Origin of the sequence: Hymenobacter sp. CRA2 (genome assembly GCF_002007105.1) — a bacterium.
GTDB lineage: Bacteria > Bacteroidota > Bacteroidia > Cytophagales > Hymenobacteraceae > Solirubrum.
On sequence record NZ_MVBC01000013.1, the window covers coordinates 1 to 57,671 of the forward strand.

Annotated in this window: 45 protein-coding genes and 2 tRNA genes (1 of these 47 running past the window's edge); 34 read left to right on the forward strand and 13 right to left on the reverse strand. The window is 62.7% G+C overall.

The annotated features are described in order from the left end of the window. Window positions 1-514: 514 nt before the first annotated feature. On the forward strand, window positions 515-1,549 hold the full coding sequence (locus B0919_RS18615) for a quinone-dependent dihydroorotate dehydrogenase (protein ID WP_078013801.1): 1,035 nt from the start codon (window positions 515-517) through the stop codon (window positions 1,547-1,549). A gap of 292 nt (window positions 1,550-1,841) precedes the next feature. Here the strand turns inward: B0919_RS18615 and B0919_RS24875 are convergent, their stop codons facing one another. Further along, window positions 1,842-2,033, reverse strand: a complete 192-nt coding sequence (locus B0919_RS24875; protein WP_139362245.1) for a hypothetical protein — start codon at window positions 2,031-2,033, stop codon at window positions 1,842-1,844. 179 nt (window positions 2,034-2,212) lie between these two features. On the opposite strand from B0919_RS24875, the gene B0919_RS18620 reads away from it, so the two are divergent. The 6 genes from B0919_RS18620 (at window position 2,213) to B0919_RS18650 (ending at window position 13,421) form a co-directional block, all read left to right on the forward strand. Beyond that, a complete protein-coding gene (locus B0919_RS18620; protein WP_078013802.1) occupies window positions 2,213-3,193 on the forward strand; it encodes an aspartate carbamoyltransferase catalytic subunit in 981 nt (326 codons plus the stop codon). A 149-nt stretch (window positions 3,194-3,342) separates the two neighbouring features. After that, complete coding sequence (locus tag B0919_RS18625) at window positions 3,343-4,641, forward strand: dihydroorotase (protein ID WP_078013803.1); 1,299 nt, start codon at window positions 3,343-3,345, stop codon at window positions 4,639-4,641. Window positions 4,642-4,651: 10 nt separating this feature from the next. Beyond that, window positions 4,652-5,047 (forward strand): hypothetical protein, encoded by a 396-nt coding sequence (locus B0919_RS18630; protein WP_078013804.1) that lies wholly within the window; start codon window positions 4,652-4,654, stop codon window positions 5,045-5,047. 48 nt (window positions 5,048-5,095) lie between these two features. After that, the gene (gene purE / locus B0919_RS18635) at window positions 5,096-5,605 is read left to right on the forward strand and encodes a 5-(carboxyamino)imidazole ribonucleotide mutase (protein WP_078013805.1); all 510 of its coding nucleotides are present in this window, start codon (window positions 5,096-5,098) and stop codon (window positions 5,603-5,605) included. Window positions 5,606-5,628: 23 nt separating this feature from the next. Then, window positions 5,629-6,852, forward strand: a complete 1,224-nt coding sequence (locus B0919_RS18640) for a 5-(carboxyamino)imidazole ribonucleotide synthase (protein WP_217701045.1) — start codon at window positions 5,629-5,631, stop codon at window positions 6,850-6,852. A gap of 1,808 nt (window positions 6,853-8,660) precedes the next feature. Next, complete coding sequence (locus B0919_RS18650) at window positions 8,661-13,421, forward strand: glycosyl hydrolase (RefSeq protein ID WP_078013808.1); 4,761 nt, start codon at window positions 8,661-8,663, stop codon at window positions 13,419-13,421. A 310-nt stretch (window positions 13,422-13,731) separates the two neighbouring features. Here B0919_RS18650 and B0919_RS25885 read toward each other — a convergent pair whose 3' ends face one another. Genes B0919_RS25885 through B0919_RS18660 form a run of 3 tightly spaced genes read right to left on the reverse strand, consistent with a single transcriptional unit; the run spans window position 13,732 to window position 14,683 of the window. Next, a complete protein-coding gene (locus tag B0919_RS25885) occupies window positions 13,732-13,866 on the reverse strand; it encodes a hypothetical protein (RefSeq protein ID WP_262490555.1) in 135 nt (44 codons plus the stop codon). Between the two features lie 19 nt (window positions 13,867-13,885). Further along, window positions 13,886-14,335, reverse strand: a complete 450-nt coding sequence (locus B0919_RS18655; protein ID WP_139362246.1) for a hypothetical protein — start codon at window positions 14,333-14,335, stop codon at window positions 13,886-13,888. Window positions 14,336-14,347: 12 nt separating this feature from the next. Then, entirely contained in the window at window positions 14,348-14,683 is a 336-nt protein-coding gene (locus B0919_RS18660; protein WP_078013810.1) for a hypothetical protein, read from the reverse strand. A gap of 444 nt (window positions 14,684-15,127) precedes the next feature. Between B0919_RS18660 and B0919_RS18665 the strand changes: the two genes are divergently transcribed. Beyond that, the gene (locus tag B0919_RS18665; RefSeq protein WP_078013811.1) at window positions 15,128-16,318 is read left to right on the forward strand and encodes a glycosyltransferase; all 1,191 of its coding nucleotides are present in this window, start codon (window positions 15,128-15,130) and stop codon (window positions 16,316-16,318) included. A 32-nt stretch (window positions 16,319-16,350) separates the two neighbouring features. Beyond that, a complete protein-coding gene (locus tag B0919_RS18670; protein WP_176133124.1) occupies window positions 16,351-17,310 on the forward strand; it encodes a glycosyltransferase family 2 protein in 960 nt (319 codons plus the stop codon). A gap of 20 nt (window positions 17,311-17,330) precedes the next feature. On the opposite strand, the gene B0919_RS18675 is transcribed toward B0919_RS18670, so the two are convergent. Continuing rightward, window positions 17,331-18,326: a UbiA family prenyltransferase gene (locus B0919_RS18675; protein ID WP_176133125.1), complete on the reverse strand. Its 996-nt coding sequence runs from the start codon at window positions 18,324-18,326 to the stop codon at window positions 17,331-17,333. Window positions 18,327-18,475: 149 nt separating this feature from the next. Between B0919_RS18675 and B0919_RS18680 the strand changes: the two genes are divergently transcribed. The 7 genes from B0919_RS18680 to B0919_RS18705 all read left to right on the forward strand — a co-directional run bounded on the left by B0919_RS18680 (window position 18,476) and on the right by B0919_RS18705 (window position 26,608). Further along, complete coding sequence (locus B0919_RS18680; RefSeq protein ID WP_139362248.1) at window positions 18,476-19,306, forward strand: ABC transporter permease; 831 nt, start codon at window positions 18,476-18,478, stop codon at window positions 19,304-19,306. Beyond that, window positions 19,306-21,552: a cytochrome P450 gene (locus tag B0919_RS18685; RefSeq protein ID WP_078013814.1), complete on the forward strand. Its 2,247-nt coding sequence runs from the start codon at window positions 19,306-19,308 to the stop codon at window positions 21,550-21,552. The genes B0919_RS18680 and B0919_RS18685 overlap by 1 nt, the downstream gene beginning before the upstream one ends. Window positions 21,553-21,578: 26 nt before the next feature. After that, on the forward strand, window positions 21,579-22,793 hold the full coding sequence (locus tag B0919_RS18690) for an ABC transporter ATP-binding protein (protein WP_176133126.1): 1,215 nt from the start codon (window positions 21,579-21,581) through the stop codon (window positions 22,791-22,793). Next, a complete protein-coding gene (locus B0919_RS25395; RefSeq protein WP_176133127.1) occupies window positions 22,781-23,860 on the forward strand; it encodes a hypothetical protein in 1,080 nt (359 codons plus the stop codon). Before B0919_RS18690 ends, B0919_RS25395 begins: the two co-directional genes overlap by 13 nt. A 44-nt stretch (window positions 23,861-23,904) precedes the next feature. Continuing rightward, window positions 23,905-24,963 (forward strand): acyltransferase family protein, encoded by a 1,059-nt coding sequence (locus tag B0919_RS18695; RefSeq protein WP_262490556.1) that lies wholly within the window; start codon window positions 23,905-23,907, stop codon window positions 24,961-24,963. A gap of 47 nt (window positions 24,964-25,010) precedes the next feature. Then, on the forward strand, window positions 25,011-26,147 hold the full coding sequence (locus B0919_RS18700) for an acyltransferase family protein (protein ID WP_078013817.1): 1,137 nt from the start codon (window positions 25,011-25,013) through the stop codon (window positions 26,145-26,147). Window positions 26,148-26,350: 203 nt separating this feature from the next. Continuing rightward, window positions 26,351-26,608, forward strand: coding sequence for a hypothetical protein (locus tag B0919_RS18705; RefSeq protein WP_078013818.1), 258 nt, complete (start codon window positions 26,351-26,353; stop codon window positions 26,606-26,608). 42 nt (window positions 26,609-26,650) lie between these two features. Here B0919_RS18705 and B0919_RS18710 read toward each other — a convergent pair whose 3' ends face one another. Together B0919_RS18710 and B0919_RS18715 are read right to left on the reverse strand one after the other, a co-directional pair. Continuing rightward, window positions 26,651-27,448, reverse strand: coding sequence for a hypothetical protein (locus tag B0919_RS18710; protein ID WP_078013819.1), 798 nt, complete (start codon window positions 27,446-27,448; stop codon window positions 26,651-26,653). Window positions 27,449-28,051: 603 nt separating this feature from the next. Then, window positions 28,052-28,125 (reverse strand) — tRNA-Ile (locus B0919_RS18715). Window positions 28,126-28,211: 86 nt separating this feature from the next. Here B0919_RS18715 and B0919_RS18720 point away from each other — a divergent pair. The 3 genes from B0919_RS18720 to B0919_RS18730 are packed head-to-tail and all read left to right on the forward strand — an operon-like array spanning window position 28,212 to window position 31,159. Then, the gene (locus tag B0919_RS18720) at window positions 28,212-28,877 is read left to right on the forward strand and encodes an HAD family hydrolase (RefSeq protein ID WP_078013820.1); all 666 of its coding nucleotides are present in this window, start codon (window positions 28,212-28,214) and stop codon (window positions 28,875-28,877) included. After that, window positions 28,852-30,498, forward strand: a complete 1,647-nt coding sequence (locus B0919_RS18725; RefSeq protein WP_176133129.1) for a site-2 protease family protein — start codon at window positions 28,852-28,854, stop codon at window positions 30,496-30,498. Before B0919_RS18720 ends, B0919_RS18725 begins: the two co-directional genes overlap by 26 nt. Before the next feature lie 31 nt (window positions 30,499-30,529). Then, window positions 30,530-31,159 carry a hypothetical protein gene (locus B0919_RS18730; RefSeq protein ID WP_078013821.1) on the forward strand — a complete coding sequence of 210 codons (630 nt, stop codon included), beginning with the start codon at window positions 30,530-30,532 and terminating at the stop codon, window positions 31,157-31,159. A 77-nt stretch (window positions 31,160-31,236) separates the two neighbouring features. On the opposite strand, the gene B0919_RS18735 is transcribed toward B0919_RS18730, so the two are convergent. Next, the gene (locus tag B0919_RS18735; protein WP_078013822.1) at window positions 31,237-32,424 is read right to left on the reverse strand and encodes a phosphoglycerate kinase; all 1,188 of its coding nucleotides are present in this window, start codon (window positions 32,422-32,424) and stop codon (window positions 31,237-31,239) included. A gap of 531 nt (window positions 32,425-32,955) precedes the next feature. Between B0919_RS18735 and B0919_RS18745 the strand changes: the two genes are divergently transcribed. The 4 genes from B0919_RS18745 to B0919_RS18760 all read left to right on the forward strand — a co-directional run bounded on the left by B0919_RS18745 (window position 32,956) and on the right by B0919_RS18760 (window position 38,984). Next, window positions 32,956-35,670, forward strand: coding sequence for a D-alanine--D-alanine ligase (locus tag B0919_RS18745; RefSeq protein WP_078013824.1), 2,715 nt, complete (start codon window positions 32,956-32,958; stop codon window positions 35,668-35,670). Window positions 35,671-35,770: 100 nt separating this feature from the next. Next, window positions 35,771-36,556, forward strand: a complete 786-nt coding sequence (locus tag B0919_RS18750; protein ID WP_078013825.1) for a PASTA domain-containing protein — start codon at window positions 35,771-35,773, stop codon at window positions 36,554-36,556. A gap of 230 nt (window positions 36,557-36,786) precedes the next feature. Further along, the gene (locus B0919_RS18755) at window positions 36,787-38,589 is read left to right on the forward strand and encodes a T9SS type A sorting domain-containing protein (RefSeq protein WP_176133130.1); all 1,803 of its coding nucleotides are present in this window, start codon (window positions 36,787-36,789) and stop codon (window positions 38,587-38,589) included. Window positions 38,590-38,684: 95 nt separating this feature from the next. Continuing rightward, complete coding sequence (locus tag B0919_RS18760) at window positions 38,685-38,984, forward strand: rhodanese-like domain-containing protein (RefSeq protein ID WP_078013827.1); 300 nt, start codon at window positions 38,685-38,687, stop codon at window positions 38,982-38,984. A 111-nt stretch (window positions 38,985-39,095) separates the two neighbouring features. Here B0919_RS18760 and B0919_RS18765 read toward each other — a convergent pair whose 3' ends face one another. The 3 genes from B0919_RS18765 to B0919_RS18775 form a co-directional block, all read right to left on the reverse strand. Then, window positions 39,096-41,021 carry an ATP-dependent DNA helicase RecQ gene (locus B0919_RS18765; protein WP_078013828.1) on the reverse strand — a complete coding sequence of 642 codons (1,926 nt, stop codon included), beginning with the start codon at window positions 41,019-41,021 and terminating at the stop codon, window positions 39,096-39,098. 160 nt (window positions 41,022-41,181) lie between these two features. Continuing rightward, window positions 41,182-41,874 (reverse strand): hypothetical protein, encoded by a 693-nt coding sequence (locus tag B0919_RS18770; protein WP_254846615.1) that lies wholly within the window; start codon window positions 41,872-41,874, stop codon window positions 41,182-41,184. 401 nt (window positions 41,875-42,275) lie between these two features. Then, window positions 42,276-42,929, reverse strand: a complete 654-nt coding sequence (locus tag B0919_RS18775; protein ID WP_078013830.1) for an ABC transporter ATP-binding protein — start codon at window positions 42,927-42,929, stop codon at window positions 42,276-42,278. Between the two features lie 151 nt (window positions 42,930-43,080). Here B0919_RS18775 and B0919_RS18780 point away from each other — a divergent pair, with 151 nt between their 5' ends. From B0919_RS18780 to B0919_RS18790, 3 genes are all read left to right on the forward strand, one after another. Further along, window positions 43,081-44,115, forward strand: coding sequence for a glycoside hydrolase family 113 (locus tag B0919_RS18780; RefSeq protein ID WP_078013831.1), 1,035 nt, complete (start codon window positions 43,081-43,083; stop codon window positions 44,113-44,115). Between the two features lie 183 nt (window positions 44,116-44,298). Further along, window positions 44,299-45,507, forward strand: coding sequence for an ADP-forming succinate--CoA ligase subunit beta (sucC, locus tag B0919_RS18785; RefSeq protein ID WP_078013832.1), 1,209 nt, complete (start codon window positions 44,299-44,301; stop codon window positions 45,505-45,507). 287 nt (window positions 45,508-45,794) lie between these two features. Further along, window positions 45,795-46,676, forward strand: coding sequence for a transglutaminase-like domain-containing protein (locus B0919_RS18790; RefSeq protein WP_139362250.1), 882 nt, complete (start codon window positions 45,795-45,797; stop codon window positions 46,674-46,676). Between the two features lie 84 nt (window positions 46,677-46,760). Here the strand turns inward: B0919_RS18790 and B0919_RS18795 are convergent, their stop codons facing one another. Then, window positions 46,761-47,243: an Ohr family peroxiredoxin gene (locus B0919_RS18795; RefSeq protein ID WP_078013834.1), complete on the reverse strand. Its 483-nt coding sequence runs from the start codon at window positions 47,241-47,243 to the stop codon at window positions 46,761-46,763. 140 nt (window positions 47,244-47,383) lie between these two features. Here B0919_RS18795 and B0919_RS18800 point away from each other — a divergent pair. From B0919_RS18800 to B0919_RS18825, 6 genes are all read left to right on the forward strand, one after another. After that, a tRNA-Arg gene (locus B0919_RS18800) sits at window positions 47,384-47,455 on the forward strand. 348 nt (window positions 47,456-47,803) lie between these two features. After that, window positions 47,804-48,700: a carbohydrate kinase family protein gene (locus B0919_RS18805; protein WP_176133131.1), complete on the forward strand. Its 897-nt coding sequence runs from the start codon at window positions 47,804-47,806 to the stop codon at window positions 48,698-48,700. A 377-nt stretch (window positions 48,701-49,077) separates the two neighbouring features. Next, window positions 49,078-49,575, forward strand: a complete 498-nt coding sequence (locus B0919_RS18810) for a fasciclin domain-containing protein (protein ID WP_254846623.1) — start codon at window positions 49,078-49,080, stop codon at window positions 49,573-49,575. A 168-nt stretch (window positions 49,576-49,743) separates the two neighbouring features. Further along, entirely contained in the window at window positions 49,744-50,415 is a 672-nt protein-coding gene (locus B0919_RS18815; protein ID WP_078013835.1) for a hypothetical protein, read from the forward strand. 158 nt (window positions 50,416-50,573) lie between these two features. Continuing rightward, window positions 50,574-52,886, forward strand: coding sequence for an endonuclease (locus B0919_RS18820; protein ID WP_078013836.1), 2,313 nt, complete (start codon window positions 50,574-50,576; stop codon window positions 52,884-52,886). A 213-nt stretch (window positions 52,887-53,099) separates the two neighbouring features. Continuing rightward, window positions 53,100-56,732, forward strand: coding sequence for an alpha-amylase family glycosyl hydrolase (locus B0919_RS18825; protein ID WP_078013837.1), 3,633 nt, complete (start codon window positions 53,100-53,102; stop codon window positions 56,730-56,732). A 188-nt stretch (window positions 56,733-56,920) separates the two neighbouring features. Here the strand turns inward: B0919_RS18825 and B0919_RS18830 are convergent, their stop codons facing one another. Further along, on the reverse strand, window positions 56,921-57,199 hold the full coding sequence (locus tag B0919_RS18830) for a GNAT family N-acetyltransferase (protein WP_078013838.1): 279 nt from the start codon (window positions 57,197-57,199) through the stop codon (window positions 56,921-56,923). 149 nt (window positions 57,200-57,348) lie between these two features. On the opposite strand from B0919_RS18830, the gene B0919_RS18835 reads away from it, so the two are divergent. Then, window positions 57,349-57,537, forward strand: a complete 189-nt coding sequence (locus tag B0919_RS18835) for a hypothetical protein (protein ID WP_078013839.1) — start codon at window positions 57,349-57,351, stop codon at window positions 57,535-57,537. 11 nt (window positions 57,538-57,548) lie between these two features. After that, window positions 57,549-57,671 carry the 5' portion of a hypothetical protein gene (locus B0919_RS18840; protein WP_078013840.1) on the forward strand. 129 nt of this gene lie beyond the right edge of the window, so only the first 123 of its 252 coding nucleotides appear in the window; its start codon is at window positions 57,549-57,551; its stop codon lies beyond the right edge, outside the window.

Sequence of the window (57,671 nt, forward strand, 5' to 3'; positions counted from 1 at the left end):
CGCAAAAGCGCGCGGCCACTTGGGCCTGCCGGGCGCCCGGCTCGGCCAGCGCCTGCGCCACGCGCTGACGCAAATCCATCGAGTATGCTTGCATACAGCCGCTTACGTACGCGGAGCGCCAGCAGCTACATTGTCTGTGAATCTGCTATAGCTATACAAGCTTCTCCTCAACTACTGGCAATAAACAAAACACCGAACCTGGTACGGCTAAATGCGCAGAGCCCGGCTTGGTAGGCCCAAGCAGCGAATTAGGAAGCTATTGACGCTAGGATTGAGAAGCTAATGTGGGCTTTTGCCACCTCGTCTATCTCAACGATTAGCCTACCCCTCAAGAGGAGGGTGCTGCCAACTGAAGCAGCCGTCTAGCTTCTCTCCTGCCGCCAGGTCCCGCCCCTTACGCCCCTCAAGCCGCCCAACACCAGAAAACCCAACTATCTTCACTCGCAGTTCACCCTGGGACTATCTTCCAATACCGCCGTCCCAACTGTGAGGGTTGAGCTGGCCACCATCGCCCATGTACAAGGCACTCGTCAAACCTGCACTGTTTACCCTCGACGCCGAGCGCGCCCACCACTTTGTGTTCGACAACCTGCGGCGGGCTGCCAGCGTGCCGGGAGCCAGGGCCATGCTCCGGAGCCTCTACGACTTTCAGCACCCGAGCTTGGCCCGCGAGGTATTTGGGCTCAAATTCCCCAATCCGGTAGGTCTGGCGGCAGGGCTTGATAAGAACGCGGTCCTTACGGATGAGCTGGCGACGCTGGGCTTTGGGTTTGTAGAGATTGGTACAGTAACGCCCCGGCCGCAGCCCGGCAACCCGCAGCCGCGCCTGTTCCGCTTGCCGCAGGACGAGGCCCTGGTGAACCGCATGGGCTTCAACAACGACGGCGCGGCGGCTGTGGCCGCGCGGCTGGCGCGGCGCCAAAACCGGCAGCTGATTATCGGCGGCAACATCGGCAAGAACAAGGACACGCCCAACGAGCGGGCTGCCGAGGACTATGTGGCTTGTTTTGAGGCGCTGGCCGAGCAAGTCGACTACTTCGTGGTGAATGTCAGCTCGCCCAACACGCCCAACCTACGCCAGTTGCAGGAAAAAAAGCCCCTGATCGAGTTGCTGCAACGCGTGCAGGAACGGAACCTGAGCCGCGCCCGCCCGCGCCCCCTGCTGCTGAAAATAGCCCCGGACCTGACGGATTCGCAACTGGACGACATTCTCGACATTGCCCGCGAAACCAAGCTCAGCGGGCTGGTTTCGACCAATACCACCATCAGCCGGGAAGGCTTGCGCACGGATGCCGGGCAGGTGGCCGCTTTGGGGGCGGGCGGCCTGAGCGGGCGGCCACTGCGGGCGCGGGCTACCGAGGTCATTCGCTACCTGCACCAGCGCAGCCAGGGTGAGCTCCCCATCATCGGCGCCGGCGGTATTCACTCGGCGGCCGATGCGCAGGAAAAACTAGCAGCGGGCGCTTCGCTGGTGCAGCTGTACACGGGCTTTGTTTACGAAGGCCCGGCGCTTGTGAGCCGGATTAATAGAGCGTTGGCTCGGGGCTAGTCTCGCATTGGCGGCCCTTGATTTCCTTGTCCAACCCTTTCATTAATGCTTTGATCTAGTGGCATCTGCCGTGCGGGGTCGGCACATATTGCAGAAATCCTGGCCGCACCACCGTCGGATCTGCGGAGACGAATGGCTGCCCCTATGGGAAGATCATGGCGGAAAAAAGGACAAGAGCTGCGTCAGTTAGCCCGTTGGGTTTAGAATGAACGTTGAGAACAGCAGTGCGAAAAAAAATCAACATCAACAATGTGTTACCGGGCGCAACATTGCCGTAGTTTTGCACCGTGCTTCAACCAAAAAACTCGTTGATGAAGCGCGGCCCCTTGCCCGGCAAGGAACCGCGAGCAGACCGCAAGGTCTTCGCCACCATCGGTTTTCGCGATTTTGCCTCCGGCATTTCCGTTGTTTTTTCTGGGTGTTGCCCCGCTACCGTTTCGGATTCCGAAACGGTTTTTTTATGCCCATTGAGTTCGTTGGCCACCGCCCCGCCGCCATGGCATCGACCTCTCCTGGACGCCAGCACCCCCGCCTGCAACCGTGGTTGCGGCCCCCAGCGCCTTGGCTCGCACCGGCAGCCCGTTGCGCCGGCATAGGTGGCAGCAGATCAGCCTTCACACCGTTCGTTTTAGCTAGACGACCTCACTTTTCCTCCTCTTCGGTATGGCACGTAAAGACCTGCTCGACATTGCATCTCTTCACCGCGAGGAAATCGAGTTCCTGCTCGACCAATCCACGTCCTTCAAACAGCTGTTCACCCAGTCGGTGAAAAAAGTGCCTGCCCTCAAGGGCAAGTCGGTGCTCATGCTGTTCTACGAGCCCAGCACCCGCACGCACACCTCCTTTGAAGTCGCGGCCAAACGCCTCTCCGCCGAGGTGACGAATTTCGACATCGCGCAGTCCTCCATCACCAAGGGCGAGTCGGTGCGCGAAACGGTGGAGACGCTGCAAGCCATGCGCACCGACTACATCGTCGTGCGCCACGGGCGGTCGGGCCTGCCCGGCATGATTGCCCGCCTCACCAAGGCCTCGGTTATCAACGCCGGCGACGGGGCGCACGCGCACCCGACCCAGGCGCTGCTGGACGCCTTTACCATCAAGGAGAAATTCCCCGACCCCGTGGGCAAGAAAGTGCTCATCATCGGGGACATTCTCCACTCCCGCGTCGCACGCTCCACCAGCAACCTGCTGACGAAGCTAGGCATCGAAGTAGCCTACCTCGGCCCGGGGTCGTTGGTGCCCAAGCACGGCCCGGCCAATATTCGCCGCTTCACCAACTACGACGAGGCCATGGCCTGGGCGCCTGATTTCGTGTACCTGCTCCGCGTGCAGATGGAGCGCCAGGACGTGCAGTTCTTTCCCAGCCTGCGCGAATACCACCGCATCTACGGCATCACCAACACGCGCCTGGAGGAAATCCGCCAGCGCGGGCTCTACATCATGCACCCCGGCCCCGTGAACCGGGGCGTGGAGCTGTGCGACGCCGTGATGGACTATGAGCGCAGCCTGATCAACTACCAGGTCGAAAACGGCATTGCCGTGCGCATGGCCGTGCTCGACTGGCTCACGCCGGGCGGCGAAGCTCCGAAGTCGGAACCGACCTTCGAGCGCTCCTTTGCTCACATGCCTCACCTGACCGCCTAGTTGTCGGCTGGGGCCTTGCACCGCCCGGTATCAAGTTAGTTCGACGGCTTGTGCCTTGAATGGCGGCAGCGGCGGCTGATTCCGGCCTTTCTTTGCAGCTTCAATAGCAGCACCTCCCACCAACCCTTGTCCGTTTACCGAAATCATCCATGCTCCTGCTTCAGAACGCCCGCATCGCCTCCGAACATTCACCTGTACTCACTGAGGGCGACGTCCTGATCGTCGAAGGGAAAATTCAGGAAATCGGCCGCAACCTGGCCATTCCCGAGGGCGCCCGCGTCATCGACGCCCGTGGGCGGATTCTGATGCCGGCCATGTTTGATGCCCACGTCCATTTCCGCGCCCCGGGCTTTGAGGCCAAGGAAACCATTACCACGGGTAGCGAAGCGGCCATCAACGGCGGCGTGACCGGCGTGGTGATGATGCCGAACACCCGCCCGGCCCTCGACTCGGCCATGGTGGTGGCTACGGTGCTGGACAGCGCCAAACAAAAGTCCCGCATTCCGGTGTACACCTCCGGCTGCGTCACCAAGAACCGCGAGGGCAAGGAACTGGCGGAAATCGACGGCATGCGCGAGCTGGGCGTGAAAATGCTGACCGACGACGGCGACACCACCAGCGACCCGGCGGTGCTGCTGCGGGCCATGCAGTACGCCACCGAGTTTGGGATGTTTTTCGCCAGCCACTGCGAGGTGCCCGAGCTGGCCGGGCCGCGTGCCCTGAACGAAGGCGTGATGAGCTACCGGCTCGGCATCAAAGGGTCACCGGCCTGCGCGGAGGAAATCATCATCGACCGCGACATTCGCCTGGCCCACGCCGCGGGCGCGCACATTCACATCCAGCACGTGTCCAGCAAGCTCGGCATGGAAACCATCCGCTGGTGGAAATCCCGCGGCGACGTGAAGGTGACGGCGGAAGTAGCCCCGCACCACCTGCTGTTCACCGACGAGCACATCGGCGACTACGACACGAACTACAAGATGAACCCACCGCTGCGCACCCAGACCGACTGCGACGCGCTGCTCCAGGGGCTCAAGGAAGGCGTATTCGACCTCATTGCTACGGACCACGCCCCGCACACGCCATTCGAAAAAGCCCAGGATTTCATCAGCGCGCCCAACGGCATCACCGGTCTGGAAACGGCCCTGGTGTCGCTCTACCACTACTTCGTGAAGCCCGAGAAATTCGGCTGGGACCTGGTGGTGAAGCGCTATTCGGCCGAGCCGCGCCGTCTGATGGGCCTGCCGGTGCCCACCCTCGAAGTCGGCCAACAAGCCGAGTGCTTGCTGTTCGATACCGAAGCAGAAACCACCTTCACCAAGGAGTTCATGAAGTCCAAATCCCAGAACACGCCCTTCATCAACCAGACCTTGCAGGGTCGGGTGGATATGGTGATTCTGGGCACGGAAATCCTGCTGGAGCGCGAGCAGCTAGTGGAGCACAACTAAAAAGAACGTCATGCTGAGCTTGTCGAAGCATCTCTACCGCTTCGCTGAGTTGTTGCAGTTGCCCATTAAAGCAATGGACGCTAATCAATACAGGCAGCTGAAAGAACACGGAAACGTTCTGGATTATGCCAGCCTGGATGCAACACGAAAGATCTTGACGCAACGTGGCCATGCGTACTTGGCTGACCGCATCACTCGCGTTTTGTCGAACGATAAGATTGAAAAGCCCAGCTTGCACAATCCTCCGCAGGACCGTTTCTCAGATTTCTACCGAGTCAACTTAGCCGCTGGAGATGTTGAGGCTATTGTTTCAATTCTATTCGACCACGAAACTGAAGTAGTTGCCATAAATCCATCAGTAGCTGACTTAACTGACAGATGGAATGACCTAAATGAGCCCGGGTGAAGCGGTAGAGATGCTTCGACAAGCTCAGCATGACACCAACTAATTTCAATGAGTACTCTTTCTTCTAATACATCCAAGCCCCTGGTCGGCGTTGTCATGGGCTCCAGCAGCGACTGGAACACCATGCAGCACGCCGTACAGATCCTCACGCACTTTGGCGTGGCCCACGAAGCGCGCGTGGTATCGGCCCACCGCATGCCCGACGACTTATTTGCCTACGCCGAGCAAGCCGGCCCGCGGGGCCTGCAGGCCATCATTGCCGGCGCGGGTGGCGCCGCCCACCTGCCGGGCATGATGGCCGCCAAAACCACGGTGCCCGTGCTGGGCGTGCCGGTGGCCAGCCGCCATCTGCAGGGCGTCGACTCGTTGCACAGCATCGTGCAGATGCCTAAGGGCATACCGGTGGCCACGTTTGCCATTGGTGATGCCGGCGCGGCCAATGCCGCGCTGTTCGCGGTCAGCATGCTGGCCCTGCACGATGCAGACCTGGCAGCCAGGCTGCAGGCGTTTCGCGCCGAGCAAACCGAGGCCGCTCGCGCCATGACGCTGCCGGTATGAGCGTAGGAACTGACGTTGCAGCTATGAATCCTGTTTTCCCGGGCAGTGTAGACGCTGCGGGCCGGATGGCCACTTTGGGAGTGATGGGAGGTGGCCAGCTGGGCCGCATGTTTGTGCATGCCGCCCAGCGCCTGGGGTACTTCACCGCTGTGCTGGACCCGGACGCGCAAAGCCCGGCCGGCCTGGTGAGTCACCACCACATCCAAACCGCTTACAACGACTCGGCCGGGCTGGCGCAATTGGCCGATCTGTGCCAGGCCGTTACCACCGAGTTTGAAAACGTGCCGGCTGAGGCCCTGCAAACGCTGGCGCAGACCCGCCCCGTGTCACCCGGCGCGGCCGTGGTGGGCATTGCGCAAAATCGCATCGAGGAAAAAGCCCACTTCGCGGCCTGCGCCGACATTTCGGGGGTGAGCTGCGCGCCCTACGCGGTGATTGAAACGCAGGCCCAGTTGCAGGCTGTCCTGGAGGCAGGGGATGATTTGCTGCCGGGCATCCTGAAAACCGCGCGCATGGGCTACGATGGCAAGGGTCAGGTCCGCGTCAGGACCGCCGATGAGCTGGGTCCTGCTTGGACGGAGCTGGGCAGCATCGCCTGCGTGCTGGAAAAGATGCTGCCCCTCACTGCCGAGTGTTCGGTGCTGGTAGCCCGTGGCTGGGACGGGCAAGTGGTCAGCTTCGCCCCGCAGCGCAACGTGCACGTCGATGGCATTCTGGCCGTAACCCACGCGTACGAAGGCAATATACCGCCCGCCCTGGCCGATAGAGCCCGCGACGCAGCCGTGGCCATTGCGCAGCACCTGGGCTACGTCGGGGTGCTGTGCGTTGAGTTTTTTGTGGTGGACGACGGCACTGAGCACGGCGGCCTGGTGGTCAACGAAATGGCCCCGCGCCCGCACAACAGCGGCCACTACACCCTGGACGCCTGCGACGCGTCGCAGTTTGATTTGCAGGTCCACGCTATGGCAGGCTTGCCCTTGCCACAGCCGCGCCAACATTCCCCGGCCATCATGCTCAACCTACTGGGCGACGTGTGGTTTGACGCCAGCGGGCAGCAGCGGGAGCCGGACTGGCAGGCCGTGCTGAGCCTGCCGGGCACGCACCTGCACCTGTACGGCAAAGTACAAGCACGCACCGGCCGTAAGATGGGCCACCTGACCATTACCGGCCCAGATTTGGCCATTGTCAAAACCGTGGCGCGCCGCGCCGCTGAGCTGCTCGGCTTGCCGGGGCTGGACGCCATCTAGGTGCCGTTGTCTGACTTTGGCCAAGCGGGTACCGCGGCTAACTAGCAGATTCTCGGTGGCAAAAGCGTGGGTATAAATTAAAAAACCTGCTTCCGGCTTGGAAACAGGTTTTTTTGTGGAACCAGCTGGTGAATTAGGCGGTACCGACGTCGCTGGCCCGGCAGCGGCTAGGGCGTCGGTGATGAGCGCGTGCGTGTGGCTGGCAATGGAGTTTTTAAGCAAGCAGTGCGCTTCGATGAGCGACTCGACGTACAACTTTCGGCCCTGGGCGTGCCAGCAGTGGGTGCGGGAAAACACCGGCTTGCTGACGAGGGTGGAAGTCTGCTGACTGAGCTGGAAGGCCAGCAGGATCAGCCACGTCAGCGGCCGGATGGCGACGAGTAGGAACGCGCCCGCCTGGTAGCGGAACTGGTTGGGGCCGAGTGTGGTCTTGGCGAGGCCGCCACACTGCGGGAGGCGAATAGGGCGCAAGGTAGTGGCCATGACCCGGCAGTACGGCAACCAGCCGCGTGGATAGCGCCGGCGCAACAGGGGGCCTACGGCGGTAGTAGCTAGGTGGTCGATTGGCCGGCGGGCAGTTTGGCCAGGCCTGTCCGAATTCGGCGACCCATCCGGGCCCCGAGCAGGCCCGCCAGCACGCTACCCAGCGGCATCACCCAGGCCAGCGGCTTGCCCACATAATCCGACCAGACAGTCCCGAACGTGCTGGTTGAAATCGGCGGCGGTGGTACCGGGGAAGGGCATGAAGCGGAGGCCGCCTGCGCGAAATTACAGCCCCTGCTCACCAGCACGGCCAGCAGGAGCAGCAGCACGCCGCCGGCCACCCCGATCCGGCCCGGTGGGGGTGACGGCCAATAGCGGCCCCGGCCCAACTACCACCCACTACTGCCCCGCCAAGCAGGGTCAGGCCACCCAGCACGAAGCTCTGCCAGTAGTCGGACCGGTCGAACCAGGTGAGTTTTAGTAGCTGACCCGAGGGAGCAAAGACGACGGCTGCGCCGACATAGACCGCCAGTCAACTCAGCGCGGCCGTTTGCAGCGCGCGGCGGCGCCCCAGGCGCCGGGCCTGGCGGACAAAAACGGGTGAGCTCATGGCCCCAAACTACTGTCTTGGAGAAGGAAATGCGTCAGTAAAACCCCAAAGGGCTGCTGAGCCTGGGCACTATCAGCGTCGGGCCAAAAATATTTTTCCGGGTCGCGGGAAGGGAGATGAGCAGCTGGTTGGGCTCAGTGGATTATATCAATGGCTATAGGAACCAGCAATTGCAGCACAACCTGCTTGCGTCTTTCTCACAAAGCAACAGCTAGCAATTACGCCGTTGGCCGCTGGCCTGGCTATTTATAGTGACTCCATTTGTGGGTGATGATACACTTACGTCACACGTGCCGGGCAGACGGCTGACAACGAATTCAAACGGCCGCCGGGCGGGCTGCTCCGGGCAGATTGTCAGTCAGCTGCTGAACCCGTTTGGCCGCCTTGTTAGCAGCCGTAGCGACGTTGACAAGGGCAGAAAGTGCATCTATATTTACCAGCAACCGGGGCCAGCGGTGCAGTACTCATGCCAGGCTGACCACGCGCACAACCCCGCCCGGATGGGCCACCAAAGCCCGTCCTTCCGCCAGCGTCCGGCTGCTGCCCAGCCCTTTTGGCGGCAATAAAGCTCAGCCGGTAACGGTGGCTCCCCAACCCATATGCAATGCCCCGCGCCGCCTCTGCGGCCGCGGCCGGCTGCTCCCTGGTCCAGCGCCGCCCAGTTGGCGCCGGGCCCTGACCTACCTGCCATTTCCCACCAAAACGCCTTGCCTCTATGCGCAAACCATTACCATCGCGCTCCCCGGGCCGCTTTCCTTCCCTAGCCGCCGGGCTGCTGGCCGGTCTGAGCGTGACGCTGCCGCTGACGCCGGCGCAGGCCCAGATTGTGGCGGCCGGCTCGGGCAGCTACACCACCGTCTTTCCGGGCACCGACGTAGCCGGGCGTAATGCCGTGCCGATGGGCACTAGTCCGCTGGTAAGTGGGGCAGCGGCCACCAAGCCGGTGCCCACCAACGACTTCTGGTCGGCCAAGCTGCAGAAGAGCCACGTCGGTAACATCTTCAACTACCCCTCGGCCTACCGCACCGACCCGGCCGGCCTGGGGGTGAACCGCATCACGCCCAACCAGGCCCCGCTCGACTACCGGCAGCCCAACAGCAACGTGATGGGCGTGCTGGTGGGCGTGCAGAACCTGAATGCCACCGCCGCCACCGTCTCGAACTTCTCGGACTGGACGGTGACCATGAACTGGCGCAGCGGCTCGAACGATTTCAGCGCCACGCTGGGCATGGGCATGCCCTTCACCTACTTCACCAAGGCCGCCGCCGACGTGGCCCAGGTGAAAGTGGCCCAGGGCACCGCGACGGTGAACGGCGAAATGCTGCTGGTGCTCAACACCTTCAACAACGCCGACTTCGTGGTGTACGCCCCGGCCGGCGCCACCTGGACGCTGGGCGCCGCCAATACCTACACCTCCACGCTCGGCGGCAAAACGTACTGGTCGATGGTGCACGTGCCGGACGTGAATACCTCGGCCGACCTGCTCACGCAGGCGCAGGCGTTCAAGAAGTTTGCCTACGTGTTTCCGGCCAATACCCAGGTGGCTTGGCAGTACAACGAAACCTCGGCGGTGCTGACCTCCACGTTTACCGTCACGCCCGACCGGAAAGAAGGCACCGCCAACAACGTGGCGCAGGGGCTGCTGCCGCACCAGTGGGGCCATTTGGCGGCGGGTTCGGCCCAGCCCCAGGGCGCTACCTATCCCACGGTGCGCGGGGCGCTGAAGCTGCTCGACGGCAATGTGTTTTCGACGGCCAACACCTTCCGCGGGCTGCTGCCGACTTTGCCCTACCTGGCCAACTACAGCGCCGGCTTCAGCCCGGTGAAGCTGAACACCAAGGTGAAAGGCCTGCAGAACAGCGGCCTGGCCGAGTGGACCGACTCCTACAACGAGGGGCAGGACATGAACAAGCTGCTGCAAACCGCCCGCATTGCCCACGAAACCGGCAACGTGGAGGCACGCGACAAGCTGGTGGCCACCATCAAGACGCGGCTGGAAAACTGGCTGACGGCCAGCGCCGGCGAGAAGGCGTTCATCTTCTACTACAACAACACCTGGAAAACGATGATCGGCTACCCGGCCGGCCACAACCAGGATTACAAGCTCAACGACCACCACTTCCACTGGGGCTACTTCATTCAGGCGGCCACGCTCATCGAGCAGTACCAGCCGGGCTGGGCCGCGCAGTGGAAGCCCATGATCAGCCTGCTCATCCGCGACGCGGCCAACCCCAGCCGCACCGACGCAGACTTTCCCTTCCTGCGCAGCTTCGATCCCTACGCGGGCCACGCCTGGGCCGACGGCTTCGCCATGACCGGCGACATCAACACCGAGGAGCCGCAGGGCAACAACCAGGAATCGACGCCGGAGAGCATGCAGTTCAACTCGGCCCTGATCCACTGGGGCGCCATCACGGGCGACAAGGCCATCCGCGACCTGGGCATCTACCTCTACACCACCGAGCAGAGCGCGGCCGAGGAGTACTGGTTTGACACCCAGCGCCGCACCTTCCAGCCGAATTACCCCTACGCCAGCACCGGCCGCATCTGGGGCTCGGGCTACGACGCGGGCACCTGGTGGACCCAGGACGTGCGCGCCATGTACGGCATTCAGCTCTACCCCATCCACGGCGGCTCGTTTTACCTGGGCCGCGACACCACCTACGTGCGCCGGCTCTGGAACGACATGGTGGCCAACACCGGCATCCTGCAGAACGAAGTCAACCCCAACCTCTGGCACGACGTGCTGTGGCAGTATTTGGCCTTTATCGACCCGGCCCGTGCTATCCGCCTTTATGACAACTACCCCAACCGCGGGCTGAAAACCGGCATTTCCGACGCGCAAACGTACTACTGGCTGCACGCCATGAACGCCCTGGGTGCCCTCGACGGGACCGTAACGGCCAACTCCCCGCTGGCGGCCGTGTTCCGCAGCCGGAGCGGCCAGAAAACCTACGTGGCGCACAATTACGGCAGCACCGCTACCACCGTCACCTTCTCCGACGGCTACGTGCTCAACGTGCCCGCCCGCAAAACCGCCACCAGCCGCGACGTAACCGTGAGCGGTACGCTGGCAGCTAATGCGGTGGAAGTCGTCACCGGCGGCAGCGTGACCTTGACGGCCTCGGTTAGCGGCGCGGGCGTGACGGGCGTGGAATTCTTCGACGGGCCGACTTCGCTGGGCCGCGTCAATGCCGCGCCATTTGTCAAGACGGCCAGCAGTCTGCCGGTGGGTATTCACACCTTCTACGCCAAGGTGTACGCCGGAACTTCGTTCAGCGTGACCAACCTGGTGAGCGTGCAGGTGGGCAAACAGGCCTCCTTCACCGGCACGCCCCAGGCCATTCCGGGCACCATCGAGGCGGGCCGCTACGACACCTACCCCGGCGGCTCGGGCCAGGACATTGCTTACAGCGACGTTTCGGAGGGCAACCAGGCCACCTACGAGCCGGCGCCCACCCAGGCCTTCCGCCCCGACCAGGGCGTGGACGCCGTGCTGGACCCGGCCGAAGGCGCTACCGTGGGCTGGGTGGACGCGGGCGAGTGGCTGGAGTACACGGTGAACGTGGCCCAGGCCGGCACCCACACCCTGAACCTGCGCTACGCCGCCGGCAACGCCGGCGGGGGCGGCCCCTTCTTCCTGAGCGTGGACGGCACCCGCGTCAGCCCCGACCAAACCGTAACGACCACCAGCAACTGGGGCACCTGGGCCACCAAAACCATTACCGGCCTCAGCTTGCCCGCCGGGGAACACGTGCTGCGCCTGACCTTTACGCAGGGCGGGCTGAACGTCGGCCGCCTGGCCTTCACCTACACCGGCGCCGCCAACACGCCGCCCACCGTCAGCCTGACCTCGCCGGCCAACAACGCCAGCTTCACGGCCCCGGCCAGCATCACGATTTCGGCCAACGCGGCCGACGCCAACGGCACGGTGAGCAAAGTCGAGTTCTTCCAGGGCTCGACCAAACTGAGCGAGGATACCAGCAGCCCGTACAGCTTCACGTGGAGCAGCGTGGCCGCCGGTACCTATAGCATCACGGCTCGGGCAACGGATAACGGCGGCGCTACGACCACCTCGTCGGCCGTGAGCGTGACGGTGAATCCGGGCGGGCCAACGGCGCAGGCTATTCCCGGCAAGATTGAGGCGGAAAGCTTCTCGGCCCAACAGGGCACCGATACGGAAGAAACCAGCGACACGGGCGGCGGGCGCAACGTAGACTGGTTTGAAACCGGCGACTGGCTGGATTACTACGTGAACGTGGCCCAGGCCGGCACTTACACCGTGGGGTTCCGGGTGGCTTCGGCCAACGGCGGCGCCACCTTCCAGCTGCGCAACAGCGGCGGTACGGTGCTGGGCAGCATCAACATCGGCAATACCGGCAACTGGCAGAACTGGCAGACCATCAGCACCAACGTGACGCTGCCGGCCGGCCCGCAGACCCTGCGCGTGTACGCCTCGGCTTCCACCGGCTGCAACCTCAACTGGCTCAACTTTGCCGCAGCTACTACTACCAACACGCCTCCGACCGTCAGCCTGACCTCGCCCAGCGCCGGCGCTTCGTTTACGGCCCCGGCCAGCATCACGATTTCCGCCAACGCGGCCGACGCCAACGGCACGGTCAGCAAGGTGGAATTCTTCCAAGGTTCGACCAAGCTCGGCGAGGACACCAGCAGTCCTTATTCCTTTACGTGGAGCAATGTGGCGGCTGGCTCGTACTCCATTACAGCCCGGGCTACCGACAACGCCGGGGCCACGACGACCAGCAGCGCCGTGAATGTGACGGTGACCAGCAGCCCGAGCAGCGGCTACTGCGCCGTGGTAAGTGACTTCAGCTACGGAGCCGTGAGCAGCGGCGGCAACGTCACCTTCACCTTCCACCCGCTGGGCGCCACGGCCGGCGGCAGCCTGGCCATCATCTACCTGCGCGAAGGCAGCGCGGGCGGCTACCCCGGCTACACCATGACCAAAAACGCGGCCGGCGACTTCACCTTCACCAAGGCCATTGCCACCGGTACCGTGACCAGCATCTACTTCACCTACCAGGTAGGCGCCGGCGGGCCGGAGCGCAACACGGCCGCTTCGCCCTTCAGCTACACGGTGGGGCAGTCGTGCAACCTGCAGGCCCGCATGGCGGGAGTGACCAGCTCCTCCGGCCAGGCCAGCGGCAGCGCCCCGGAACGTGCCCAGCGGCCTGGCGCCACCGAAGCAGCTGTAGCCAGCCCGCTGCAAGTGACTCCCAACCCGGCCTATGACCGCGCTACCATCCAGTTTGCCCTGGCTCCGGCCAGTGCCTATACCCTGGAAGTGCGCGACCTGAGCGGCCGGTTGGTCAGGACCTTCAGCGGCTCCGCGACCGAAGCGGCGCGGGTGGTGGCCTTGGAAATGCCGCTGGAAACCCACCCGGCGGGCGTATACGTGCTGCACCTGCGCACGGGCGGCCAAACGCAGACGCAACGCCTGGTACTGCTGCGCTGAGCCAGCGCTGCGCCTGGCCTGAACGACACGTAGTTACTTGCCGAAAGCCCCCGAAACCAGCCGTTTCGGGGGCTTTTAGGTTGCTGGCTTGTTTTTGATTCATGCCATTGCTGCCTCTTGCTGAGGCCCCAGCCAGCACAGGGCCCATGTCACCAGCGCCTGTTATTGTCTGATTCGTCAAAATGAGGCTTTCAGAACCACCGAATCAGAGGCCTGCTCCGGCCCGCAGACGATGTCATTGCTTACAGGGCTACCTCCGTTTCGAAAGCAAGCCCGTGAAAAGAGCTGCTGCTGCTTACCATACCCGGCGCTAAAGCTTCCGCACCGTGGCGTGCCCTTGGGCAAGCGGCTCGATGCACACCTGATAACACTCACCGGCGGCGCTGACTATCAGCTCGCCACCCTGATCGGCGGGCACGCTCAGGTACTGCGCATCGGGCGCCACGCCCTCGATGCGCGGACGGTCATCGAAAGTTTTGAGCGTGAAGACCAGCTGCGGCGGCCGGAATGCGCTGGCCCAGGTAATGCAGCGTGAAGCTGGTGCTCGGGAAGGGACCTTTAAATGTGAGTTCCTGGGTGCCGAAGGCGGGCGAGGCGTGCAGGTCGGACACCTGGCTCAGGTACCAACGCGTGGCCGCGGGGCGGAGCGCAATCGGCCTAAACCCGGGCTGGCGCTGCACCACCGCTTCGGATTCGGCGGTTTCGCGCAGTAGTTGCTCGACGCGGAACCGGGCAAACTCTGCGGGAACAAACCGGAGCGGCAACGACACGACCTGGCGCTGCCGCAGCTGCTGCCCGGCCGGTACGCCCTGTTGCAGAATAGCTTGCTGGCTGAACGACGTAAGGTAGCGGCCGTCGGCGAAGTACTCCGGCGTGCGCGGACTGGGGGTAGTCGAGCTACCCAGGCGCGCCACAAAAAACACTTCCTAGTACTCTCTGTTGAGGCCGTAGAAAAAGTAGCCCACGTCCACGAACCAGCCCGGCTGGTACTGCGCTACGGCTTCGAGCGGCGGCAGGTCCGCTGCGGTTAGCTGCTGGTTGATGTGCCGCAGATTGGTTTGCACGTTGGCCTGCTCCACTTCCTGCCGGCGCAGGGCAATGGGGCGGACGTAGTCGAAGTACCGCGCCAGCGCGGCGGGCTCCCGGCGCAGGCTCAGCGCCACGCGGCGCAGCAGCTCGGCCTCGCGGCGCGAGAGTTTGTCGTCGGCGGCGCTCAGAAACAGCCGGACGTGGCGGCTTGGGTCAGTGAGCAGCAGGTGCATCCGCGTGTACTGCTTCGTCGCCCAGAAGCCGGGGGGTGCCCGGCTCTTCGGCGTAGAGCAGGTCGGGCGCGACGGGCTCGTAGTCTACTTCACGCCTTCGAACTTCCTTTTCCAGACACTCTCAGCCGGATCCGTTTTCGTTCGCCAAGAAACCAGCTGTACCCAGTTTCATATCCGTCGAACGGTTCCCTTCAAACAGCCGCTTCTTCGTGGTTACATGCGCGCGCTGATTTCGACGGATGTACTAGATGCCTCAAACTTTAGTAAATTGCCCACTAAAATCTTAAAATAAGTCATTCTTTATATTTTGAATGACTTATTTTTTGTTCTGGTTAACCGATTCACTAGTGTCCATAGTGTAACGTTTTGGCGGTATAGATTTTCAATGAATATTGGCTTGTCACCTGTACACAACGGTCGGCGGGTTGACTTAACATCACTGCTATGTCCATTGTAGGCCCGTCGTTGCCCCACGCGGCGGCGCGAATTGCCTTTGTAAGTTCTTGTCCAGCAGTATGGGGCGGTAGCGAGGAGCTGTGGGCCGCTACGGCTTTGTGGCTGCGGCGTGCGGGGCACACTGTTCGTACCTTTAAAACCACCGTCGACCCCAAGCACCACAAAGTAGCGGAACTGCTGGCTGCTGGCTGTTCCGTGGACGACATCGATCCAGCACTGACCCTGCGCCAGCGGATGCTCAACCGCGTGCTGCCCTACCAGCGCCAGCATACGCGCCGCAGCTGCGGCGAACGGGTGCTGACGCGCGGCTTACGGGCCTTCGAGCCGCACTTGGTAGTAGTTTCGCAGGGCTCTAACTACGACGGCATTGCCTTCGCGGAGGTGTGCCGCCAGCAGGGCCATGCCTATGTGCTGCTCTCGCAGAAAGCGGTGGACTTTTTTCTTCCGTTGTACTTCGAGCGGACATTGGCGCAGCGCGCGTACGCCACCGCCCGGCGCTGCTACTTCGTGGCGCGGCACAACATGGTGCTGACCGAGCAGCAGCTGGCAATGCGGCTGCCCGCGGCCGAGGTAGTAACCAACCCCTTTAACGTACCCTTTGAGGCCCTGCAGCCCTGGCCCGCGGCCGAGGCGGAGCAGGTACTGCACCTAGCCTGCGTGGCCCGCTTCGAAGTACTGGACAAAGGCCAGGACCTCTTGCTGCAAGTGCTCAGCCAGCCCCACTGGCGCGCGCGCGCCCTTCGCGTTACGCTGTTCGGTGCCGGTCACGACGAGCAGGCCCTGCGCGAAATGATTGACTTGCTGGACCTGCACGAGACGGTGCGCATCGGCGGGCACGTGCGCGACATCAGTGCTGTTTGGCGAAGCTACCACGCCCTGGTGCTGCCCTCGCGCAACGAAGGACTGCCCCTGGCTTTGGTCGAAGCCATGCTCTCAGGCCGGCCGGCCATTGCCGTCAGCGCCGGCGGCATGGCGGAGTTGCTGACCGACAACGTAACCGGCTTTCTGGCCGCCGCGCCCACGCCGCAGGCCCTGGAGGAAGCCCTGGAACGGGCCTGGAATCAGCGCGCCCGCTGGCCCGAGCTGGGCCGGGAGGCTGCGCGGCGGGCCCGGGCCGCCATACCCGCCGACGCCGCCGCCCGGTTTGGGGAGCGGCTGCTGGCCGAAATAGCCGGCTAAACTTTACTTCTACCTCGTTCTTCCGCCGCGCTTTGACTCCACCGTTAGTTTCCGTTATTATCCCTACTTACAACCGCGGGGCCTGGGTAGCCGCAGCCATTCGCAGTGCGCTGGCCCAATCCTACCCGTGCACCCAGATAATTGTCATCGACGACGGCTCGACGGACGACACGCGGACGCAGGTGGCAGCCTTCGAGGGAGTGGAATACTACTATCAAGCCAATGCCGGGCAAGCCGCCGCCCGCAACGCGGGGTTGCGCCACTGCATCGGAACGTATGTGGCCTCCCTGGACTCCGACGATACCTGGAGTCCGGATTTTCTGACGGCGGGCGTGGCCGCGATGCAGAAGCACGCCCTGGATTTCGTGTTTCTAAACTGGACGGCTTCCAACGGACACAACGGCCTGGAGAGCTTTCTGCATTTGCCCGAACGGCGGCAACGTTACTGCGCCCAGTCGGACGCAGAGTGGTGGCTGCTGGAAGCAACGCAAACCCGGCAGCTGTTCATTGAAACCTGCCCCGCCCCGTCCTCGTCGCTGCTCCTGCGCCGGGCCGACCTGCCGCCAAGTGCCTGGAATGAGTCCATGCGCATTGCCGACGATTGGTGTCTGATGCTGGACTTGGTGCTGTCCCGCCCGCGCCGGGGCGCGTTTACCACGGTGGCGCACTGGCAAAAAACAGTGCACGGCGGTAATATCTACGACGGACGCGACCCGCTGGCAGTGATTCAGGAACTGGGATTCCACGATGAAAAGCAGTTGGTGACGCGCTTTCAGCACCAGCTGAAGGCCCCCGAGCGGGCCGTGTTTCGACAGCGGCTGGCCCGCAACAACTTCGAGTTTGCCTACCACAATTGGAAAGTCCGCAACCCCACACGCACGGTGGTACGGCACTTGACGTTAGCATTTGCGCTGGCGCCACTCATCATTTTTCGGCATTCGCTCAAGGGCTTGCTGGGCCACTTAAAGAAGCAGCAGTGGCTTACCCGTTAGGCGCGAAGTCGCGGCGCTTGTTACCGAGCGGAAAGTTTGTGAGCCAGCACCGAGGCCACCTGCGCCAAGCTGTGGGCGGTGTGCCAGAGGTGAGGGCCGAAGAGCAGCGCGTGCAGACCGAGCACGGCAAAGTCGGCGGAGTGCCGGGCGCCCAGCAACACCAGAAACGCCAGCGGGTAAAACACTTCGTAGTATTCGTTAAGCAGCGGCCGTTGCCGGGGCTGCCACTCCACCACCGCCAGCCGCACATTCCACACCCGCTGGCGAAACCACTCCAACGCCGCGTACCCCACCAGCAACCACCCCGGCAGCAGGGCCTGGCTCAGCCACAGCAACGCCCCAAAGCTCAGTACCTCAACGGGAAAGGCCAGGCCCTGCCCTACCATTCGGGCAACGGCCACCCCGCGGCGCTGCACGAAGGTGGCTACGCCGGCGTGAGCGTCGGCCGTAGCGTCGCTGAGCTGGTGCCCGATGATGTTGCGCACGCCGCTGGTCAGCGACCAGGCGCCCAAGGCCAGCAGCCAGCCTGCGGGCAGCGGGCGAGCTGCCCAGGCAGCGATGAGCGTGGCGGTAAGCAGTTGCGGAAAGAAATGCGCCCCGGCGGCATCGGCCAGCAGGCCGGGCAGGCCCCGGGTTTTCAAGCGCACCGGCGGCACCGAGTACAGCGTGTAAACCACCCACGCCCCCAGGTAAAGCAGGCCCGCAGCGGGGCTCAGCTGCCAGAAGTACCAGCCGAAGCCCAGGCCGGGCCCGAGGCAGCCCGCAAAAGCCGCCGCGGCGAAAGTGCCCGACCGTCCGGTCCAGCCGTTGGGCTTGCCAGCCGCCGCATCGTCGCGGCGGTCGGTCCAGTCGTTGATAAGGCTGACGTAGGCCGCACCCACCGCCAGGGCGGCCAGCAGCAGCAGCAACCGGGGCAGCAGCGCCCAGCCGGAGGCACCCACTACCCAGGCCGTGGCGTAGGCCGTGCCCAGCAGGGGCGAAAATTTGAAAGCCCACCACTCATTAGCGCGGGCCATGCGGACAAGGTTTGGGGCCATGGTAGCAGGAACTGCTTGATAGTTTCTGGTTCCCATTAGCAAACCAGTATTGCGTTTCGCTTTTAGCCTGAATTAGTTATGAATCGATACCTCAAGAACAAGACCTTGGAAGCCCAAACGCTCAGCAAATGAAAGAAACAATTTACTCATCTAGGGCCAGCTTGCACGCGCCCCGCGCCTTTCTGCGGCAGGTGCGCGAGGATGCCCGGGTGGTGTACCACATCAGCGGGCAGTTGTTCGTGCGCAACCTCAAGGTGCAAGTGCGGCAAAGCTTGCTCGGCTACGCCTGGATGCTACTGCCTCCGCTGGCGGTGGCCCTGGTGTGGGTTTTGCTAGGGCGGGCCCGGGTGCTCAACATCGAATCGGGTCCCGTGCCCTACCCGGTGTTTGTGCTGGCCGGGGTGTTCCTGTGGCAAGGGTTCGTGGAGGCGCTGAACTGCCCGCTGCAGCAGCTGTCGGCATCCAAGGCCACCCTGGCCAAGGTACGGGTGCCGCACGAGGCCTTCGTGGCCGCGGGCATGGGCGTGGTGGGCTTCAACTGCCTGGTGCGGCTGCTGGTGCTGCTGGGCGCCATGCTGTGGGCAGGTGTGCCCTTCACCAGCGCACTGGCCCTGGTGCCGCTGGGGCTGGCCGCCCTGCTGGGCCTGGGCCTGGCCTTGGGCTGGTTGGTGGCCCTGCTCGGCTTGCTCTACGCCGACATTCCTAACGCCCTGGCCGTGGGCCTGAACCTGTGGTTTCTCGTCACCCCGGTGGTGTACGTCCTGCCGGCTCAGTACGGGCGCCTGCTCAGCCTCAACCCCGTAACGCCCCTGCTCACGACCACGCGCAGCTGGCTGCTAGCCGGTACAGTAGCGCCGGGGCCGGGCTTCTGGCTGGTGGCGGCACTGACCGGCCTTGCCTTGGGCACCAACTGGTTGGCCTACCGCCTGGCCCAACCCCACCTCATTGCCCGCTTCTGATGCTGCGCTCCTTGCCCCGGGCCCTGGTGGCTCGCTACGCTCCTTCCGTACTCAAGCGCCTGGCCCGTGGGGCGTGGCGGCGGCTTCGGCGCCCCGCCCCGCCGCGGCACCTATTGGTGTTTGGGGGGCGTACCGAGTACTGGCCGGGCGCCGGGCGTACCCTTTTTGCACGCGAGCCGGTCTTCCGGGCGGCCATTCTGGAGTGTGAGCGGATAACGACGCAGGTGCTGGGCGGTCCTTCGCTGCTGCGGCAGTTCGAGGGCGAGCAGGACCCGGGCTTTTTCAAGGACGAGCGGCGCCTGATGCACACCAGCGCCGTGATGCAGCTAGCCCTGGTGGACCTGTGGCGGGCCCACGGCGTGGAGCCCGAAGCCGTGCTGGGCGTCAGCCTGGGCGAAATAGCGGCCGTGTACGCCGCCGGGGGACTGAGCCTGACCGACGCGCTGCGGGTGAGTGCCTGCTACTACTCCATCAGCGAAGTAGAGGAGTTTGACTACGCGGCGCTGGTGGTCGGGGCCGGTTTTGAGGACTGTGCCCGGCTGATAGCCAGCGGGCCAGCCGACATGTTCATCGTGCTGGTGCTGGACGCGGCTAGCTGCTTCGTGTTCTGCGCCCGGGCCCACGTAGCGGCGGCGCAGGCCCACCTGGCGGCGCACGGCACGAGCTGCCTGCCGCTGCGAACCGCGCCCATGCTTCCCTACCACTGCCTGGTGCCGTTGGATCGGCACCTCGACCGCCTGCGGCAGCCGTTGCGGGGTATGCAGCCCTTGCCCACTACCCGGCCGGCTTACCTGAGCACGGTGGGCCGGCTGGTTCCTTCCGGCACCGTACTGGGCGCCGACTACTGGCTGACCCTGATTCGGTACCCGGTAAATGTGCACGGCGCCCTGGCTGCCGCGCTGGCCGATGGTTATCAGCTGCTGACGCCCGTCGGCACGCATCCCTTTCCCTTCTTCCAGGGCCCGCAGGCGCCGAACCGCTTGGCTCAGGCCCGCCTGCTGGGAGGCCTGCACGAGGGCGGCGACGAACACGCGCTGTTTGAAAGCATCCGGCAGCAGTTGCAGCAGGCACGGGTGAGCATGCACCCTGCTGTGCCCACTACCGCCCTGGAATTTGCCCGGCAGTTTCGGTTCCAGAACCTGGACGTGGTGGCGGATCCTTACCCGGCTTTTGCCTTTCTACGCCGGCAAGGAGCCCTGCACCAGCTGCCCGGCGAAGAAGGCTGGCTGGTAACCGACTCGGATATGGTGGCTGACATCCTGCGCCAGCCCCTCGTGTTTTCGAACGGTACCGTATCTGAATTTGACACGGAGCTATTAGGGGCCGACCCGCCCATTCATACCACCAACCGGGCCATTTTTCAGCCCTTTTTCTCCCCCCGGGAGCTGTCCACGCTCAGCGACTACACCGCCAGGATGGTGCAGGAGCTAGGCGCTGACCTATACCGCCGGCCCTGCTTCGAATTTGTAACGGAGTTTGCCGTCCCACTTGCCCAGGCAGTAAGTGGGCGCTTATTGGGTCTCACGGCGGCCGAGTTGGAAAAGTTACGGGGCAGCTTGCCCGGCCATATCTATGGGCTGGACTACTTTGCCGAGCTGACGCGCTACTTCGAGGACTATTTCAACCACCGGCAAGCCCCAGCAGAACCCCCAGTGATGCTTGACAACCTGCTGGCTCTCGTGCGCAGCGGCTCCATCAGCCAGGCAGCGGCCGTGAGTTTGGCCAAAACCATGTGGCTGGCCGGTCTCGCCACCAGCAGCATCCTGATGACCAGCGCGGCCCATTACTTGCTCACCCACCCGACTACGGCTGCCCAGCTGCAAGCCCAGCCGGCGCTGGTGGATGCTTTTGTGGAAGAAATTCTGCGGCTGCAGCCGCCCCTCAGCAGCATCTCCCGCGTTACGACCGAGCCCGTAACCCTGGGCGGGGTGGCGCTACCCGCAGGCACCACGCTGGTGCTGAGCATCGGCGCGGTGAACCGCGACCCGGCCCGCTTTCCTAGCCCCGACGAGCTGGACCTAAGCCGCCGCCCCACCCGCCACCACGCCTTTGGCGGGGGAATTCATGCCTGCATGGGCGCGCACCTGGCCCGGCAGGAAGCGCGGCTGATGGTACAATGGCTGGTCGCGCAAGGGGCGGCGCTACAGCTCACTACTCCTTTCGCCTTGCCCCACTACTACCCGCATCCGGTGTTTCGGGCGCACGCTCACCTCTACCTGACTTTGCAGCCCCCGCTACCCGCCTAATGTCCGCCTCTCCTCCTTTGGTTACAGTGCGTAATCTTTCCAAGAAGTTCTGCACGCACTTGCGCTCCTCGCTCTGGTACGGCCTGCGCGACATTGTCGCCGAGGCGTTGCCGGGCCGGCTGCGGCAGCCCCACCGCCTGCGGCGGGCCGAGTTCTGGAGCTTGCAGGATGTCTCGTTTGAGCTGCGCCGGGGCGAGGCGCTGGCCATTATTGGCGACAACGGCGCGGGCAAAAGCACCCTGCTGAAGCTACTCAACGGCCTGATTAAGCCCGATGCGGGCACCATCCGCATCCTGGGCCGGGTTGGGGCCCTCATTGAGCTGGGCGTGGGACTTGATCCGCTGCTGAGCGGGCGCGAAAACATTTTCCTGCGCGCTTCTCTGCTGGGCGTTTCGCAGGGGCAGGTGGCGCCGCTGCTGCCAGCCATCATTGACTTCACCGGCCTGGGCAGCGCCATTGAGATGCCGGTGCAGTTCTACAGTTCGGGCATGGTGTCGCGCTTGGCCTACGCCGTAGCGGCGCATTTGCACCCCGACGTGCTGCTCGTAGACGAGGTGCTGGCCGTGGGCGACTTCGACTTTCAGCGCAAGTGTATTCACCACATGATGAGCTACCTTGCCGGCGGGGGCTCCATCATCCTCGTTTCGCACCAGCCCCACCATATTCAATCGGTGTGCCAGCGCGGCCTGGTGCTGGAAAAGGGGCAACTGGCGTTCAGCGGCACGGCCGTCGAGGCACTCGATTACTACTTTGGGCAGCAACTAGCTTTGGGCAGCCCCGCCGATGCGGCACCTGCGGCCGAGGCGCTCAACGAACTAAAGCCCGTGGTGATTGAGGAAGTGCGGATGACGGGTGCCGGCACGGGCCTGTGCCCCGGGGCAGCAGCTACCATTCAGCTCACTTACCATGCCCTGCGGTCGGTTCAGCAGGTGAGTTGGGGCTTTTATTTATACACCAACGACGGGCAGGTGTGTATCGGCGGGGCCTTCCACCCAACGCCCACCCGTATCAGCGAAGGGCAGCACGTGCTCCGCTGCCAGCTGGCGCGCCTGCCGCTCACAGCCGGCAATTACCTGCTGCGAGCGGCCATCTTCGACTGTAATTCCTTGCAGCCTTTGGCTCTTTTTGGCTGGGAGAATGCGCCTGGGCGGTTGCAGGTGGAAGCCGCCACCAGCCTGGAAAAAAACAGCCACAAATTGCTTAACCAGCTTACCATCTTGGACGTCGAATGGAACCACTAGTTTCCACCCCCACGGGTATTACCCAGAACTCCCGCCTGAACAAGGCCATCAGCCGGGGCCTGACTTACCTGACGCAGCACCAGTTCCCCAACGGCGAGTTCTGCTGCTACATTGCCGCCGATGAGCCCATGCAGGGCTGGTGCCTGACCGAAAGCACGGTGTTTGCGACGATGGTGGTGGCCTCGTGCCTGCTGCCGCTGGCTGACCGGCCCGAAACGGAAGCCATGCTGGCCAAGGCCAGCGGCTGGCTGCAGTACCAGATGCACCACGGCGGGGTGTGGCCGGTGTTTTCCGACCGCCACCCCTGGCATGCGCTGGTGCCCTACGACACCGACAGCATGGTTTACGCCTCTGCTTTTATGCGGGCCCGCGGCATCGATTGCCCTAGCCCGACCAATCTGCCCTTGCTACTGGCCAATCGTACTCGTAAGGGCTTGTTCTACACCTGGTTTCTGCTGCGTCTGAACTGGCAAACCAATCCCACGCACTGGCGCATCACAGCCCGTGAGGTGCTGCATCCCATCAACAGCTTCTTTTTTTGGCGGGCCAACGAGTGCACCCGGGCCGATGTCGACATGGGCATTAACACCAATGTTCTGTATTATTTGGGCGACGTGGAGGCCACTCAGCCCATCATTGCCGAACTGCTGCGGGTGATTGCCGAAAAGCGGGAAGACGACTGCGACAAGTGGTACCGCAACCCGTTCACCATCTACTACCTCATGTCGCGGGTGTACCGGCAGGGCGTAACGAAGCTGGAGCCCGCCCGACCAGCCATTCTGGAGCGCATCTTGGCCACGGCCCGCCCCGACGGGCAATTGGGCAAGTCCATCTTCGACACCGCGCTGGCTGTTACCACCTTACTTAATCTGGGCTTCGCCAGCCCAATCCTGGACCAAGCCATTGAATTCATCCTGCAAGCCCAGGCTGCGTCCGGCGAGTGGCCCCGTTGGCTGTTCTACTACGGCGGGCCGAAGCTGCTGCAGGGCTGGGGCTCCGAGGAACTGACCACCGGCTTCTGCCTGGAGGCGCTGGCCCGTTACCAAGCCGAGCATCCCCATGCTTAGCCCATGAAACCCGTTCCCTACGAGGCTTCCCGCCGCTACCCGGAGTGGACTTGCTGCGCTTCTTGGCTAGTCTGGCAGTGGTACTACTGCACTTCACTTACAGCATGCCGCTGATAGCCCGCATTAGCCCATCGTTTCCGGCTCTGGGCGGGGTGTTCCGCTACGGCTACTTGGCGGTCGACTTGTTTTTCATGATCAGCGGGTTTGTGGTGCTGCGCTCGGCCCGCCACAAAAGCTTGTCGCAGTTTGTGGTGGCCCGCGTGGTGCGCCTCTATCCAGTGTTCTGGCTGAGTTGCTTGCTCACCTTTGCGGGCCTTTATTTCAGCGGCACGGGCGGGCCGGGAATGGGTCGGCAGTTGGTGTTCAACCTCACCATGCTACACGAGTTTTTTGGCTACAAGCCCCTGAATGGCGTGTACTGGTCGCTGACCTACGAGCTGACCTTTTGCTTTCTGGTGGGACTCATCATTGGCTGCCGGCTGTGGCAATGGCTGTTTGGGCTAGTGCTGGGCTGGCTGGCGTACACGGCGGTGGCCGGTCCGCTGCCGGCCGGCCACCTGTTCAGCTACTTGTTCATTCCCAAGCACAGCGCCTATTTCATTGCGGGCATGCTGTTCTACCTGCTGCAAAGCCGCACAGAAGCAGCCTGGAAGCTGCACGCAGCGCTGCTTTTCGCCTTCGGGCTGGCCTTGCGCAGCGACCGGGCCGAGCGGCAGCTGGCGCAGGAGTTCTTCCACGAAGCGCCGCTCAGCGCGGTCGTGTCGGGGGTAGTAATTGCCGGGTGCTTCCTGGTGTTTTACGCCATCGTGGCGGGCCGCCTGCGCCCTCACCCGGTTTGGGCCGCGTTAGGGCTGCTGACCTACCCGCTTTACCTGCTGCACGGCCTGGGGGCCATTCCGCTCAACTTGCTCAGTGGCAAGGTCGATAAATACTTGCTACTGGCGGGTACGCTGGCTTTGGTGCTGCTGGTGGCCGCCCTGGCGCAACGGCTGGTGGAGCGTCCCCTGAGCCTGGCCCTGGGCCGCTGGCTCAACCACTGGCTGGCGCAGCAGCGGCCGCAGTTCGTCCACTCCGAAGCCGTAGCAGCGGCGCCCCACGCCTAGCTGCTGCCGTAGCCACCTGTTTCTTTCCTTTCCAAGCCGCCTTGCACATGCCTACGCATTTAGAAAAAATCAACGTCCTGCGCGGCATTGCCATTCTGCTGGTGTTCGGCTACCATGCCCTGCTCATTCTCTTCGGGCAGTATGAAATCTACGATTTCAGCCCGTCGTGGGTGTGGATTGATTTTGCGCGCTACGTGCCCGGCCGCATCTTGCTGGGGATGACGCCGCCGGGTATGGGCGCACAGGGCGTCACGTTGTTCCTTGTCATCTCAGGCTTTTTGATTCACTTAGGCTATTTGCGCAGCGGCGTCAGCTTCCGCTGGGGCGAGTTTTTCAACAAACGGTTCTGGCGCATCTATCCCCCGTATCTGGTGGCGCTGCTTGTGTTCGGCCTCAGCCTGGGGACGGGCGGCTGGCTCGGCCTGCTCACCCACCTCACGCTCACGCACAATCTCACCGACCGCACCATCTTCACGATTAATCCTTCTTTTTGGTCGCTGGCCCTGGAAATGCAGCTTTACCTGCTGTACCCGCTGTTGCTGTTGCTGCGCCACCGGCTGGGCATGGCCGGAGCCACGCTGGCTATAGGTGGACTAGCAATACTGGCTATGGGCTTGGGAATAGCCTTGCAGACGCGGAGCGAGGCACTCTGGCTGTCGGCCCTCAACCTCTGGATAGTATGGGCACTAGGCGCCTATCTCGGCGAGAAGTTCTTTTACCAGCAACGCATTTATACGGGCAGCGGCTACTACCTGCTGATGGCTTACCTGCTGCTCACACTCTCGCGGCTCACCATTGTGTACGTGCTGTTTGGCCGCATCCTGTTCAGCGTATTTTTCATTTACGTTATCGACTGGTATCTGCACCGCCCGGCCAAAGCCGGCGCTGCTTTTTCGGGCGCTTTGGCCCGGTTCACGGCGCTGGTGGGCGTATATAGCTATAGTATCTACCTATTTCACCAGCCTTCCTTGCAGCAGTTAATTGAGTTTTTCAGCCACGGGCAACAGAATAAGTTGGTGCTGACCGGGGCCGTGGCACTCTCCTTTGGGGTGGTGCTCGGCTTATCGTACTGCACCTACCGCTGGTTGGAGCTACCCTCCATACATTGGGGCAAGCAGCTTTATGCACGGTTCCGTCCTACAGGGAAAGCTGCTTTGGTGCCGGCCCGGCAGCCAGGGGCCTAACGTGGAATGCAATTGCAAGGGGTGCTACCAGTACTTGCCGGTGACGCCCAGTAGCGACCGGCTTCGCGGTACATGTCGCGCTTGAGGGCCTCTAGTCATTCAAGAACGCTCGAGCAAGAAAAAACCTGGTAAAGAATCCCGGTTGCGCTATTAGGCATATGCCCATTAGTGCGGTTTAGTGTAACGGCCGTCATCATCTAGGCATGCGAGAGGGCACGGGCATGTTCACGCACCATCTGGCATGCTCCGGCACCCGCCTGCTCTATGACTCGCAGCTAGAGCCCAAACGGTTCCGCGGCATGGGTAGCTACTTTGCTGTTGATCGGGAGTGGGAAAAGGAATACCGCAAAGGCTGCAAGACGCACTACCGCGGCAAGCCTACCCGATGGTATGCCCGCCTCCTGAAGCTGGAGCAACGAGCTGAAGCAAGTGCGCCGGCTCTGCTCCAGCTGCTACAGTGAGGCTCGAACCTGACAAAACCTTACTTTTTCAGATGGCTTAGCCTACTCGGTCTTGGTGAATTTCGCCACAAGCTCTTTTGCATTGTACTTCCCACCAATGCAGCCATCTATACTTTCCACCTCCGGTAACTCTCGGAAAACGGTTTCTACCCACTGCTCTATCTGTGGCCTGTTGGTGAACAGCTCTTTGTTCTTCAGGTAGTATTCAATGGCTGTTAATCTACTAGCCGGGTTAATGGAGTGCATCACAAGTAGAACCTGCTCCAGTGAGAGGCCTTTCTGAATTTGGGTGAATGCCTCTCGATTTTGAAGCATTGTCATGCCATATCCTCCATAATCGCCGTACTCCAAACCAGATTCGGGAGACATATATTCTACAACGGCCTTAGTTGCTACCTGAGAGGTAGGAGGTTTAACCAAAGCAGAGAGCGGCTTTTGCATCAGCGCACCATTGTAGCGGAAAGGGGCTACTCCTGCTGAGCTGACCTTGAAACCGGCGGAGTACCACTGTACATATTTACTCTTAAGCTCTTGCTCACGCGGTAGCCCAGGGTAAACGGTATAGCTAACCAGGGAGCCATTATAGTAGTAGAGCGCAGCTTTGATGGAGATATAGCCGCCTCCTATAGCAGCATCCCGTGACCTCCACCCAAAGCCTAGGTTATGCCCGCTCTCTATACCCTTCTCAAAATATCGCTCTACTGTTCTTGGGCTGGCTTTGAGTAGAGAGGTTACTTCGTTGATAATCTTCTTGTCCTGTGCTACCCACTCAGGATTAGCCGCACTCGATGGCAAGCTTACCGATATAAAGAGCAGCAGATAAAGCAGAGGAACACGCATGAGAAGTAGTGTTAATGATCTATCAGCGGGGTAGGTAGGCTAATTCTTCCGGCTGTGCTGAACTATACCGCAGTCAGGAGTGGCCGGCGCATACGTGCAAAACTCAACCCTAAAAGCTGACCCTGAGCGATGCTTCTATTCATTCGTAAGTGCTTGAGATTTGTATCTCTTTACAAACTCAGCCGCCTCTCTCAGGTTTTCAGGGTATGGTACATATCCTAATATGCGGTTAAGTTGCTCTTGTGTTTCGGCTTTATCGAAGATGTGCTGATACCGGAACCCTTGATTAACCAGGAACTTAACTGTTCCCCATCTAGCCTTGTCTCCCTTCTTTGGTGGACGGAATCTATGAGGTAACCGCACCATTGGTTGACCACATTCGGTGCAGCAAACGGTTTGCACCATTCCAAATGCGCTGTTAAATGCCTTCTGGCATTGCAAGCAAACATTCTTGTGTCCCATACCTACACAGCAACATTTGAAATAAGCCGAAGAAAGACGTCCAACAGAGGCTTTCTGCTCAGGTTGTCCCGTAAGCCGTCCCAATAACAACAAACAACCCTCGCAATCGACTATAAAATAACGACTTACGAGGGTTATTTGTGGGCCCAGCTGGAATCGAACCAGCGACCTGCTGATTATGAGTCAGCTGCTCTAACCGATTGAGCTATAGGCCCGGCTAAAACCGCCTGCGGAAGCCCGCAGGTTGGTTTCGGCGGCGCAATCTACCAATTTCGCGGCGGTATTACCAAACCTGCTTGCTATGACCGCTGCACATCGGCTCCCGAATCTGCTCCTTGATTTCGGTGGCGTCATCATCAATATCGACTACAACCGCACTCTGGAGGCCATGCGGGCCCTGAGCCGGGTGGGCTCCACCATTGGGTTTACCCAAGCTGCGCAATCGGAGCTGTTCGACGATCTGGAAACCGGCCGGATTACGCCCGACGGCTTCCGCCAGGGCCTGCGCACGCACTACGACCTGCACCACGCCACCGACGCTGAGCTGGACGCGGCCTGGAATGCGATGCTGCTCGACGTGCCACTGGAACGGCTGGAATACATCCGCGAGCTACGGCGCGAGGGCTACCAGACGGCGTTGCTCTCCAACACCAACAGTATCCACATTGCCGTCATCAACGAAATGCTGCGCCGCGAGTACGGCCTGCAGCAGGGTATTGCCGACGTGCTGGACCGCGTGTTCTACTCGCAGGAAGTGGGCCTGCGCAAGCCGGGTACCGAAATCTTTGAACACGTGCTGCGCCAGATGAACTGGCAGCCGGCGGAAACCCTTTTTATCGAGGACAGTATCCAACACATTCGGACGGCCGAGTCGCTGGGAATTCGCACCCTGTTTCTGGCCCCGCCGCTTACCCTCACCGAAGCCCTTCCCGCTGCCCTCCGTGCCTTCCCCCACCCCGCCGCCTGACGACGCCCAGCCGCCCGGCAGCCCGTGGCCGCTGCTGACCGCGCGCCGGTCGGCAAGGCTCCGCATCCCGCGTTACGAACGTCCAGCACCGCGCTGGCGCATGGCGCTCGTGCACCTAAGCCTGTTTCTGCTCACGCTGGCCACTACCACCGTGGCCGGGGCCGAGTGGATGACGGCCCATACGCTGCTCGACGACCAGCTACGCCCCAGCGGCTGGTTGCCGTCGCGTACCGAGCTGGTGCACGCGCTGGCTTACTCGCTGTCGTTTCTAGGTATTCTGACGGTGCACGAGTTCGGGCACTACTTCACGGCCGTGCGCAACGGCATCCGCACCACGCTGCCGTACTACATTCCGTTTTTGACGGGCCTGTTCGATATCGGCACGTTCGGGGCTGTCATCCGCATCCGCGACAAAATTTACTCGCGCCGGGAGTTTTTCGACGTGGGCATTGCCGGGCCGCTGGCAGGCCTGGTGGTGGCGGTGGGTGTGCTGATCTACGGCTTCACGCACCTGCCGCCGCTGGAATACCTCTACCAGATTCACCCGCACTACCGTTTCTACGGCGCCGATTACGCCCGCTACGTGTACGGTCCGCAGGACGAAATCATCACGCTGAATCCGCCGCTGCTCTACCAGTGGCTGCAGCAGTGGCTGGCCGACCCGCGGCTGCTCCCCCACCCGTACGAGCTAATGCACTACCCCTACCTGGTGGCCGGGGCGCTGGGGCTGTTCTTCACGGCGCTGAACCTGCTGCCCATTGGCCAGCTCGACGGCGGACACATTCTGTACGGCCTGCTGGGCTTCCGGCGCTTCAACCGGCTGTCGGCAGCCTTCTTTCTGGCCTTTATTTTCTACGCCGGGCTGGGGTTATTCAGCCTGCACTCGGAGCGGGATACGTGGCTGTACTTCGGGCCGGTCTACGCCCTGTACCTGCTGGTGGCGCTGTGGCGGGTGCTGCCCTCGCCGCGGCGCGCCTTCATGCTGGCGGCGGGCATCTGGCTGGCACAGCTGGCGGTGGTAACGGCCGTGCCTACCATTCAGGGCAACCCTGGCTGGCTGATTTTCGGGCTGCTGCTCGGGCGCCTGACGGGTATTTATCACCCGCCGGCCACCGATGAGCGGCCACTCTCCGGCGGCCGGCAGGCGCTGGGCTGGCTGACGGTGGTCTTGTTCGGGCTCTGCTTTTCTCCCTCGCCCATCCGGGTGGTGACGCCCACCCCCGAGCGCAACGCGCCGCGCCCGGCCGCGTACGTGCAGCCTATGGCTACTCCTTCTGCTGCTACCGCCCCCGACCGCACCGCCCCCGAATACCGCTGGGACCTGGCTTCCCAGATTGCCAACCGCATGCTCGAAGCCGGCCTGAGCCACCGCGACGTGAGCGAGGCCACTACCCCCGACGACGTCATCGGCCACGCGACCCTGCCCAAAGCCGACGCCGCGTACGTGCGTAGCCTCACGGTGCTGCCCGATGGGGAAGCCCGCGAGCTGTTTGTGCGCCACGCCCGCAGCAAAACCAATCCCGACGACCCGGATTGCTGCACCACGTTCAACTTCTTCCGCCAGCTGGTCTGGATCAACCTGTACAGCCGCCCCGACGAAGAAGACGGGCTGCCGGCGTAGGTTCCGCCCCGGTCCGCCGTACCTTTGCGCCATGTTGCGCCACTTGCAATTCACCCAACGTACGCTGCTCACGCGCACGCATCTGGAGCTGACGGCCGACGGCCTGCGCTGCGAACAACGCGGCCTGCGTAGCCTGCACGAGTTTACCCTGCCCTACCGCGAGCTGCTGCCCGTGCGGGTGGCCCGGCACCGCGAGTACCCCGTGCTGCCCACGGCCCTGGCGCTGTTTATCCTGTTGCCGTTCCTGAAAGTCGTCTACGAAGCCGCTACGGCTACTGGCCCGGCGGCCGAGCGCGTGGCCTGGCTACCGCTGGCCTTGGTGGGGGCGCTGGTGCTGCTGCTGGCCGGCCACGCCCTGAGCCGCTGGCAGCAGCAGTTTATCATTCACACCGGCCGCGGCACCGTGGTACTGACAGACCGGGCTCAGGACCGCGAGCAGCTACGCGCCTTTGCCGAAGCCCTCGAAGCGCATACCATTGCCTTTCTGCGCCAGCAGTACGCCTACGTCGATACGTACCTGCCACGCGAGCCGCAGCTGGAACGCCTGCGCTGGCTGCGCACCCACGGCGTCATCACGGCCGCCGAGCTGGAGCACTTCCGGCAGAAGCTGTTCGGCAGCAGCAGCTCGCTTGTGGGACCGGTCGGCTTCAGCCTGAACTAGTACCCGCCTGCTGATCGGCACAAAAAAGCCCCGCGACCAACCAAGGCCGCGGGGCTTTTTTTTATGAGGCGTCGGGCTTAGCCCAGAGCGGCTACGCCGGGCAGGGTTTTGCCTTCCATGTACTCCAGCAGGGCACCGCCGCCGGTGGAGATGTACGACACGCGGTCGGCGTAGCCGAGCTGGTTGACGGCCGCGGCCGAGTCGCCGCCGCCGATGAGCGAGTAGGCGCCGGCTTCGGTGGCTTCGGCAATGGCGCGGGCCACGTACTCGGTGCCGAGCGAGAAGTTGCTCATCTCGAACACGCCCATCGGGCCGTTCCACAGAATGGTTTTCGAGTTGCGGATGATTTCAGCGAACTGCTCGCGGCTGTCCGGACCGATGTCGAGGCCCAGCCAACCCACGGGGATGTGGTGGTTGCCGGCTATGTCCACGTTGGCGTCGTTGGCGAATTTGTCGGCAATGAGGCTGTCGACGGGCAGCACCAGGTTCACGCCCTTCTCCTTGGCCTTCTGGATCAGGCTCAGCGCGAGGTCCAGCTTGTCAGCTTCCAGCAGCGAGCCGCCGATGTCGCCGCCCTCGGCCTTAGCGAAGGTGTAGGCCATGCCGCCGCCGATGAGCAGGTTGTCGACCTTGTCGAGCAGTTGCTCGATGATTTCAATCTTGTCGGAAATCTTGGCGCCGCCCATGATGGCCGTGAAAGGCCGCTCGGGGTTGTTGAGCACGCGCTGGGCGTTATCCACCTCGCTCTGCAGCAGGTAGCCGCCCACGCGGGCCTGCGGAAACGACTCGGCCACCACGGCCGTGGAGGCGTGCCGGCGGTGGGCCGTGCCGAAAGCGTCGTTCACGTACACGTCGGCCAGGGCGGCCAGGCGCTGGGCAAACGGCGCGTCGCCCTTCTCCTCTTCGGGGTGGAAGCGCAGGTTTTCGAGCAGCAGAATCTCGCCGGGCTGCAGCGACTGGGCCAGCTGCACGGCCTCGTGGCCAATGGCGTCGGGGGCAAACTTCACCTCGCGGCCGTACTCGTGGTTGAGGCGGCTGATGAGGTGGCGCAGCGAATATTTCTCCTCCGGTCCGCCCTTGGGCCGGCCCAGGTGCGACATCAGGATGACGCTGCCGCCGTCGGTGAGGATCTTGTTAATCGTGCGCGTGGCCGCCCGGATGCGGGTGTCGTCGGTGATGCGGTAGTCCTTATCGAGGGGCACGTTGAAGTCAACGCGCACCAGGGCTTTCTTGCCGGCGAAGTTGTACTGGTCGATGGTCTGCATGGTAGCTGACGGGTTGGGGAACGGAAACGCTGCTCTTATACGGAGCGGCGGCGCGTAGTTCGCGGTTTTTCGGGGCGAAAGCAAGATTGTTGGTACATGGGCGGAGCGGCCGTTAGGTCCGGTATGGGGCGCTAAGCCCGTCCGGAAGGACTCCGCAAGGCCCTTTTGTCGTGCAGAAACTGCCTTGTGGAGTACTACAAGGGTCTTTCCGCACGACAAAACACCCTTGCGGAGTACTACAAGCCTCTTTCTGCATCACAAAAGGGCCTTGCGGAGTACTACAAAGGTCTTTCTGCACGACAAAACGCCCTTGAAGGGTACGCCGACGCCAGGCTGGCAGGCGAGGCTGGCTTGGCCGAGCCGCCATATTTGGTTCAGCTACTGCTGGCCTTGAGTAGAGGCTAAGCCGGGTGGGGCACCGCCGGCGCCGGCGGCCGAAGCCGTAACGTTTCGGGTCCTTGCATTGTTAGGCGCCGAAGCGGGGGCCGCAGTGCGGCGGGCCGCTCGAAATTCGCCTACCTTTGTAGCAGCATGAGAATTGGCATTTTCTTCGGTGGTCCGTCGCGCGAGCGGGAAATTTCCTTTGCCGGCGGCCGGACGGTTTACGATAACCTCGACAAGTCGCTGTTCCAGGCCGTGCCGGTCTTCGTGGACAGCCACGGCAACTTTATTCTGCTCGACTGGCAGTACCTCTACAAGGGCACCATTCGGGACTTTTACCCGCCCGTATCGGCCCTGCCGCCCTCGGAGCTGAAGCTGCAGGTGTACCTGGAAAGCCTCGGCGAGCTGAGCCGCGACGAGCAGGACCGCATCATCGGGGAAGTGGGCCGCCGCCTGCGCCCCGACGAGCTGCCCGAGCTGATGGATTTCGCCTTTCTGGCCCTGCACGGCCCGGCCGGCGAAGACGGCGCCATTCAGGGCCTGCTCGAATGGTACGGCATCCCCTACTCCGGCTCCGGCATCCTGCCCTCGGCCTTCGGCATTGATAAGATTGCCCAGAAAACCCTGCTGCACGCGCTGAACCTGCCTTCACCGGCCTTCCGCGTACTTACGGCTGAAGAGTTTGACGCTGCTAAGCCCGAGGCTTTGCTGGCTTACGTGGAAAAGGAATTGGGCCTGCCGCTGGTGGTGAAAGCCCCGCGCCAGGGCTCCAGCATCGGCGTGAGCATCGTGCGCGAGGCCGACGTGGACAAGTTCGTGGCCGCCGTGGAGCGCAGCCTGTTCCGCCGCACCGTCACCCGCGAGGATTGGCAGCGCCTCGGCGCGCAGGACCGCCTGGCCTGGGCCCAGCACCTCACAGACATCCGCGAAGGCATCGGCCTGCCCATCATCCTCGACGCAGACGATGACCAGATCATCTACCACCCCGAAGCCCTGCTCCGCGCCCTCGACGAGCGACTGACTTTGCAGGATTCGGTGCGCCTCACCAACACCCAGGGCGAGCAGCAAGTGCTGCTGGAAGCCTTTGTGCAGGGCCGCGAGTTTTCGTGCATCGTGGTGGAAGACGTGGACGGCTCGCCGCTGGCCCTGCCCCCGACGGAAATCGTGAAGGGCACGGAGGTATTTGACTACCGCTCGAAGTACCTGCCCGGCATGGCCCGCAAGGTTACGCCCATCGAGCTGCCCGAGGCCGACATTCAACGCATTCGAGAGCAGTGCGAGCAGCTGTTTCGCACCTTCGGCTTCCAGGTATACGCCCGCCTCGACGGCTTCATCACCGAGAGCGGCGAGATTTTCCTGAACGACCCGAACACTACCTCCGGGATGCTGCCGGCCTCGTTCTTCTTCCACCAGGCGGCCGAAATCGGGCTGAATCCCTCGCAGTTCCTCACCTACATCATCCGCACTTCGCTGGCCGCCCGGCGGCGCGGCGGGTTGCAGCCGGTGAAGCTGGGCCGGCAGCTGCGCGCCCTCGACGCGGCCGTGGCCAGCCGCCAGCACGAGCAGAAGCCGCGCACCAAGGTGGCCGTCATCATGGGCGGGTACTCCTCGGAGCGCCACATTTCGGTGGAAAGCGGCCGGAATATCTTCGAGAAGCTCAGCTCCTCGGCCAAGTATGAGCCGGTGCCGGTGTTCCTGACGGGCTCCTCGGAAAGCTACGAGCTGTACGTGCTGCCCGTCAACGTGATGCTGAAGGACAACGCCGACGACATCCGCGACAAGGTGAAGCACTACGAGGCGGGCCACGGCGCGCACCCCATCCTGGAGCGCATCCGCCAGCACGCCGCCCACATCACCCGCACCTACGCGGCGCAGTCGGTGCCCGTGCCCGAGAAGCTGACCTTCGAGCAGCTGGCCGAGCGCGTGGACGAGGTGTTCATCGCCCTGCACGGCCGCCCCGGCGAGGACGGCGCCCTGCAGCAGCAGTTGGAGCGCGTGGGCCTGCCCTACAACGGCTCCGGCACCGAGTCGAGCAGCATCACCATCAACAAGTTCGAGACCAACAAGCGCCTGCGCGAGGCCGGCCTGCTAGTGGCCGAGCACCGCATGGCCGCCCGCCTGGAGTGGGAGGCCGATGCCGAAAGCTTCTACCAGTCGCTCGAAAGCCAGTTTCAGTACCCCTTCATCGCCAAGCCCGCCGACGACGGCTGCTCCTCGGCCGTGAAGAAAATCAAGAACCGCCAGGAGCTGGAAGCCTTCTGCCGCTTGATGTTCCGCGACCAGGAAGACCTGCTGGAAGACGCAGCCCGCGTGCTGAGCCTGGGCTTCAAGGAGGAATTCCCGCGCAAGGACGCCTTCCTGGTCGAAACCCTCATTTCGCGCGACGGCGCCCGGCACTTCCTCGAAATTACCGGGGGCCTGCTTACGCACCGCCGCACTGATGGGGGCCGCGACATCGAGGTATTCGAAGCCTCGGAGGCGCTGGCAACCGGCGAGGTACTGAGCCTGGAGGAGAAGTTTCTGGCCGGTGAAGGCCAGAACATCACCCCCGCTCGCTACGCCGCGGCCCCCGCGGAACGTCAGCGCGTGTCGGACGAAGTAAAAGCTGTGCTGAAGCGCGTGGCCGAAGTGCTCAACATCGAAGGCTACGCCCGCATCGACGCCTTCGTGCGGGTGCGCGGCAATGTTGATCAGGCGGGCGCGGTGGAGGTCATCATCATCGAGGTAAACTCGCTGCCCGGCATGACGCCCGCCACCTGCATCTTCCACCAGACCGCCCTAGCCGGCTACACGCCCTACGATTTTATTGACCGCATTCTGGAGTACGGCAAGAGCCGCTCAGTTAAAGAAGTAGGGAGTTTGTGAGTTTTGGAGTTGACCAGCTCCGTCAGACCTGATCGAGCCCTAACTCGCAAACTCGGTAACTCGCAAACTCTTAAACTCCTTAATTCATAAACTGCCAAAGATGGCTTTCCTCAAATCTGATACCTGGCTGGACCTCGTCAAGCACCTCGTGGTGATTGTCGGCGTGTCGTTGCTGCTGCTGTTTCTGTTCTTCTTCGTGTACCTGCCCGTCACCACCAACCACGGCGAAACCATTCCGGTACCGAAAATCACCGGTATGCAGCTGGCCGACCTGGAGGACTACCTCGGCGACCGGGACCTGGCTTATTTCGTGGATGACAGCAGCTACTCGGCCAGCACTCGGCCGGGCACGGTGCTCACGCAGGAGCCCAAGCCGGGCGAGAAGGTGAAGGACGGCCGCAAGATTTACATCTCGGTGGCGATGAAAAATCCGCCCGTCATCAAGATGCCCAAGCTAACGGATGGCTCGGTGAAAAATGCCCAGATGATCCTGAACAGCTACGACCTGGTGGTGGGCAAAATCACGCTGGTGCCCGACCTGCGCCAGAATGCGGTGCTGAAGCAGGAAGTAGGCGGCAAGGAAATCAAGCCTGGTGACCCGATTACCAAGGGTACCAAAGTGGACCTGACCGTGGGTGACGGCCTCGGCAACCAGGAATTCCCGGTGCCGAATGTGGTGGGCATGCCCGCCGACGAAGCCACCACCCTGCTGGCCGGCCAGGGCCTGCAGATCGGCGAGACCTTCTACCAGCAGCCAGAGGAAGGCCAGCCCGAAGGCACCATCGTGAAACAGCGGCCGGAAGCTACCGGCGGAGCCACCATCCGTTCGGGCCAGCTCGTCGACTTGTGGGTGGCGGGCCAGGAGCCGCTGAAGCCGGTTAAATAACCTGATTACGCTTTTTGGAAAGGCCGCCTGATGCTTCGGGCGGCCTTTCGTGCTATGGGGGCAGGGCGCTGTTTTGCCGCCAGGCAAAATCTTTTCGGCCCCGGGCTCGTTTGGGGTGCGTAACTTACCCGCACATGAACTATCGGCTACACTTACCTTTTGTCGTCTGCAGCTTGTTGCTTCTAGCTGGCATTGTTCAGCCAGCGAGGGCTCAGCAAGTCGTTCTGCCCTTGTCGGCCGACCCGGCCCGCACCCAACCCGGCACGGCGGCTGGTGCTGCGCGCACGGCCGCCCTTGGGCTGCCCTTCTTCGAAGACTTTGCCGGGCAGCGCGAAGGCAGCCCCAACGCCGCCCGCTGGGAAACCAATGGCGGCGTGCTGGTAAACGAACGGTTTTCGCTGGGGCCGCCGTCCCGCGGCATGGCGACGTTCGACGGGCTGAACGGGCGAGGTCAATCGTACGGCCCGCCGGCGGCTTACAGCAACACCGACACCCTGACTTCGCTGCCCATTGACCTGAGCGGCGGACAGCCAACCGACCGCACCTACCTCAGCTTTTTCTGGCAGGCGGGCAGCATCGTTGGCGCCCCCTCGGCTAACAGCAGCAGCCGGCGGGTGAATTTGCAGCTGGAATTTCTGGATAATACCGGCGCTTGGAACAGCGTCTGGGACCAGAACAGCCAGGGTATCCGCACCGATTTTAAGCAGGAGTTTATTGCCGTGGACCAGGCCAAGTACCTGCACGCGGGCTTCCGCTTCCGCTTCCGGGCTTCTGGCAGCCAGTTCGGCACGCGCGACACCTGGAACCTTGACTACATCTTGCTGGACCGCAACCGCGCCACGACGAATGTATCGTACGCCGATGTGGTACTTAGTGCCCCGCTTTCCTCGCTGCTCAAGCGCTACGCGGCCATGCCCTCGTGGCAGTTTAATGCCGCGCCCAACCCCACGCAGGAGCTGAACGACAGTACCTTCAGCACCTTCAATAACCTGGACGTAGGCGCCGTACCGCCCACGCCCTTCCAGTACCAGGGCAGCGTGCAGGTGCTGCCGGCCGGCAACGTCGTTACGTCCGCCACGGTGACGCCCAGCCCGCCCCCGGCTCCGGGCACCCGCCAGCTGTACGTGGGCTACTCGGTGCGCGCGCTGCCGGTGGCCATTCCGGCAGGCCCGTCGCGCGTGCGCCACAACCTCTACCTCTCGCTGCTCAACGCCCCCACCGACCCGCGGCGGGCGCCCAACGACACGGTGCGCCGCATCACCGAGTTCAGCAACTACTTCGCCTACGACGACGGTACGGCCGAAGGCACCAACAACCTGCGGCAAAGCGAGGTGCGCGCTACTTCCCGCGCTATCCGCTTCGAGCTGAACCGTCCCGACCAAATCGACAGCCTGCGCTACTATTACGCCGGCGCCACCGCGGCTTCGGGCGTGCCCGTGCCACCTTCGGTGACCATCACGTTTGCCGTGTGGGAAGTGGGGCCTGATGGCCTACCGGCCGCCCAGCCCAAGGCCACCAAAAGCGTGAACCTACCGACGACGGTAACCAGCCCGGGCTACCGCGGCGTGAAGTTTGACCGCCCGGTGAGCGTCAGCGGCCGGTTCTTCATTGGCTATCTGCAGCCAGTCACCCCGCTGTTCGTGCAGTTCGGCGCCGACCTGAACAGCCGTCAGCCCCGCGACACCTTCTACGACAACGAAACCGGCGCCTGGGTCCCGTTCGGCAACCGTTCTTTCGTGCCCATGCTACGCCCTTACATGAGCGGCGTGGTAAGCAGCGCGCACAACGCTGCCGCCAACGCGGCGCTGCGCGTGTACCCCAACCCGACTCAGGGCCTGTTGCAGGTCAGTGGGGCGCGCTACAGCCGCGCTGTGGCGCTGGATGCGCTGGGCCGCACGGTATGGGAGCAGCCCGCCGCCGAAGCCGGCAAGAGCCAGCTGGATTTGCGCACGCTGCGCGCCGGCGTGTACCTGTTGCGCTTCACCTTACCCGACGGCAGTGTGAGCACCCAGCGCCTGGTCTTGCAGCCGTAGTAGTGGCCCGAATGCGTTGAATTCACTTCTTTAGCGGCCCCAAGCGCTTCGTGGTGCTTGGGGCCGGTTGTTTATCACCCGTTTTTCTCCGTCTTATGAACGACATCACCCCCGCTGAGCTGAAAGAGCGTCAGCAGCAAAACCAAGCCCCCATCATCATCGACGTGCGCGAGCCGTGGGAGCACGAAGAGACCCGCATCAACGGCAGCCAGAACATCCCGCTCGGCGAGCTGCCTGGCAAAATCGAAGACTTGGAAGACCTGAAGCACCAGGAAATCGTGGTGCACTGCAAGGGCGGTGGCCGCTCCGCTTCGGCCAAGGCGCTGCTGCAGCAACACGGCTTCGATAAAGTGCGCAACCTGCTCGGCGGCATCTCGGCCTACAACGCCGGCTAAGCCCTGAGGCAGCACAGTCGTCATTCCGGGCGGAAGCCAGGAATCTGGTAAATTATCTGTCCCAGATTTCTGACTTCCGCCCGGAATGACGTTTTATAACGATTCCTGACCTTACGCCAGCGCCAGCTGCCCCGCGGCGGTGTAGCGCAATTGGCCGGTATCTACCAAGTCCCGCAGCAGGGCTGTGAGCGTATCGGCCTGTGCCGGCGCAAAGCCAGCCAGGAGTTCCCGCGGGGTGCGCGGGGCCGCTTGCAGCTGCGCCAGCACTTGTGCGCGCAGGTCCGTGGCTACCACGGGCTTTTGCCGGTGCCGCTTCTCGGCCAGGCAATGGTCGCAGATACCGCAGGGCGTGCTGTCCAGCTCGCCGAAATACTCCAGCAGCAATTGCTGCCGGCAGCGGGTGCCGGCGGCGTAGCCAATTACCGCCTCGGTTTTCTGCTGGTCCCGCTCCCGCGCTGCTTCCAGGGCTTTCACGTCGAGGGGTAGACGGGCGGCATCCAGGCGGGGTGTGGTGAACATGGCCTGAGGCGAATCGTGGCGCGGCTGGTACTGCACAATGCCTGATTTGTGCAGAAACTCCAGAGTCTTGCGCACATCGGTGGTGCTCCAGCGCAAGCTCTGGCTGAGCTGCCCTTCCGAGACATTCAGAAAGCCGGTAAATACTTCGCCGCCGTAGTGCCGCAGAATGGCCTTGATGAGCTGGTCGTGACGCACGTTGGCCACCTGAAAGCGGTACAGGTCGCGGGCGTCGATGGGAATGAACACCTTGGCCGGGCTGAATACGGCCTCATTAAGCTGCACCAGGCCCGCTTTTTCCAAGGTGCGCATGGCGTTGTGCACGTCTATGGGCTTGAGGCGGTAGGTGCTGGCAAAGGCGCCCAGGTCGAAGTCGAAACCGACTAGCTCACCTCCTCCTACGGCCGTGCCGGAGTAGTTGGCCAGGGCCTGGTACACGCGCTTCACCACGTCGAGCGGCGGGTGGCTCATCAGCACGCGGCGGCGCATTTCATCGGCGTCGTTGGGGCCCCAGAGCAGCACGGCAAATGCGTACAGTTCGTCGCGCCCGGCGCGGCCGGCTTCCTGGTAATAGGCTTCCAAGGAGTCGGGTGCGTCGAGGTGTACCACGCAGCGCACGTCGGGCTTGTCGATACCCATGCCGAAAGCATTGGTAGCTACTACGATACGCGTTTTATCCGAGGTCCATTCCTGCTGCGCGCGGCTGCGCTGATCGGCGGGCAGGCCGGCATGGTAGGCGGCGGCGCTCAGGCCGTGCTGTTGCAGCCAGGCGGCCGCCGTTTCGGTTTGCTTGCGGGTGCGGGCGTACACCACGGCTGTTTTGCTTGGTCCCACGCCCTTGAGCACCTGCAACAAGCGCTGCAGCTTATCCTCCGTTTCGAGCACCGAGTACGAGAGGTTGGGCCGCTGGAAGCTGCGCTGAAACATCTGCCCTGTTTCGCCAAAGCGCAGCTTCTCGCGGATGTCGCGCCGCACCTCTTCCGTGGCCGTAGCCGTGAGGGCCAACACTGGCACCCCCGGCAGCAAGTCGCGCAGCGCGCTGATCTGCAGGTAAGGCGGGCGGAAGTCGTAGCCCCATTGCGAAAGGCAGTGCGCCTCATCCACGGCAATGAGCTGCACCTTCATCTTGGGTACCCGCGCCCGAAACATGTCCGTCAGCAAGCGCTCCGGCGACACGTACAGGAACTTCACTGGCCCGTACACGCAGTTGTCCAGCGTCTGGTCGATGTCGCGGTGGCTCATGCCGGCGTACACCGCTTCGGCCTTGATGCCACGCTTACGCAGGTTTTCCACCTGGTCCTTCATCAGCGCTATCAGCGGCGAAATAACCAGGCATAGCCCCTCGCGCGCCAGCGTGGGCACCTGAAAGCATACGCTTTTCCCACCGCCCGTCGGCAGCAAAGCCAGCGTGTCCTGCCCCGCCAATACCGAGCGAATGATGTCTTCCTGCCCTGGCCGAAACGCCCGGTGCCCCCAGTGCTGGCGCAGAACGGAAAGAATATCTTCGGTAGGAGCTGACACGGCGGATTGAGAACGTTGGGACAGCGAAGATACAGCCAACACGGCAGCGGCGCCAGCACCGAAGCGGCTCGGCCCGTAGTGCTGGCGCTGCCGACAAACAAAAAAGCCCGGCTCCTTGCGAAGCCGGGCTTTTCCAATCTATCAATACAACACTAACTCGTTAGGCAGCCACTTGACCGTTTTCACGGTCGTCGATGGTCTTTTTCAGGTTGGCAATAGCCTGAGTGGCGCGCTCCTGATCCAGTTTGTTGATGTTGAGCAGCATCTTGGTCTTCTCCTGCCGCGTCACCACGGGGTGGTTCAGCAGGCGGATGATTTCCTCTTTCTGCTGCGCCGTGGCATAAGCCGGGTTGCTAGCGGCGGGGGCCATCGGCTCAGCTACGGCCGGCGTCGGCTGGTCGGTCTTCACCGCTTTCATGGGCGCGGGCTCGGCTACGGCTTGCTTGGTTTCGGGCAGGTTGCCACCGTACTCCATTTCTTCGGCCGGGGTGGGTTCGTAGCCAGCAGCGCGGATGATCCACGCCAGGATGTTGCGGTAGGCTTTGCCGATGGCGCGCGTCTGGGCCATCGAAGCAATGGCAAATTCCTGGTAGAATTTCTTGCCCTGTTCCTTGTTCGAGCAGATAGCAAAGCCGGCGCCTACGGTGTGCTGGCTGCGCATGTCAAACAGCGTCACCTTGGCTTGGTATTTAATCTCCGAGTCGGTGCTCATGTTGATGACGTGGTCGACGATGGGCACAATGCCCAGGCGCGAGCCGGCGTACTGCCAGCCTTCCACGTTCACGAACTCTTTGCCCTGCACCGAAGTCGTGAGTTTGTTTTCCTTGATGAAGTTCGCCAAGTCCTTGGCCAAGGTCAACGTCTCGTCCGAACGCGAGATGTCATAGCTCTCAGCTTTCGGTTTGCGGATCGGTGCTTGTGCTTTGTCTTTTTGTGCCTCAGTCATGGCTTCTTCTTTTATCCCTGTAGTACGTTCTGTGTTACGTAAAGATAACGCGTCGATCTACTGAAAGGTGCAAAACAATGCAGATTTTTTAGCAAATTTTCATATTGATTATCAGGCATTTACAGCCAGTATTCAAAAATATGAAAGCTAAAACCTTTAGCAGAACATTTTCCTTAGCAACAAAGTGCCTGCGAAAGCACTTTCCGGCAGTTGTTACCGCCTGCTTTAGGTAGCCTTTGTACGCAAAAAAAGTCCCGGCGTCTGATCAACGCCGGGACTTTCTCCAGTAGGGACACGGGGGCCTGCGCCTATTCTAGGATGTGGCCGTCGCGCATGGTGATTTTGCGGTCGGCCATGGCGGCGAGTTGGTCGTTGTGAGTCACGATGACGAAGGTCTGGCCCAGTTCTTTGCGCAGCAGAAAGAATATCTGGTGCAGCTCGGCAGCGTTCTTCGAGTCGAGGTTACCAGAAGGTTCGTCGGCGAAGATGATTTCGGGTGAGTTGATCAGGGCGCGGGCCACCGACACGCGCTGCTGCTCCCCGCCCGACATTTCAGAGGGCTTGTGATCGGCGCGGCGCTCCATGTTCAGCATGCCAAGCAATTCGCGGGCCCGGACGCGGGTTTCTTTTTCGGAGCGACCCGCCAGGTAAGCCGGCAGGCACACGTTCTCCAAGGCCGTGAATTCGGGCAGCAGGTTATGAAACTGGAACACAAAGCCGATGTGCCGGTTGCGGAACTTGGCCAGTTCGGAGCGCTTCAAGGTGCTGACGGACTCGCCATCGAACAGGACCTCGCCGGTATCGGGCGTATCGAGCGTGCCCAGGATGTGCAGCAGCGTGCTTTTGCCCGCCCCGGAGGAGCCGACGATGGACACGATTTCGGACTTTTCGATGGTCAGGTCGATGCCCTTGAGCACTTCCAGCGAACCGTAGCGTTTGCGGATGTTGACGGCCTGCAGCAAACCGGCGAGAGTTAGGAGAAACGAAAACGAATAGGGACAAAGCTACGCAGAATAGGCCGCCTCGGCCATTGCCGCGTATCTTGGCTGTATGCGCAACCGGCGGCTTATACGCAACCTCGGCCGAAGCGGCCTACTGCCGCTCGTTTTTGCTTTGCTCGCTTCGCGCTGCGAAGCCCCGGCCGGCTCCCCTACCCGCCCGCTCATCCCGGCGGACGTGCGCCTGCGGGGCGTCAGCTGGGTAGCAGCCGACTCCACTACCGAAGACGAAATTCTGGCTCTGCAGCGCAACCACGTCACGTGGATTTCCCAGACGCCCTTCGGCTGGCAGGCCGATTCGGCCGCGCCGGAAGTGGTGCTGCACACCGGTGGCGGGCGGCAGCGGCGGATGTTCTGGGGCGAGGCCGACAGCGGCCTGGTGCACACGGCCCGGCTGGCACGCCGCCACGGCATCCGTACCCTGCTCAAGCCGCACTTGTGGCTGCGCAGCCGCGGGCAGTGGCCCGGGCAGATTCAGATGCGTACGGCGGCTGATTGGCAGGCGTGGTTTGCCAGCTATTCCCGCTTTATCCTGCACTACGCCGAGCTAGCCGAGCGCCACCACATGGAGGCGCTCTGCATCGGTACGGAACTGAAGCACGCCGCGGTGGAGCACGAGCCGGAATGGCGCCGGCTGATTCAAGCCATTCGGCAAGTGTACCACGGGCAACTTACCTACGCCGCCAACTGGCACGAAGAATACGAAGGCATCCGCTTCTGGGACGCGCTGGACTTTATCGGCGTGCAGGCCTATTTCCCGCTCAGCCCCAGGCCGCAACCCGATACCGCCGAGCTGCGCCAGGCCTGGCAGCCTCACTTGCAGGCCATTGCGCGCGTGCAGCAGCGCTACGGTAAGCCGGTGGTGTTTACGGAGGCGGGCTACCGCTCCATTCCGACGGCTGCGGCGGCGCCCTGGGAATGGCCCGACCCGCGCAAACCCACGCCCGAAGACGACGCGACCCAGGCCGTTTGCTACGAAGCGTTATTCCGGGCCTGCTGGCGGCAGCCCTGGTTCGGGGGCCTGTTCATCTGGAAGTGGTATCCCGGCATGCCCCCCGACGCCACGGGCCGGCGCCGCACCGATTACACGCCCCAGCACCGGCCCGCCGAGCAAGTCATGGCCCGCTGGTATGCGTTGGACCATGAATAAGGGGTGCTGATCTACTCGCATCAATCCCGGGTGAGCTTTGTGCAGAAAAACCCTGACTTATCTATAAACCTGATTCTCAAACCTTACTTGCCTGTTACGTATCACACATTACCTGTCACCTAAAATATTGCCTACTTTCGCGGGCACATTTCCGGAACCCGAAAACCCACTCACGTTCGACGTATGAACATTCACGAATATCAGGGCAAGGACATCCTCAAGCGTTACGGCGTACGCGTGCAGGAAGGCATCGTGGCCGAAACGGCCGAGGAGGCCGTGGAAGCCGCCAAGAAACTCACGGAGCAGACCGGCACCGGCTGGCACGTGATTAAAGCCCAAATCCACGCGGGTGGCCGCGGCAAAGGGGGCGGCGTGAAGCTGGCCAAAAACCTTGACCAGGTGCGTGAAATTGCCGGTCAGATCATCGGCATGCAGCTGGTGACCAAGCAAACCGGTCCCGAAGGCCGCAAAGTACACAAGGTACTGGTTGCCCAGGACGTGTACTACCCCGGCGAATCGGAAACCAAGGAATTCTACATGTCGGTGCTGCTGGACCGTGCGTCCGGCAAGAACGTCATCATCTACACCACCGAGGGTGGCATGGACATCGAGGAAGTAGCCGAGGCGCATCCCGACAAGATCCTGAAGGAGCACGTGGACCCGCGCGTGGGTTTGCGCCCCTTCCAGGCCGGCAAGATTGCCTTCAACCTGGGTTTGTCGGGTGAAGCCTACAAAGAGATGGTGAAGTTCGTGCAGGCCCTGTACAAGGCCTACGACGACACCGACTCGGCCATGTTCGAAATCAACCCGGTGCTCAAGACCTCGGACAACAAGATCCTGGCCGTCGACGCCAAGGTGACGCTGGACGAAAACGCGCTGTACCGTCACAAGGACTTCGCTGCCCTGCGCGACACCAACGAGGAAGATCCGCTGGAAGTGGAAGCTTCGGCCTCGAACCTGAACTACGTGAAGCTCGACGGCAACGTGGGCTGCATGGTAAACGGCGCCGGCCTGGCCATGGCGACCATGGACATCATCAAGCTCTCGGGCGGTGAGCCGGCCAACTTCCTCGACGTAGGGGGCGGAGCCAATGCGCAGACCGTAGAAGCCGGTTTCCGCATCATCCTGAAGGACCCGAACGTGAAGGCCATTCTGATCAACATCTTCGGTGGCATCGTGCGTTGCGACCGGGTGGCCAACGGCGTGGTGGAAGCTTATAAGAACATCGGCGACATCCGCGTGCCTATCATCGTGCGCCTGCAAGGCACCAACGCAGAGGAAGGCGCCCGCATCATCGACGAGTCGGGCCTGAAGGTGTACTCGGCCGTGCTGCTGAAAGACGCCGCTCAGAAAGTGAAAGAGGTACTTGCCATGCAGGAGCAGAAAGCCTAGGTTTTCTTCCTCAGCACGTTACCCTCGTGCAAAACCCCGCCAGCCCGCTGGCGGGGTTTTTCATTACCCAAATCTGGTGTACTTGTCAATCACATATATTTTTAGTCATATATAAAATATATTAAGTTATACTTGCACCACGAAGCTTGCGTGTTGAATCAGACTGATATTTGATTGCATTTTGTCGGTTGCTTTGTGGCTGCGCCTGCCGATTTGTCGCCCTTTTTGCTCAACCCCCTGCTTGCTTTCTGCGTTTGCAGGTCTTCACCTACGTGCCTTCCGTTCTGATGCATAAAAAGTTTACTCTCCTGTTGATTTGGCTGGCGCTGGGCTTATCCTTGCCAAGCCAGGCACAGTCCGCCGCTCCTACCACCGAGCAGCCGCTGCCGTTTAGCACCGCGCCTGCGGGGGCCGCAGCTTACACTTTCCGCTTCAGCGAACCAGAGGACTTTTACCTGCAAACCCTACGCGACCGGTACGGGCTCGAAGCCATTGCGGCCGCGGAGAATACTACGCTGGGCAAGGTGAAGGCTCTGAGTCTGTGGGTACACAACCGGCTGACCCACGACGGACGCATAGCCTCGACCAAGACGGACCCGATGGAAATTCTGGACGACGCGCTGCGCGGTAAATCGGTGCAGTGCGTGGAATATGGCCGGGTAATGGCCGCCGTACTTACGGCCATGGGCATGCCGGCCCGCCCCCTGTTTCTCAAAGCCCCCGACGCCGACAAGCGCGGCTCGGCTGGCGGCCACGTGCTGACGGAAGTGTGGCTGGAGGAATACCAGAAGTGGGCCCTGGTGGACAGCCAGTGGGATGTGCTGCCCATCCTCAATGGGGCGCCCCTCAGCGCCGTGGAACTGCAGCATGCTCTGGCCAAGAAAGCTACCGGGCTAAGCGGCGAGACGTCGACGGATGCCAAAATCAAGTTTTATTACCGCTGGCTGCAGCCCTACCTATACTACTTCGATACGCCGCTGGATAACCGCTACGGTGTGAAGACGAGCACCGCCAGCCTGATGCTGACGCCCATAGGGGCGAAGAAGCTGACGGTGTTTCAGCGCACGACCCGCCTGATCGGCATGCGCTATACTAACTCCACAGCCGTTTTCTACCCCAACCCCTTGGAAACTCACCAGGCGCAGGAGCCCTCCAGCGCTGGCGAGTAACAGTGTCTGCTTATAGCCAAACACAAAAGCGCGGGCCCGCTCCACATAAGGAACGGGCCCGCGCTTTTGTGCTTGGACTGGGTGCTACTGCTTTTGGGCTACCCCGGCGTTTTCTTCTGCCTGCACCGGAATGGCCTGCCCCTTCACGCGCAGCTCCACTTCCATGTTGCCGCGGGTACCTACGGAGTACGGGCAAATGCGGTGTGCCTGCCGTACCATGTCGATGGTTTTCTGCTCATCAAATTTCTTCAGGTCGACATCCAGCACGGCGCTTAGACCATAGGCTTCGCCTTCTTGGAACAAGGTCACTGAGCAGTTAACGGTGGTATCGGGGTCGAGCCGGTCGCCGGCGCGCTGCGCAATGACCAGCAGCGCCTGCTGAAAGCACGACGAATACCCGGCGGCAAATAATTCTTCGGGGTTGGTAGCACCTCTTTTTCCGCCCAGGCCCTCAGGCACCGACATGTCGAGGTCGATGACGCCGGTCGTGGAGCGCACGTGGCCGCTACGGCCGCCCACCGCCTGAGCCTCAGCGGTGTACAAGGTCTTTTTCTCGGATGAAGCCATAGGATGCAGTACTTAGGGTTTGTGGTTGTGTGCTTCTGTTAACTACGAAACGAAAGGGAAGGTTATGGGAGGAATTTCGTAGAAAAGGCCAGCGTGATTTGGTAGCGGCGCATTTTTACCTACTTTTGCCGCCCACTACCGGCCACGTAGTACAACGGATAGTATAGGAGTCTCCGAAGCTCTTGATCCAGGTTCGATTCCTGGCGTGGCCACAGAAAGCCCTCTTTGCAAGCTGCAACGAGGGCTTTTTATTTTGCGGCGGTGCCGGGCAGATGCGGGCAGGCGCCTCTACTGGTCCCAGCTATTTAAAGTAGCCCTAAGGTGCCCGGGCTACGAGCCGTAAGCACGCGACCGTGAAGCTCTTTTATAAGCTGCCTGGAAGCCGCACCGTCAGCTATCCGACTTCTTTCTCATTGTATAGCGACCCAAGCGCGACGTGCTGGTTGTTTCTGCGTTGATTGTGGGTAGAGCGGTCATCCTGCGCAGCACCACTCGAGGAGTCGGGCTTTTTGCCTGAACGTATTCCGTTTGTTCTGCCCACTATTCATGATTCGATGCTTATGCCAGCTAGCCAAGTAGTCTGCTTCGGCGAAATCCTGTGGGACGTACTGCCTTCGGGCAAACAGCCCGGCGGCGCCCCCTTCAACGTGTCCGTGCACCTGCGCCAGCTGGGCGTGTCGGCGCAGCTCATCAGCGGCGTGGGCAACGACGCTTTAGGCACGGAACTACTGGACTTTGTAGCCCGCAAAGGACTGGGCACCGATTATATTCAGCTTGACGCCACCCACCGTACCGGCGTGGTGCAGGCCAACGTGGACGACGCGCACGAGGTGACCTACACCATTGTGCACCCGGTGGCGTGGGATTACGTGCAGCACGATGCAGCCCAGGCAGAGCTGGTGCAGCGCGCCGATATGTTTGTATTCGGCTCGCTGGCGGCCCGCGACGCGACTACACGCCAGAGCCTGTACCGACTGCTGGAACAGGCCCGGTTCAAGGTATTCGACGTGAACCTGCGCCCGCCGCACTACACCCAGGAAGTGGTAGCACACCTGCTGGGCAAGGCCGATCTGGTAAAAATGAACCATCACGAGCTGGCCGAAATCATAGGCTGGCTTGGGCAGCCGCTCGACGCCAAGGCAGGCCATGAGGCCGCCATGCAATGGCTGGCTACGCATTTTGGGCTGCAGGGCGTGTGCGTGACCTGCGGTGCCGACGGCGCCCTGCTCTGGGCGGGAAACGAACTGTACCGCGCGCCCGGCGTGCCCGTGGCCGTCAAAGACACCATCGGTAGCGGCGACGCCTTTCTGGCGGCGCTGCTCAAAGGTTGGCTAATCGGCCGGCCGCCGGCAGAGTCGCTGCGTTTTGCCTGCGCTACCGGGGCCCTGGTGGCCATGCACGAGGGTGCTACCCCGGCCTTTAGCGAAGCCGAGGTAGACGCGCTGCTCGTCACCTGATGGGCGCGTCCGGGCTTCTTACAACTCCCTACGACTTCCTGTCCTTAGCTTTTCTGCCGCGCAGCGAGGTCTAGGTTAAGCGAATCGGTTTCGGCGCTTGAGGTGCTAAATGCGGTGACGCGACGGGGTGGCGGCCAGGGCAAGAAAAAGAGGCAACGCAATCCGGTGGTGAGTGGCCTTCGTAAGTTGGTCATTCTCACACCGCTCACTATCTACACCCAAGCACCATGGTAAAGTATCTGCTGGCTACAACGGCCCTCTTGCTGGCCCTCGGCACCGGCTTTTCGTCTTCGGCCTTCGCCCAGACTAAAGCCCAGGACGGCAAAATGAAAACGAAGGACAAAAAGAGCATGAACGGCACTTCTACCGGCGGCAGCATGAGCGCCTCGGGTAGCATGGCAGGCTCGTCGGCGGGCGTGATGGTGGGGGGAGCGATGATGGCGCCCAACAAAGACATCGTGACCAACGCCCTGAACTCCAAGGACCACACCACGCTGGTTACGGCCGTGAAAGCGGCGGGACTGGTACCTACCCTGCAGGGCGCGGGCCCTTTCACGGTGTTCGCGCCCACCAACGAAGCCTTCCAGAAGCTGCCCGCGGGAACGGTGGAAAGTCTGGTAAAGCCCGAAAACAAGCAGCAGCTCACGACCATTCTCACTTACCACGTAGTGCCCGGTCGCTACCTCGCTTCTGACCTGAAGGATGGGCAGAAACTCACCACCGTGGAAGGCGAAACGCTGACGGTAATGACCATGGGTGGCTCGGTAATGCTGCACGACAGCAAAGGCGGCATGTCCACCGTGACCATCCCCAATGTGGTGTCGAGCAACGGCGTGACCCACGTGGTAGACGCCGTGCTGATGCCCGCCCGCTAGGTTTTCAGCGCCAAAAATTCAGCTCCCAAAGCCCTTCCTGCCGAGCGGGGAGGGCTTTTTTGTGCCTGTAAAGGCACGTTGTCACCTGTCGAGGCCACCCAACTTTTACGGCCTGCGTATACGGGGCCATAACACCGTCTCCCTTTTTACTCCCAACCAAGACTCACCATGTTTAAGAAAACCATCTCCGTCCTGGCCCTTGCCGTAGCCTTTTGTACCGTAGCCGAAGCGCAGACCACCAAAACGTCGAGCGACGGTACCAAGACCAAAACGACCGACATGGGCACCAAGACCAAAACCAAGGACGACGACAACGGCAATGCCAAGATGAAGGGCAAAGCCGATGACGGCGCCAAGATGAAGGCCAAACTCAAGCCCATGAACGGCACCACGATGGACGGCTCCACGAGCGGCTCATCGTCGGGCTCTTCCACCGGCGGCTCGATGATGAACTCGTCGGGCTCGATGGATAACTCGGGCACCAACTCCTCGTCGACGACTACCAACACCACGACGAACACGAACACCACGACCAACAGCGGCATGATGCAGGGCGGCACGGGCACGAACCTGTCGAACACCACCACGCCGAGCAACACGGGTTCGGGCACGATGAACTCGGGCACGAGCACCACGCCGAGCAGCACCTCGGGCACCATGGATTCGTCCGGCTCGATGAGCGGTTCGGGCACCTCGACCACGACTACGACCGGCACCACCGACGGCACCATGAGCACCGGCACCTCGTCGGGGTCTGATGATATGCGCGTGGGTCGCCGCATGAAGCCCGACAAATCGGACAAGAAAAAAGATAAGATGAAGGACAAGTCGGGCATGTAAGCCCGGCCTGTTTAGAGCTGCGGCGGCGGCCCGGGCAATGCCGGGGCCGCCGCTTTTTTTTGCTCCGGCGCAATTTGGTAACCCCTCGGTAAAGCCGGTACGGATTGCTTTTCAGAACTTGGTCGCGGTTTTCCTTACTCTCTCCTCTTTCCTTTTGCATGAAGCACCTCTTCGCAACGCTTCTCTTAACCGGCCTGAGCCTGGCTTCGGTCACGGCCCAAACGCTACCGCCGGCCCCGCCGGCCAGCCTGCAGGGCGTGGCCCTGCGCGACTGGCTGCGCCAGAACTGGTACGATGGCAAGCGCGTGGACCTGGGCTACGACCAGGCCCGCGGCAAGATGTACAACTACGTGGACGTGTTCAACGGCCAGCTCACCTGCGTGTACTCGGGCTACTCGGTGCCCAAAACCATCGACTCGACGGCCACCAGCACGGCCAATGTGGGCCTGATCAACTGCGAGCATACCATTCCGCAGTCGTGGTTTAACGAGGTGAGCCGCATGCGCTCCGACATTCACCACCTCTACCCCACCTACACGCAGTGGAACTCGAACCGCGGCAGCGACATGTTTGCGGAAATTCCGGACGCGCAAACCCGCATCTGGATGCGCAACACCACCAGCCAGAGCAGCATCCCGAGCAGCAACATCGACGAGTGGAGCGAAGACAGCGGCTCCCTGTTTGAGCCCCGCGAAGACCACAAGGGCAACCTCGCTCGCACGGCCTTCTACTTCTACACCATGCACGCCGGGCAGAATTTTGATTCCGGCAAGGAAGTAATTACGGCCCTGGCCGACCTGCAGACCCTCTATCAGTGGCACTTGGCCGACCCGGTGGACGCCCACGAACGGGAGCGGAACCGCCGCGCCGCCAAGGCGCAGGGCAACTTCAACCCCTACATCGTTGATCCGTCGCTGGTAGCGAAGGCCTGGGGCTTCGCGCCGGCCGGTCCCACAGTTACGTTTGCCGCCGCTACGGGCAGCATCGTGGAGGGCAACGGCGGCACGAGCAGCTACACGGCTACGCTCAGCGTGTCGCCGGCTCCGACGGCCACCCTGACGGTGGAAGTGGCCGTGGACGCGGCTAACTCGACGGCTACTTCGCCCAGCGACTACACCTATACCACCCAGACGGTGACCTTCGCGGCGGGCCAGACCTCGCAGACCGTGACGCTTACCATCAACGGCGACACCCAGCCGGAGGCCGACGAAACGGTGCGCCTGGTGCTGCAGAACGCCGCGGCCGGCCTGAGCATCGCCTCGCCGAATGCGCACGACGTGACCATCCGCAACGACGACGGCCAGCCGCCGCTGGTGAGCTTCGCCGCGGCTACGGGCAGCATCGTGGAAGGCAATAGCGGCACGAGCAGCTACACGGTGAACGTGGTGCTGAGCGGCGCCGCGCCCACCGGCGCGTTTACCCTGCCCATCAGCGTGGATGCCGCCGGCAGCACCGCCGATGCCACGGACTACACCCTGAACACGACTTCGCTCAGCTTCGGGGCCGGCGTAACCAGCCTGCCGGTACAGGTAACGGTGAACGGCGACGCCACCGCTGAACCCAACGAAACGGTACGCCTGCTGCTGGGCCAGCCCAGCGGAGGCGGCGTAGCCGTGAGTGCCCCCACGGCCCACGTGCTGACCATCACCAACGACGACGCGGCTGCTCCCGGTGGCAGCGGCAACTGCGCGCAGCTCTTCTTCTCGGAGTACGTGGAATCGAGCGGCGCCACCCGCGCCGTGGAGATTTACAACCCCTCGGCCAACGCCATCAACCTGAGCACCTACCGCCTGCTGCGCTTCGCCAACGGCAGCCGCACCCCGCAGGCCCCTTACACGCTGAGCGGCATTATCGCCCCGGGCGGCACCTACGTGGTGGCCACGCCGGCTTCCGTTTCGCAGGTGCTGGCCGTAGCCAACGCCACTAGCTCGGTGGTCGACTTCAACGGCGACGACGCCATGGCCCTCTTCAACGGCACCGACACACTGGACATCATCGGCGTTATCGGGCAGCAGGCCAACTGGACCATCCCCGGCGGCGGCGCTACCACCAACGCGACGCTGATTCGTCGGCCGACGGTGGGCAGCGGCAACCTGCGCTGGAGCACCGCCGCTGCTGAGTGGCAGGGCCGCAACGTGGACGACTTCTCCGACCTGGGCCGCCACACCAACACCTCGTGCGGTACCACTACGGGCACCACCAAGGCTGCGGCGCTGGGCGTAGGCATCGAGGTATTCCCGAACCCGACGGCCGGGGCGGTGCAGGTGCGCCTGCCCGGCCTGAGCGGCACGCACACGGCCACCGTCGGCCTCTACGACGGGCTGGGCCGGCAGGTGCTGAGCACGCAGCGCACCCTGCGCGGCGCCGAGGCTACCAACCTCAGCCTGCCCACGCTGCCCGCGGGCCTGTACTCGCTGCGCGTGACGGTGAACGGTGTGCAGCACACTGCCCGCGTAGCCGTGCAACGCTAAACGCTGATTACGTTTCTGCTGAAAAGCGCCTTCCTGGCTTCGGCCGGGAAGGCGCTTTCCGTTAATAATCAACGCAATATTCCTCATTCCTTGAGCCTGATAATAAGCCAGATACCCACGTTGCAAATCCCCTTAACCTTGGCGTAACTTGCGTAGCTGAATAGCACCGGCGCCCACCCGTTTGCGGCGGCTTCCCTCCCACCCACTTTGCGTATGCAACAACGCTACTCTCGCCGCGGCCGCTGGTCGTGGATTCTGCTGCTGTTACTCCTGCTGGGCCGGCCGCTGGCCGCGCAAACCACCAAGCGCGTGGTGCTGCAAGCCTTCTGGTGGGACTATTGGAACACCAACTACCCGGCGGGCTGGGCTAACTACCTGGCCGACCTCGCCCCGCGCCTGAAAAGCATGGGCATCGACGCGGTGTGGATTCCGCCGACGGCGAAAAACAAAAACGCGACCAGCGACGTGGGCTACTCGCCCTTCGACCACTACGACCTCGGCGACAAGTACCAGAAGGGCGCCACCGGCACCCGTGTGGGCACCAAGGACGAATTGCTGCGCTTGGTGGCCGTGCTGCACGCCAACGGCATCGAGGTGATTCAGGACGTGGTGCTGAACCACACCGATGGGGCCGGTACCAACACCGGCGCCGGCGGGCAGGACCCGGACCCGTACGCCATGTCGAGCAACGCGGGCTACAAGAACTTCCGTTACGCCAGCTACGCCACCCCGCTGCCCGAGACGGGCGAAACGGCGGCCGAGTACTTGGCGCGGCAGGGCCGCTGGAGCAAGAACTTCCCCAACTTTCACGCCCACGCCGGCCACAACACCACCTCCGGCGACATGGCCGCGCCCTACTTCGGCCCCGACTTCTGCTACGGCGACGACGGGGGCTCTGATGGCTACGGGCTGAGCTCTAACGCTACGTACAACCCCGCTCAGGGCCCGGGCTACTCGCGCAACCAGGCCCGCAGCTGGCTGCTGTGGCTGGCCAAGCAAACCGGCGTCGACGGCTTCCGCTGGGACGCGGTGAAGCACTTCAGCTACGCCGCCCAGCAGGACTGGAGCTACAACCTGAAGTACCTCAACGGCTGGGCCTCGGCCGGCAACCAGATGTACAACGTGGGCGAGTACGTGGGCAACAAGGGCGAGCTGGACGGCTACACCAGCAGCGTCAACGCCCAGAACGGCGGCTCGGACTTTCTCATGGGCACCTTCGACTTCAGCCTGCGCGACGGGCTGTACCAGATGGTGACCGGGGGCGGCAACTTCAACATCGGCTCCCTGCCGGGCTACCAGCAGGACCAGCGCGTGGCGCAGTACGGCTCGGGCAATAGCATCAGCTACGTGCACCGCACGGCCCCATTCGTGAACAACCACGATACCTTCCGGCCCCAGCTCGACGCCAACGGCAACTACACCGGCTGGAACACGGGCTCGGAGCTGGCCCCGCACATCGACCCGTTTGACGCGCGCCTGTCGGCGGCCTACGCGGTGGCGTTTGCGGTGGACGGCAACCCGCAGATTTTCTTTGAGGACCTGTTCAACCTCGGCGGCACCGGCAAGCGCTACTCGCACCTGCCCTCTTCCAGCACCGACCTGCCCGTGCGCGACGACCTGGTGAACCTGCTCTGGTGCCACCAGAACCTGCACTTAAAGGACGGCGCCTACCGCGTGCGGGCGCAGCAGGGCGACCACCTCGTCATTGAGCGCAGCGCCAAGGCCATCATCGGCATCAACGACAGCTACGACACCTGGCAGGAAACCTATGTCGACTCGGACTTTGCGCCGGGCACGCGTCTGGTGGACTATTCCGGCGCCAACGGCAGCTACGAGTACGAGGTGCCGCAGGACCGGCGCGTGCGCATCAATACGCCGCCCTGCAACGGTTCGGCCCTGAACGGCCGCCGCGGCTACTCGGTGTGGGCGCCTAAGGGCCAGGGCAGCTCTTTCAGCCCGGCCCGCGCCACTACCACCACCCAGGAGTGGGAAATGGCCGACGACCTGGGTGACCAGAACTGCCAGAGCCTGGGCCAGGGCGGCCGCCTGCCCGACAACTCCACCAACCGCCGCGTGGTGGGCAAAATCTACGCGCAGGCCGGCCAGCCGGTGAGCTACGAACTGTACCCCGAGCTGCCCAACACCGGCCGCGACCTGACCCTGGAAGTGCAGGACCTGCAGGGCGACATCCTGAAGAGCAGCAACGGCACGGGCTCGGTGGGGGGTAGCTTCACGCCGGGCAGCACGGGCTGGCTGACGCTGAAAGTGCGCAACACCACAGCCAGCTACCCCGGGCAGCGCTGCTACGTGAAAGCCACCTATACCGCGCCCGCCGCGGCGGATGCGCGCACCGCCCCGGCCCGCAATACCGTGGCCATCTGGACCGGCAACGGCAACTCGGCCGACGTGAGCAGCTGCCGCAACTGGGAAGGCGGCGTGCAGCCCTCAGCCAGCACCGACGTGCTCATCCCGGCGGGCAGCTCGTTTATGCCCAATCTGAGCGGCACCACCCTGCAAGCCCGCAACTTTACCGTGGCTCCCGGCGCCTCTTTCACGCTGGCGGCCGGCGCAACGCTGCGCCTGACCGGCAACCTCACCAGCCAAGGCCCGCTGACAGCGGCCGGCACGGTGGAGCTGGTCAGCATGACGCCCCAGACGCTAAGCGGCACTGGCCTGAGCTTTAGCAACCTGATCATCGACAACCCCGCCGACGTGCGGCTGCTCTCGCCCGTATCCGTCAGCGGCACGCTGGCCCTGAGCAACGGTCACCTCATCCTCGACGACCAGAACCTCACGCTGACGACCACGGCTACCATCACCGGGGCTGGCAACGCCCGCTACGTGGTAACCAAAAACGACCCGGCCAGCGGCGGCGCGGTGATTCGGCCGGTAGCGGCCGGCGCTACGCTGCTCTACCCGGTGGGCACGGCCGCCGGCTACTCGCCGCTGAGCCTGCAGAATACCGGCAACACCACGGCTACCGTGCCCGTGCGCGCGGCCGGCACCGTACTCACCAACGGCAACTCGGGCGCGCCGCTCGCCCAGGCCAATAAGTTTGTGAACCGCACCTGGCAAATCAGCCCCACGGGCGCGCTAACAGCCTCGCTGACTTTCCAGTGGAATGTGGCCGACGAAAACGCGGACTTCGTGCGCAATGCTGCCACCGTGTACCACTTCAACGGCACGCAGTGGGAGCAGCTGCCCACCTCCGCCGTAAGCGGCAGCGGGCCGTACTCCGTTACGGCTACCGATGTGAGCAACTTCTCGCCGTTCAGCGTGGGCACGGGCGGTACGGTGCTGCCCATCACGTTGGTCAGCTTCGGGGCCGAGCGGCGCGGCGTGGCTGTGCAGTTGGGCTGGCGCACAGCGCAGGAACGAGACAACGTAGGCTTCGAGGTGGAAAAATCCGCTGATGGCCGCACGTTCCGCCGCCTGGGGCAGGTGCCCGGCCACGGCACCACCACGCAGCCGCAGACCTACCAATACCTGGACGCCAACGCTCCCGCTGCGGCTTACTACCGCCTGCGCCAGCTGGATACCGATGGCAAATGGGCTTACAGCCCGGTGCAGTACGTGCCCGCGGCAGGGGAAACCGTGGCGCTGACGTTGTTTCCGAACCCCACTACCGGCGAGGTAGCACTGCGGAGCTGGCCCGCCACCGGCGAAACCGTAGAGCTGACCCTGCGCACGGCCCTGGGCCGCACCCTCTACCACGGCCGCACGGCTACGGCAGCGGCTGCCGGCGAACAGCTGAGCGCTGCGTTGCGCCAAGCGGCACCGGGCCTGTACGTACTCGTGGCGACCAGCGGCGGCACGCAGCAGCACCTGAAAGTGGTGAAGCAGTAACGGCTTCTTGCCACAAAAATGAACGGCGGCTGTCCTTTCGGGCAGCCGCCGTTTTTGCTGGGTAACGCCGATGTAGACAGCACAGCCAAACATTCGTTGCGGGACGATTCCGGATTTAGCATTAAGGTTAGTTCCCCTCCTCAAATGAGGAGGGGAACTAACCTTAGCTTTAAACCCCGGCCCGCTGCTTAAGCCTCCAGCAAGTCCTGGTACTCGCCCTGGTGCTTCTGCACGAACTGGGCCACGTAGGGGCAGCTGGCGCGCACGCGCAGCTTTTCGGCGCGGGCCCAGGCCAGGGCTTCTTTGGCCAGGGCCTCGCCTGCGCCCTTGCCGCGCAGGCCTTCGTCCACGTAGGTGTGCTGAAAATCGACCACGCCGTCCTCGGGGAGGCTGTAGGCCAGCTCGCCCTCGTAGCCGTGCGAGGTGAGGTAAAACGTTTGGTCTTCGGATTGGTGTTGGACGTGCATGGCCAAGGTGCTTAAGGAGAAGTAAAACCGCGGGGTAGCGGCCGACGCTGGAGCACTTACGCGCCGCCGGCTTCGACCGTTCGGCTTCCGTTTACGTAGAAGACGCCAACCGGTGCCCCACCACCGGCCCGTTCTTTCTCCATCATCGTATGAGCCAAGCTACTACCACTTCTTCCACTGCCGAGCGGCCGTCCTCCCTGCCCAACCGCCCGGCTGTCACCACTTCCTCGGCCCCTGCGGCCGCCCCGGCCACTGCTGCCCCTACCCGCCCGGCCCTGCGCGTGCGCTACTGGGAGCATATGGACCCGGCCAGCAACAGCCTGTACCCCGTCGACTAACCGCTCACCGCATGAACCCTCCCACTCCCGAGCCCGCTGCTGAGTCGCAACGGCCGCAATCGGGTGCCGCAGCCGATAACGCGGCCGAAGGCACCTCGCAGTCGATGCTGGACCGCGAAACCTACGGGCAGATT

Coding starts and splice junctions, on each gene's coding strand:
- B0919_RS18615 (WP_078013801.1), top strand. CDS start 515: ATGTACAAGGCACTCGTCAAACCTGCACTGTTTACCCTCGACGCCGAG.
- B0919_RS18620 (WP_078013802.1), top strand. CDS start 2,213: ATGGCACGTAAAGACCTGCTCGACATTGCATCTCTTCACCGCGAGGAA.
- B0919_RS18625 (WP_078013803.1), top strand. CDS start 3,343: ATGCTCCTGCTTCAGAACGCCCGCATCGCCTCCGAACATTCACCTGTA.
- B0919_RS18630 (WP_078013804.1), top strand. CDS start 4,652: ATGCTGAGCTTGTCGAAGCATCTCTACCGCTTCGCTGAGTTGTTGCAG.
- purE (WP_078013805.1), top strand. CDS start 5,096: ATGAGTACTCTTTCTTCTAATACATCCAAGCCCCTGGTCGGCGTTGTC.
- B0919_RS18640 (WP_217701045.1), top strand. CDS start 5,629: ATGAATCCTGTTTTCCCGGGCAGTGTAGACGCTGCGGGCCGGATGGCC.
- B0919_RS18650 (WP_078013808.1), top strand. CDS start 8,661: ATGCGCAAACCATTACCATCGCGCTCCCCGGGCCGCTTTCCTTCCCTA.
- B0919_RS18660 (WP_078013810.1), bottom strand. CDS start 14,683: ATGCACCTGCTGCTCACTGACCCAAGCCGCCACGTCCGGCTGTTTCTG.
- B0919_RS18665 (WP_078013811.1), top strand. CDS start 15,128: ATGTCCATTGTAGGCCCGTCGTTGCCCCACGCGGCGGCGCGAATTGCC.
- B0919_RS18675 (WP_176133125.1), bottom strand. CDS start 18,326: ATGGCCCGCGCTAATGAGTGGTGGGCTTTCAAATTTTCGCCCCTGCTG.
- B0919_RS18680 (WP_139362248.1), top strand. CDS start 18,476: ATGAAAGAAACAATTTACTCATCTAGGGCCAGCTTGCACGCGCCCCGC.
- B0919_RS18685 (WP_078013814.1), top strand. CDS start 19,306: ATGCTGCGCTCCTTGCCCCGGGCCCTGGTGGCTCGCTACGCTCCTTCC.
- B0919_RS25395 (WP_176133127.1), top strand. CDS start 22,781: ATGGAACCACTAGTTTCCACCCCCACGGGTATTACCCAGAACTCCCGC.
- B0919_RS18700 (WP_078013817.1), top strand. CDS start 25,011: ATGCCTACGCATTTAGAAAAAATCAACGTCCTGCGCGGCATTGCCATT.
- B0919_RS18705 (WP_078013818.1), top strand. CDS start 26,351: ATGCGAGAGGGCACGGGCATGTTCACGCACCATCTGGCATGCTCCGGC.
- B0919_RS18710 (WP_078013819.1), bottom strand. CDS start 27,448: ATGCGTGTTCCTCTGCTTTATCTGCTGCTCTTTATATCGGTAAGCTTG.
- B0919_RS18720 (WP_078013820.1), top strand. CDS start 28,212: ATGACCGCTGCACATCGGCTCCCGAATCTGCTCCTTGATTTCGGTGGC.
- B0919_RS18730 (WP_078013821.1), top strand. CDS start 30,530: ATGTTGCGCCACTTGCAATTCACCCAACGTACGCTGCTCACGCGCACG.
- B0919_RS18735 (WP_078013822.1), bottom strand. CDS start 32,424: ATGCAGACCATCGACCAGTACAACTTCGCCGGCAAGAAAGCCCTGGTG.
- B0919_RS18745 (WP_078013824.1), top strand. CDS start 32,956: ATGAGAATTGGCATTTTCTTCGGTGGTCCGTCGCGCGAGCGGGAAATT.
- B0919_RS18750 (WP_078013825.1), top strand. CDS start 35,771: ATGGCTTTCCTCAAATCTGATACCTGGCTGGACCTCGTCAAGCACCTC.
- B0919_RS18760 (WP_078013827.1), top strand. CDS start 38,685: ATGAACGACATCACCCCCGCTGAGCTGAAAGAGCGTCAGCAGCAAAAC.
- sucC (WP_078013832.1), top strand. CDS start 44,299: ATGAACATTCACGAATATCAGGGCAAGGACATCCTCAAGCGTTACGGC.
- B0919_RS18790 (WP_139362250.1), top strand. CDS start 45,795: ATGCATAAAAAGTTTACTCTCCTGTTGATTTGGCTGGCGCTGGGCTTA.
- B0919_RS18795 (WP_078013834.1), bottom strand. CDS start 47,243: ATGGCTTCATCCGAGAAAAAGACCTTGTACACCGCTGAGGCTCAGGCG.
- B0919_RS18805 (WP_176133131.1), top strand. CDS start 47,804: ATGCCAGCTAGCCAAGTAGTCTGCTTCGGCGAAATCCTGTGGGACGTA.
- B0919_RS18810 (WP_254846623.1), top strand. CDS start 49,078: ATGAGCGCCTCGGGTAGCATGGCAGGCTCGTCGGCGGGCGTGATGGTG.
- B0919_RS18815 (WP_078013835.1), top strand. CDS start 49,744: ATGTTTAAGAAAACCATCTCCGTCCTGGCCCTTGCCGTAGCCTTTTGT.
- B0919_RS18820 (WP_078013836.1), top strand. CDS start 50,574: ATGAAGCACCTCTTCGCAACGCTTCTCTTAACCGGCCTGAGCCTGGCT.
- B0919_RS18825 (WP_078013837.1), top strand. CDS start 53,100: ATGCAACAACGCTACTCTCGCCGCGGCCGCTGGTCGTGGATTCTGCTG.
- B0919_RS18830 (WP_078013838.1), bottom strand. CDS start 57,199: ATGCACGTCCAACACCAATCCGAAGACCAAACGTTTTACCTCACCTCG.
- B0919_RS18835 (WP_078013839.1), top strand. CDS start 57,349: ATGAGCCAAGCTACTACCACTTCTTCCACTGCCGAGCGGCCGTCCTCC.